Origin of the sequence: Rhizobium sp. NLR16a (assembly GCF_017948245.1) — a bacterium.
Classification (GTDB): Bacteria; Pseudomonadota; Alphaproteobacteria; order Rhizobiales; family Rhizobiaceae; genus Rhizobium.
Window position 1 is genome coordinate 1 of the sequence record NZ_CP072865.1, and the last position, 57,671, is coordinate 57,671.

Annotated in this window: 50 protein-coding genes, 1 tRNA gene and 1 riboswitch (1 of these 52 running past the window's edge); of the genes, 26 read left to right on the forward strand and 25 right to left on the reverse strand. The window is 61.6% G+C overall.

Annotated elements, in window-relative coordinates; all coding sequences use genetic code 11:
• The first annotated feature begins 17 nt into the window (after positions 1-17).
• The 4 genes from J7U39_RS00005 to J7U39_RS00020 all read left to right on the forward strand — a co-directional run bounded on the left by J7U39_RS00005 (position 18) and on the right by J7U39_RS00020 (position 2,564).
• Positions 18-94, forward strand: a tRNA-Met gene (locus J7U39_RS00005).
• A gap of 391 nt (positions 95-485) precedes the next feature.
• The gene (locus J7U39_RS31635; protein WP_247241699.1) at positions 486-1,247 is read left to right on the forward strand and encodes a cysteine rich repeat-containing protein; all 762 of its coding nucleotides are present in this window, start codon (positions 486-488) and stop codon (positions 1,245-1,247) included.
• 202 nt (positions 1,248-1,449) lie between these two features.
• Positions 1,450-2,238, forward strand: coding sequence for a DUF2092 domain-containing protein (locus tag J7U39_RS00015; RefSeq protein WP_210629703.1), 789 nt, complete (start codon positions 1,450-1,452; stop codon positions 2,236-2,238).
• On the forward strand, positions 2,235-2,564 hold the full coding sequence (locus J7U39_RS00020; RefSeq protein ID WP_210629704.1) for a hypothetical protein: 330 nt from the start codon (positions 2,235-2,237) through the stop codon (positions 2,562-2,564). Before J7U39_RS00015 ends, J7U39_RS00020 begins: the two co-directional genes overlap by 4 nt.
• A gap of 14 nt (positions 2,565-2,578) precedes the next feature.
• On the opposite strand, the gene J7U39_RS00025 is transcribed toward J7U39_RS00020, so the two are convergent.
• The 12 genes from J7U39_RS00025 to J7U39_RS00080 form a co-directional block, all read right to left on the reverse strand.
• Complete coding sequence (locus J7U39_RS00025; RefSeq protein WP_210629705.1) at positions 2,579-5,761, reverse strand: multidrug efflux RND transporter permease subunit; 3,183 nt, start codon at positions 5,759-5,761, stop codon at positions 2,579-2,581.
• Between the two features lie 41 nt (positions 5,762-5,802).
• On the reverse strand, positions 5,803-6,999 hold the full coding sequence (locus tag J7U39_RS00030) for an efflux RND transporter periplasmic adaptor subunit (protein WP_210629706.1): 1,197 nt from the start codon (positions 6,997-6,999) through the stop codon (positions 5,803-5,805).
• A gap of 207 nt (positions 7,000-7,206) precedes the next feature.
• Positions 7,207-7,971 (reverse strand): DUF4239 domain-containing protein, encoded by a 765-nt coding sequence (locus tag J7U39_RS00035; protein WP_210629707.1) that lies wholly within the window; start codon positions 7,969-7,971, stop codon positions 7,207-7,209.
• 131 nt (positions 7,972-8,102) lie between these two features.
• Positions 8,103-9,233 carry a calcium:proton antiporter gene (locus J7U39_RS00040; protein ID WP_210629708.1) on the reverse strand — a complete coding sequence of 377 codons (1,131 nt, stop codon included), beginning with the start codon at positions 9,231-9,233 and terminating at the stop codon, positions 8,103-8,105.
• Between the two features lie 273 nt (positions 9,234-9,506).
• Positions 9,507-10,214, reverse strand: coding sequence for an SDR family NAD(P)-dependent oxidoreductase (locus J7U39_RS00045; protein ID WP_210629709.1), 708 nt, complete (start codon positions 10,212-10,214; stop codon positions 9,507-9,509).
• 162 nt (positions 10,215-10,376) lie between these two features.
• A complete protein-coding gene (locus J7U39_RS00050) occupies positions 10,377-10,727 on the reverse strand; it encodes a ribbon-helix-helix domain-containing protein (RefSeq protein WP_210629710.1) in 351 nt (116 codons plus the stop codon).
• Positions 10,728-10,750: 23 nt separating this feature from the next.
• Positions 10,751-11,347, reverse strand: coding sequence for a DJ-1/PfpI family protein (locus tag J7U39_RS00055; RefSeq protein ID WP_210629711.1), 597 nt, complete (start codon positions 11,345-11,347; stop codon positions 10,751-10,753).
• A gap of 172 nt (positions 11,348-11,519) precedes the next feature.
• Positions 11,520-11,912 (reverse strand): DUF779 domain-containing protein, encoded by a 393-nt coding sequence (locus J7U39_RS00060; RefSeq protein WP_004677349.1) that lies wholly within the window; start codon positions 11,910-11,912, stop codon positions 11,520-11,522.
• 101 nt (positions 11,913-12,013) lie between these two features.
• Positions 12,014-13,522 (reverse strand): aldehyde dehydrogenase, encoded by a 1,509-nt coding sequence (gene adh / locus J7U39_RS00065; protein WP_210629712.1) that lies wholly within the window; start codon positions 13,520-13,522, stop codon positions 12,014-12,016.
• Positions 13,523-13,691: 169 nt separating this feature from the next.
• Positions 13,692-14,651, reverse strand: a complete 960-nt coding sequence (locus J7U39_RS00070) for a helix-turn-helix domain-containing protein (protein ID WP_210629713.1) — start codon at positions 14,649-14,651, stop codon at positions 13,692-13,694.
• 181 nt (positions 14,652-14,832) lie between these two features.
• Positions 14,833-16,041, reverse strand: coding sequence for a TIGR03862 family flavoprotein (locus J7U39_RS00075; protein WP_210629714.1), 1,209 nt, complete (start codon positions 16,039-16,041; stop codon positions 14,833-14,835).
• Positions 16,042-16,112: 71 nt separating this feature from the next.
• Positions 16,113-16,535, reverse strand: a complete 423-nt coding sequence (locus J7U39_RS00080) for a helix-turn-helix domain-containing protein (protein ID WP_210629715.1) — start codon at positions 16,533-16,535, stop codon at positions 16,113-16,115.
• A gap of 70 nt (positions 16,536-16,605) precedes the next feature.
• On the opposite strand from J7U39_RS00080, the gene J7U39_RS00085 reads away from it, so the two are divergent.
• The 6 genes from J7U39_RS00085 to J7U39_RS00110 all read left to right on the forward strand — a co-directional run bounded on the left by J7U39_RS00085 (position 16,606) and on the right by J7U39_RS00110 (position 24,959).
• Positions 16,606-18,816 carry a heavy metal translocating P-type ATPase gene (locus J7U39_RS00085; RefSeq protein WP_210629716.1) on the forward strand — a complete coding sequence of 737 codons (2,211 nt, stop codon included), beginning with the start codon at positions 16,606-16,608 and terminating at the stop codon, positions 18,814-18,816.
• Between the two features lie 385 nt (positions 18,817-19,201).
• Positions 19,202-19,428: riboswitch (cobalamin riboswitch) on the forward strand.
• A 262-nt stretch (positions 19,429-19,690) separates the two neighbouring features.
• Positions 19,691-19,912 (forward strand): glutaredoxin-like protein NrdH, encoded by a 222-nt coding sequence (nrdH, locus tag J7U39_RS00090; protein WP_210629717.1) that lies wholly within the window; start codon positions 19,691-19,693, stop codon positions 19,910-19,912.
• Positions 19,913-19,925: 13 nt separating this feature from the next.
• Positions 19,926-20,339 (forward strand): class Ib ribonucleoside-diphosphate reductase assembly flavoprotein NrdI, encoded by a 414-nt coding sequence (gene nrdI / locus J7U39_RS00095; RefSeq protein ID WP_210629718.1) that lies wholly within the window; start codon positions 19,926-19,928, stop codon positions 20,337-20,339.
• Positions 20,318-22,486: a class 1b ribonucleoside-diphosphate reductase subunit alpha gene (gene nrdE, locus J7U39_RS00100; RefSeq protein ID WP_210629719.1), complete on the forward strand. Its 2,169-nt coding sequence runs from the start codon at positions 20,318-20,320 to the stop codon at positions 22,484-22,486. The genes nrdI and nrdE overlap by 22 nt, the downstream gene beginning before the upstream one ends.
• A 174-nt stretch (positions 22,487-22,660) precedes the next feature.
• A complete protein-coding gene (gene nrdF, locus J7U39_RS00105; protein WP_210629720.1) occupies positions 22,661-23,635 on the forward strand; it encodes a class 1b ribonucleoside-diphosphate reductase subunit beta in 975 nt (324 codons plus the stop codon).
• 100 nt (positions 23,636-23,735) lie between these two features.
• The gene (locus tag J7U39_RS00110) at positions 23,736-24,959 is read left to right on the forward strand and encodes an adenylate/guanylate cyclase domain-containing protein (RefSeq protein WP_210629721.1); all 1,224 of its coding nucleotides are present in this window, start codon (positions 23,736-23,738) and stop codon (positions 24,957-24,959) included.
• Positions 24,960-25,067: 108 nt separating this feature from the next.
• Here the strand turns inward: J7U39_RS00110 and queE are convergent, their stop codons facing one another.
• The 4 genes from queE to J7U39_RS00130 all read right to left on the reverse strand — a co-directional run bounded on the left by queE (position 25,068) and on the right by J7U39_RS00130 (position 28,009).
• Positions 25,068-25,796, reverse strand: a complete 729-nt coding sequence (gene queE, locus J7U39_RS00115) for a 7-carboxy-7-deazaguanine synthase QueE (protein ID WP_210629722.1) — start codon at positions 25,794-25,796, stop codon at positions 25,068-25,070.
• A complete protein-coding gene (queD, locus tag J7U39_RS00120) occupies positions 25,793-26,149 on the reverse strand; it encodes a 6-carboxytetrahydropterin synthase QueD (protein ID WP_210629723.1) in 357 nt (118 codons plus the stop codon). Before queD ends, queE begins: the two co-directional genes overlap by 4 nt.
• Positions 26,149-26,859, reverse strand: a complete 711-nt coding sequence (gene queC, locus J7U39_RS00125; RefSeq protein ID WP_210629724.1) for a 7-cyano-7-deazaguanine synthase QueC — start codon at positions 26,857-26,859, stop codon at positions 26,149-26,151. The genes queD and queC overlap by 1 nt, the downstream gene beginning before the upstream one ends.
• A gap of 85 nt (positions 26,860-26,944) precedes the next feature.
• Positions 26,945-28,009 (reverse strand): LacI family transcriptional regulator, encoded by a 1,065-nt coding sequence (locus J7U39_RS00130; protein WP_210629725.1) that lies wholly within the window; start codon positions 28,007-28,009, stop codon positions 26,945-26,947.
• A 307-nt stretch (positions 28,010-28,316) separates the two neighbouring features.
• Here J7U39_RS00130 and J7U39_RS00135 point away from each other — a divergent pair, with 307 nt between their 5' ends.
• The 4 genes from J7U39_RS00135 to J7U39_RS00150 all read left to right on the forward strand — a co-directional run bounded on the left by J7U39_RS00135 (position 28,317) and on the right by J7U39_RS00150 (position 32,754).
• The gene (locus J7U39_RS00135; protein WP_210629726.1) at positions 28,317-29,576 is read left to right on the forward strand and encodes an ABC transporter substrate-binding protein; all 1,260 of its coding nucleotides are present in this window, start codon (positions 28,317-28,319) and stop codon (positions 29,574-29,576) included.
• Between the two features lie 137 nt (positions 29,577-29,713).
• A complete protein-coding gene (locus J7U39_RS00140) occupies positions 29,714-30,667 on the forward strand; it encodes a sugar ABC transporter permease (RefSeq protein WP_210628221.1) in 954 nt (317 codons plus the stop codon).
• The gene (locus J7U39_RS00145) at positions 30,664-31,635 is read left to right on the forward strand and encodes a carbohydrate ABC transporter permease (RefSeq protein WP_210628220.1); all 972 of its coding nucleotides are present in this window, start codon (positions 30,664-30,666) and stop codon (positions 31,633-31,635) included. The genes J7U39_RS00140 and J7U39_RS00145 overlap by 4 nt, the downstream gene beginning before the upstream one ends.
• A 3-nt stretch (positions 31,636-31,638) precedes the next feature.
• The gene (locus J7U39_RS00150; protein WP_210629727.1) at positions 31,639-32,754 is read left to right on the forward strand and encodes an ABC transporter ATP-binding protein; all 1,116 of its coding nucleotides are present in this window, start codon (positions 31,639-31,641) and stop codon (positions 32,752-32,754) included.
• Positions 32,755-32,821: 67 nt separating this feature from the next.
• Here the strand turns inward: J7U39_RS00150 and J7U39_RS00155 are convergent, their stop codons facing one another.
• From J7U39_RS00155 to J7U39_RS00170, 4 genes are all read right to left on the reverse strand, one after another.
• Positions 32,822-35,068 (reverse strand): glycoside hydrolase family 2 TIM barrel-domain containing protein, encoded by a 2,247-nt coding sequence (locus J7U39_RS00155; protein ID WP_210629728.1) that lies wholly within the window; start codon positions 35,066-35,068, stop codon positions 32,822-32,824.
• Positions 35,069-35,349: 281 nt separating this feature from the next.
• Entirely contained in the window at positions 35,350-36,261 is a 912-nt protein-coding gene (locus tag J7U39_RS00160) for an SMP-30/gluconolactonase/LRE family protein (protein WP_210629729.1), read from the reverse strand.
• 95 nt (positions 36,262-36,356) lie between these two features.
• Positions 36,357-37,178 carry an SDR family oxidoreductase gene (locus tag J7U39_RS00165; RefSeq protein ID WP_210629730.1) on the reverse strand — a complete coding sequence of 274 codons (822 nt, stop codon included), beginning with the start codon at positions 37,176-37,178 and terminating at the stop codon, positions 36,357-36,359.
• Positions 37,179-37,377: 199 nt separating this feature from the next.
• Entirely contained in the window at positions 37,378-38,565 is a 1,188-nt protein-coding gene (locus J7U39_RS00170; protein WP_210629731.1) for a phytanoyl-CoA dioxygenase family protein, read from the reverse strand.
• 95 nt (positions 38,566-38,660) lie between these two features.
• Here J7U39_RS00170 and J7U39_RS00175 point away from each other — a divergent pair, with 95 nt between their 5' ends.
• The gene (locus J7U39_RS00175; protein ID WP_210629732.1) at positions 38,661-39,686 is read left to right on the forward strand and encodes a LacI family DNA-binding transcriptional regulator; all 1,026 of its coding nucleotides are present in this window, start codon (positions 38,661-38,663) and stop codon (positions 39,684-39,686) included.
• A gap of 65 nt (positions 39,687-39,751) precedes the next feature.
• On the forward strand, positions 39,752-40,969 hold the full coding sequence (locus J7U39_RS00180; protein ID WP_210629733.1) for an adenylate/guanylate cyclase domain-containing protein: 1,218 nt from the start codon (positions 39,752-39,754) through the stop codon (positions 40,967-40,969).
• Between the two features lie 23 nt (positions 40,970-40,992).
• Here J7U39_RS00180 and J7U39_RS00185 read toward each other — a convergent pair whose 3' ends face one another.
• From J7U39_RS00185 to J7U39_RS00200, 4 genes are all read right to left on the reverse strand, one after another.
• Positions 40,993-41,772, reverse strand: a complete 780-nt coding sequence (locus J7U39_RS00185) for an SDR family NAD(P)-dependent oxidoreductase (protein ID WP_210629734.1) — start codon at positions 41,770-41,772, stop codon at positions 40,993-40,995.
• 70 nt (positions 41,773-41,842) lie between these two features.
• The gene (locus tag J7U39_RS00190) at positions 41,843-42,238 is read right to left on the reverse strand and encodes a DoxX family protein (protein WP_210629735.1); all 396 of its coding nucleotides are present in this window, start codon (positions 42,236-42,238) and stop codon (positions 41,843-41,845) included.
• A gap of 95 nt (positions 42,239-42,333) precedes the next feature.
• Complete coding sequence (gene dgoD / locus J7U39_RS00195) at positions 42,334-43,482, reverse strand: galactonate dehydratase (protein ID WP_210629736.1); 1,149 nt, start codon at positions 43,480-43,482, stop codon at positions 42,334-42,336.
• Between the two features lie 64 nt (positions 43,483-43,546).
• A complete protein-coding gene (locus J7U39_RS00200) occupies positions 43,547-44,308 on the reverse strand; it encodes a FadR/GntR family transcriptional regulator (RefSeq protein ID WP_210629737.1) in 762 nt (253 codons plus the stop codon).
• A gap of 201 nt (positions 44,309-44,509) precedes the next feature.
• Here J7U39_RS00200 and J7U39_RS00205 point away from each other — a divergent pair, with 201 nt between their 5' ends.
• From J7U39_RS00205 to J7U39_RS00250, 10 genes are all read left to right on the forward strand, one after another.
• Complete coding sequence (locus J7U39_RS00205) at positions 44,510-45,493, forward strand: arabinose ABC transporter substrate-binding protein (protein ID WP_210629738.1); 984 nt, start codon at positions 44,510-44,512, stop codon at positions 45,491-45,493.
• Between the two features lie 69 nt (positions 45,494-45,562).
• Positions 45,563-47,068, forward strand: a complete 1,506-nt coding sequence (gene araG / locus J7U39_RS00210) for an L-arabinose ABC transporter ATP-binding protein AraG (RefSeq protein WP_210629739.1) — start codon at positions 45,563-45,565, stop codon at positions 47,066-47,068.
• 17 nt (positions 47,069-47,085) lie between these two features.
• Positions 47,086-48,036, forward strand: a complete 951-nt coding sequence (gene araH / locus J7U39_RS00215; protein WP_210629740.1) for an L-arabinose ABC transporter permease AraH — start codon at positions 47,086-47,088, stop codon at positions 48,034-48,036.
• A complete protein-coding gene (locus J7U39_RS00220) occupies positions 48,033-48,923 on the forward strand; it encodes an aldose 1-epimerase (RefSeq protein ID WP_210629741.1) in 891 nt (296 codons plus the stop codon). Before araH ends, J7U39_RS00220 begins: the two co-directional genes overlap by 4 nt.
• On the forward strand, positions 48,924-49,703 hold the full coding sequence (locus J7U39_RS00225) for an SDR family oxidoreductase (RefSeq protein WP_210629742.1): 780 nt from the start codon (positions 48,924-48,926) through the stop codon (positions 49,701-49,703).
• A gap of 145 nt (positions 49,704-49,848) precedes the next feature.
• A complete protein-coding gene (locus J7U39_RS00230) occupies positions 49,849-50,280 on the forward strand; it encodes an OsmC family protein (protein ID WP_011426902.1) in 432 nt (143 codons plus the stop codon).
• A 200-nt stretch (positions 50,281-50,480) separates the two neighbouring features.
• Positions 50,481-51,089 carry a TetR family transcriptional regulator gene (locus J7U39_RS00235; RefSeq protein ID WP_085860528.1) on the forward strand — a complete coding sequence of 203 codons (609 nt, stop codon included), beginning with the start codon at positions 50,481-50,483 and terminating at the stop codon, positions 51,087-51,089.
• 49 nt (positions 51,090-51,138) lie between these two features.
• Complete coding sequence (locus J7U39_RS00240) at positions 51,139-52,278, forward strand: efflux RND transporter periplasmic adaptor subunit (protein WP_210629743.1); 1,140 nt, start codon at positions 51,139-51,141, stop codon at positions 52,276-52,278.
• Between the two features lie 83 nt (positions 52,279-52,361).
• On the forward strand, positions 52,362-55,505 hold the full coding sequence (locus J7U39_RS00245) for an efflux RND transporter permease subunit (RefSeq protein WP_210629744.1): 3,144 nt from the start codon (positions 52,362-52,364) through the stop codon (positions 55,503-55,505).
• 181 nt (positions 55,506-55,686) lie between these two features.
• Positions 55,687-57,597, forward strand: coding sequence for a family 20 glycosylhydrolase (locus tag J7U39_RS00250; RefSeq protein WP_210629745.1), 1,911 nt, complete (start codon positions 55,687-55,689; stop codon positions 57,595-57,597).
• Here J7U39_RS00250 and J7U39_RS00255 read toward each other — a convergent pair.
• Positions 57,594-57,671, reverse strand: the 3' end of a protein-coding gene (locus J7U39_RS00255) for an ROK family protein (protein WP_210629746.1). Its footprint extends 840 nt past the window's final position; only the last 78 of its 918 coding nucleotides appear in the window; its start codon lies beyond the right edge, outside the window — the gene reads right to left on this strand; the stop codon is at positions 57,594-57,596. The two genes, J7U39_RS00250 and J7U39_RS00255, sit on opposite strands and share 4 nt — an antisense overlap.

The following is a 57,671-nucleotide window of genomic DNA, read 5'->3' on the forward strand; positions in this document are numbered from 1 at the left end:
CGTCCGGAATGAAATATCGCGGGGTGGAGCAGCCCGGTAGCTCGTCAGGCTCATAACCTGAAGGCCGCAGGTTCAAATCCTGCCCCCGCAACCAATCTTCCCAAAAAGCCCGCCTCGTGCGGGCTTTTTGTTTGGTAACAGCTCGAGAATTTGACGCCTCATCTGCGGCCCGCAAGAAGGCAAAGTCGACGCAGCCCGGACGAAAAATTCCTGAATAATTCTTCCGAACCGACACTATACCATCCTCTAAAGCCCGCAAAATAGCGGGCTTTTTGCGTTTCTGCGAGGGTAGTCCCCCAAGTTGCCATCGATTTTCAAGTGATGACGAGATAGTTGCTAAAAGGATAATATTCTAATATACCTAGCTCAGGCGCACCTTATATTTTCGTAGTAGCAAGCAACGTCCGTCCATCCGGCGGCGCCTATTATCCTATTCAGCGAGCAGTTCGATTTCATGAAGTAGATAAGATTTATAGGGGGGAATCATGCGAAAATGGGGATCTTCTCTACTGACGTCTCCGCATGGGAGGCGTCGTATTCTATCGGCAATCTCCGCGTTGCCCGCGTTCTGCGCGCTGCTGTTTTTAGCCGGGGTTGCGTCCTCGCAAGCGCCGACCGACGAACAGCGTGACGCGATCAGGGCAGAGTGCCGCTCCGATTTCATCGCGAAATGCTCGGGGGTGACGCCGGGAGGAATCGAGGCGCTCACCTGCCTCCAGCAGCATAGCGCCACACTTTCAGCCGGCTGCCAGAAAGCGGTTTCGGCGGTGAACGTCAAACCCAAATCGACATCCGCGGAGCCAACGCCGGCGCCAGCGACCGGCGCGCCGCCGCACCAGCCGACTGAGGCGCAGCGGAATGCCCTCAAATCGGCCTGCCAGCGCGATTTCATGGCGCAATGTTCCGGCGTCACTCCGGGAGGTGCGGCGGCTCTCAGCTGTCTGCAACAACATAACGCCGCTCTATCGATGCCATGTCAGCAAGCCGTCGCCGCATTGGGGGGATCGGCGGCACCGACAACCAACGATGCGGCTGCCACCGGTGCGATCACCCCGGCCCCACGAGCAATGATGCCGGCCTTGTCGCCGCGAGAGGAAGTGATGATCCTGCGGGAAACCTGCGGCGCGGACTTCCGCGCCTTGTGCCGCATGGTCCCTCTAGGCGGAGGGCGGGGCATCGCCTGCCTGCGCGACAATCTAGAGCGCGTATCGCCGGAGTGCCACCGCGTGCTCACTTCGGGATTGTAGCGCCCGTTCGACGCTTGATCTCATAAAGAGGTCGTCGCGCCCCGGCGAGAAATTCGGTGCGCGACCCCACGAAGACCGGCAAGCACGCGTTGCCTGCCGGCTGCATGGCATCTCTCACATTTCAAGTCCGGCTGCGGAATATCCATCAGCGGCCATCTGCAATTTGATGAAATCAATGACGACACGAACGAAAGGCATTGCCATGTCATCGACTTTCCCTTTTCCGCTATTGAAGCGGATGCTTATCTATGCGTCGGTTTCTGCCGGTTTGGTGCTGCCGACGAGCGCTTGGGCGGATGATGCAAAAGAGCTGCTCAAGAAGATGTCCGATTTTCTGACGGCGCAGAAGACGATCTCCTTTACATATCAATCATCGCTCGAAGCGGTGACGCCTGCCTTTGAGAAGCTCCAGTTCGTGAGCTCGGGGATCGTGAACCTGACCCGTCCCGATAAGTTGCGCGTGACGAGGACCGGCGGCTTCGCGGATATCGACGTCAGTTTCGATGGTTCGTCGCTGACGGTACACGGCAAGAATCTCGACGCCTATGCGAAGATCGATGGCAAGGGTTCGCTCGATGATCTTATCGACCGCCTGATGACAGCGGGTATCGAAGCGCCGGGCGCCGATCTTTTATCCTCCAACGTCTACGGCGAGCTCATGTCCGATGTGACGGAGGCCAAGCATATTTCCAGTGCTTTCGTGGATGGCGTCGAATGCGAATATCTGGCCTTCCGAACGCCTGAGATCGACTGGCAGATCTGGATACAGACCGGCGCGCAGCCCATCCCGCGCCGTTACGTCATCACCAGCAAGCACGTCGTCCAGGCGCCGCAATACATGCTCGAAATCAGCGATTTCAAGAGTGGAGCAGATGTCGCGGCCGTTTCCTACAACATCGAGATTCCCGGCAGTGCCAAGACGGTCGATCTCAGCGAGCTGCAATCGCTCGATGAGCTTCCAGCGGCTGCCGATGCGGGAGAAGCGAAATGACCTATAACAAGCTGCTGTTCATTCTCGGCTTGGCCGGTGTCCTGACATTTACCGACCTTCGCGTCGAGGGCCAAGGTTCCATGGCGCTGTCGATCGGGTTCGCCACGCCGGCGGGCGCCGTCATCGGCAGGCCGTTGACGCCGCTCTCTTATGCGGGCGTTGCCCGCAGAACGACGCGGCGGGTCGTGACGCGGACGGCGACGACCATCGCCGTGCTTCCGGCAGGCTGTCTCTACGGTGCCTATTATGGCGGCTATTATTATCGGTGCGGGTCGTCCTATTACGCCAAGAGCGGGAGCGTTTATGTACAGGTGATCGTGCAATAACTGCCGCGATTGCTTTACCCGACGTTCGATATCTCCGTTTCCGTCACCCTCGCGGCCGCGTTTACGGTGGCTCCGCGCCGCTTCCAATATTCCTCGAGGCGCTGCAGCAGCACGTAGAATGAAGGAACGAAGAGCACGGCGAGGCAGGTCGAGGCGATCATGCCGCTGAAGACCGATATGCCGATCGACTTGCGGGCCGATGCGCCGGCGCCCGTCGCCAGCACAAGCGGCAGGACACCGAGGATAAAGGCGAAGGACGTCATCAGGATCGGCCGGAAACGCAGCCGGGCGGCCTCGACGGCCGCTTCCAGGATTTCCATGCCTTCCGCCCGTTTTTCACGCGCATATTCGACGATGAGGATGGCATTCTTGGCCGCCAGCGCAATCAGCAGGATCAGGCCGATCTGGGTATAGAGATTGTTGGCCACGCCTGCTGCCGTCAGTGCCGCCACCGTGCCGAGCAGGGCGAGCGGCACGGCAAGTATGACTGCCAGCGGCAGGATCCAGCTTTCATATTGGCCGGCGAGCACGAAATAGACGAGCAGCATGGCGAGCGCGAAGATGAAGTAGATCTGCCCGCCCACGGCTTTTTCCTGATAGGAGAGCGCGGTCCATTCGAAGCCGGCTCCGGGCGGCAATGTATGGTCGGCGATCTGCTCCATGACCTCGAGCGACTGCCCGGAACTGAAGCCGGCGGCCGGTCCGCCGACGATGGTGGCGGTGGGATAAAGATTGTAGAGGCTGATCAGCGAGGGGCCTTCTGTCGTCGTGACATTGATCACCGTGCCGAGCGGCACCATCGTCCCGTCGCCGGCCTTGACCTTCAGATTGCGGATATCGTCGGGGCTGACGCGGAAATCGGAGGCGGCTTGCGCATAGACCTGGAAGGTGCGGCCGAATTTGTTGAACTGGGTGACATAGCTCGATCCGACATAGCCGGAGAGTGCCGAGAAAACCTGCCCCACGGTAATTCCCAGCGTCTCCGCCTTGATGCGATCGACGGAGACCGCAAGCTGCGGCACGTTCGAGCGAAACGGCGTGCTCAGCCTTTGCAGCGATGACTGGGCATTGCCGTTCTTCACGATCGTATCGGCAAGCGATTGCAGCAGCGGATAGTCGTAGACGCCGTTGCGGAGTTCGACCTGCATGGTAAAGCCGTTGGCATTGCCGATGCCCTGTATCGGAGGCGGTACGACCACCAGCGTTTTGGCGGTCAGCACATGCTGCAGCGCGTCGTTCAGATGCTGATAGATCGACAGCAGGTCCTGCCCTTTCTCCTTGCCGCGCTCGTCCCAATCCTTGAGAATGACATAGGCGACGCCGGCATTCTGCAGGCTGGCACTGTTGTCGAGAACCGAAAGGCCGCTGATGGTCAGCACCTGATCGACGCCAGGGGCGGCCTCGGCGATCTTGCCGACCTCTTCCATGACGGCATCGGTCCGCTCTTTCGAGGCGCCATCGGGCAATTGCGCACTGATCAGCACATAGCCCTGATCCTCGATCGGCAGGAATGCCGTCGGCAGGCGCGTGAGCCCCCAGACGGCGACGCCGATCAGCACGAGTGCTGCGATCGCCATGATGCCGCTGTGACGGGTCATCGCTCCGACCAATCCGGCATAGTGGCGTTCGCCCCAGTCATAGCCCCGATTGAAGCCGCGATAGAAGACGTTGCGTTTCTCGGGCGGCACCGGTGCTCGCAGCCAAAGAGCGCATTGCGTCGGTTTCAGCGTCACGGCATTGACGGCGCTGATCAATGCGGTGGCGGCGATGACCAGCGCGAACTGCCGATAGAGCTGCCCGGTCAGGCCGGGCAGGAAGGCTGCCGGAATGAAAACGGCCATCAGCACCAGCGTGATGCCGATGACGGGGCCGAGCAACTCCTCCATCGCTTTCTCTGCCGCCTTGCGGCCCGACATGCCGGCCTCGATGTGCCGGGCGACACCTTCGACGATGACGATGGCATCATCGACGACGATGCCGATCGCCAGAACGATGGCAAACAGCGTCGACAGATTGACCGTGAAGCCCAAGGCCGCCATGGCCGCGAAGGCGCCGATGATGGTGACGGGAACGGTGGTCGCCGGCACGAGCATGGCCCGCCAATCCTGCAGGAAAACCAGAATGACGATGAGAACGAGCACGCCCGCCTCGATCAAGGTGACGTAAACCTCGTCGATGGAGGCCTTGACGAATTTCGTCGTATCGAACGGCAGATGATATTCGAGGCCCGGCGGGAAATTCTTCGAGAGCTCCGCCATCTTCGCATTCACCGCCTGCTCCACGGCAATGGCGTTGGCTTCCGGCAGCTGGAAAATGCCGATGCCGGCCGCCGGCCGGCCGTTTTGCGTGAAGGACTGGCTGTAGGTCTGGGCGCCGAGTTCGACGCGGCCGATATCGCGCACACGCGTGATGCGGCCGCCCTGTCCGCTTTCGACCTTGACGACGATGTTCTCGTAGTCGGCCGCTTCGTTCAGCCGGCCGTTGACATTCAGCGTGTATTGGAAGACCTGCCCTTTCGGCACCGGCGGAATGCCGATCTGGCCGGCGGTGACCTCCTGGCTCTGCTGCTGCACGACATTGACGACATCCTGCGGCGTCAGGCCGCGTGCCTGCAGCAGGTTCGGATCCATCCAGATCCGCATGGCATATTGGCCGGCGCCGAACACCGTCACGTTGCCGACGCCAGGCAGGCGGGCAAGTTCGTTCTGCAGATTGATGACGGCGTAATTCGACAGGAACAGGCTGTCATAGCGGCTGTCGGGCGAGGCCAGGCTGACGAAGCCGAGGATGGCGGTCGATTTCTTCTGCGTCGTCACGCCTTGAAGCTGCACCGCTTCGGGAAGCGATGACATTGCGATCGCGACCCGGTTCTGCACCAGAACCTGCGCCTGATCCGGATCCGTTCCGATGGCAAAGGTCACGATCAGCGAATAGGTGCCGTCGCTGGCGCTGGTCGACTGCATGTACAGCATGTCCTGCACGCCGTTGACCTGCAGCTCGATCGGCAGCGCCACGGTGTCGACGAGGGTCTGTGCGCTGGCGCCGGGAAAGCGGGTCGTCACCTGCACCGTCGGCGGGACGACATTTGGATACTGCGCCACTGGCAGCTGGAACAGGGCAACCGCGCCGACCAAAACGAACACCAATGCCAGCACGTTGGCAAGCACCGGACGCTCGATGAAAAAACGCGAGATCATGCTGTTGTCCTCAGACGTTCAGATGAAGCGTGACGGCGAATTCATTGCGTGGTGGTGTCGGCCTTGGCATCGCCAGCGGCGTTGGCCGTCGGGTTCATTTCCATCTTCTCGGGGCTGACCTTGCTGCCGGGTATGGCCAGTTGAACTCCCTGGGTCACCACCCAGTCAGCCGGATCGAGGCCGGATTGGATGACCCGGAGCGCGCCCTCACGCTGCCCGATCTTGACCTGCTTCTGCTCGATGACATCGTCCTTCCCGAGAACCAGTACGTAGGTGCCAAGCTGGTTCGTTCCGATCGTGTCGTCGCGCACCAGTAGAGCCTTGTCATCGTGGCCGACCGGCACCCGAACTCTGACGAAGAGGCCGGGCAGCATGGCGTGGTCCTTGTTGTCGAACAGCGCGCGCACCTGAAGCGTGCCTGTGGAGGCATCGAGTTGAGGCGACACGTAGTCGAGATGTCCCTTGTGCGGATAGCCTTCCTCGGTCTGCAGACCGATCTCCGCGGGGATGCTTGGAAGGTCCGTCTGCCTGAAAGTATGTCCTTGCTTTGCCAGGGTTTCCTTGATCATCAACACCTGCGTTTCGCTGACGTTGAAATAGGCATAAAGCGGATCGGTCTGGACGATGCTGGCGAGTTTGGTGGGGCCGGATACGCCGACCAGCGTGCCGATGTCGACGAGGTGATCGGTGACGATGCCATCGAAGGGAGCGAGCACCTCCGTGTAGCCGAGGTTGATCGTCGCCAGATCGACATTGGCCTGGGCGTTGAGAATGGCGGCATTCGCCTCGTCGAGAGTTGCCTTGGCACTGTCGACCGCGGTCTGGGTGGTGACCTGTTGCTTCGACAGATTGAGCTGACGGTCATATTCCAGCTTCGCGCCGACCTGCGAGGCTTGTTGTGAGTCGAGTGACGCCTTCGCCTGATCCAGTTGCGCCTGATAAGTGTCGCGTTCGATGCCGAAAAGCTTGGTACCCTTCTTCACCATCATGCCGTCCTGGTAATCGATGGATTGGATATAGCCCTGGACACGCGCCTCGATATCGACGGCGTTGAGCGGCGCCGTATTGCCGGTGAGCTCGAAATAAAGCGTGACCGGTTGCTGGACGGGCTGTGCGACCCGAACCACGGCAGGTGGAGGAGGAACATAAGTGTTCCCGCTTTCCTCACAGCCGACGAAAAGCGCCAAGCCGGCAAGTGTCAGAAAAAATCGCAGACCCTGATGCAATCCCCCACGCATTGCCGCCGCCTCGACATGTCAAGAGCCCAGTTTTCGCTGCGTGCCTCGACGGCGGCCCCCACCGGCCTGCCGAAGGTTCAAGGCATGCGATATTATGTCGCGGCATTGCTAAAAATTGCAATAGTCCTTGATGCACAATTGAACTGCTTCGCAGTGTCGAAGGAGCAGTGTGAAGGTCTGCCAGCCCCATCGGAGATCGTAAGCCGGCTACGGTTTACCCAGCCGTTCGAGGGCGGACTGCAACGGTGCGTCGGAAACGCGGACCAGGCCGATGTAAGGATTGGCCATGTCCGAAACCAGGAAGACGGCGCCGGCGACGGATAAGGCGCAGACGAAGAGAATGGACAGCACTGTGGGGTTCGGCGGTGCCTGGAGTCCGAAGGTCGTGAAAAGCAGCGAGAGCCAACAGACGAGAACGGCAAGGAAGGCCCAGGGCAGGCCCTCGCTGCCGGATTCGACCAGCAGCCAGTGGGTTTCGGCCACCATGCCGCTCACATCGAGAGCGCGCGCCTGGAGGGAATGATGCATGGCATCGCGCGGCGACAGCGATCGAAGGTCGCCTTGAACCGCCTCAATGTCCTGGTATTCCCCGGGCGCTTTGCGCGATGGCTCGTCGGTGGTCTCGGCACTCCAGCCGCGACTCAGCCGCCTCTCGATCAGCTGGCGCAGTAACTGGCGGGCATGATCGGTCTCCGGGCCGTATTGCGCCATGACGCGGTCCAGCAGCAGAACCCGCGCAGCCGCCGTCCTCATCTCGACTTCGGCATCGTCATAGCTCGATTTGGCGGATGCGATCAGCAGACCGAGGGCCAAGGCCGACAGCGTTCCGACCACCGCGGTTGCGAGCCTGATGGCATCCTTGGATTCCGGGCTGAGATGATGATCCGGCAAGCGGCCGCGCACCATCATTCCCATCGATGTTGCCGCCGACAGAAAGACAAATACAATCCCGCCAAGCAACAGTGAGCTCAACTCCGGTCTCCATATAATCTTGACGATCCTGCAAGCTGCGATGCTTGCAAGCTCTATACAAGAAATGCGGTCATCATAGCGGAGGACCGACGGAGCGTGGAACTCTTTACTTCTCTGTTCTCGGGCGGAGATCACTGCTGGAAGATGAGAAGCACGTAAGCCAGGAAAAGCACCAGATGAACGGCACCCTGCATGAGATGAGTGCGACCGCTGGCGAAGGTAATGATGCTGACGGCAAGGGTGAGCAGGAGCATCACCAGATCGCTGTGTTCCAGCCCAAGGGTGACCGGGTGTCCGTAAAGACGGCTGACCACGAGCATCGCGGGTACGGTCAGCCCGATCGTCGACAGGACTGAACCCAGAAAGATATTGACCGCGCGCTGAAGATTATCGGCGATGGATGCGCGCACGGCGCTGATCGCCTCGGGCGTCGCGACAAGGATGGCCATGACAACGCCGCCGAAGGCGGTCGGCGCGTGCAGGGTTTCGATGATGTAATCGATCGGCCGCGCAAGCTGTTCGACCAGAAAGACCACCGGACCCATGTAGGCGAAGAGCAGAACGGCATGCGGCCAGACTGGCCGGTGCGGAAGGGCGTGTTCGCCTGGATGTGCGTGGCGATTGGCGTCGGTCGTGAAATAATCCTGATGGCGGCCAGCCTGGAGAAACAGGAATGTGGCGTAAAGGCCGACCGAGACGATGCCCAGTATCAATTGCCGCGGCGCCGATGGATGCTGGCCGTCCGGGCCGGCAAGAAATGTGGGCATGACGAGGCTGAGCGTCGCCAGCGGCACGATGACGCCGAGATAGGCGTTGGCGCCCTGGAGATTATGCTGTTGTTCCGGCCGCCGCCAGGCGCCCAGCAGCAATGACAGGCCGACCATGCCATTAAGGATGATCATGACGACCGCAAACAAGGTGTCGCGCGCAAGCGTGGGATTGTTCTCGCCGTGAATCATGACGGCGGAGATCGCCATGACTTCGATCGAGGTTATGGCAAGCGTCAGAATGAGCGTGCCGTACGGCTCCTTCAGCCGCTCGGCCAGATGATCCGCATGCCGGACGACAGACAGGGCGGAGCCGAGAACGACCGCAAACAGCCATCCGAAAACCACGGCGAACCAAAGCGGATCGGGAAGCCGACGGAAGAGCTGCTCCGGAAAGGCGAGAAATATCAGGCTGGTTGCGATGCTGACGCCGAGGAACCATTCCTCGCGCAGACCGGTCTCGCCGACGGTGCGCAGTGCGGGCCTGTCAGTCATCAAGACCGCCGCAATTCCGCAAATTCCGCCGCAATGCGATCATCAACACCATGGTCCCGCCCGCTGTCCTGCCCGCCACATAAAAGGAATCGAACGAGGCCGTCCAAAAACCAGACAGCCCAACCTTCATGCGGAAAGCCATTTCGCCTTTGTCATTGAAACAAGCCCGACCCAAGCCCGGCCCTTGTCGCCATCCAGAATACAAAAGGACCGTACCTCACGCCAGATGCCACGTGATCGAGGCGCAGACGCTGCAAGCCAGGCAGGACTTTGTTATTCGCGGCCGGTCGCCGGGATCGCAGCGCCGGTGACGACGGCTGCGGCGGGCGAGATCAGGAAGGCGATGAGCCGGGCGATCGACTGCGGCGATACCCAGGCGTGCGTTTTTGCATTGGGCATGGCAGCCCGATTCTCGGGGGTATCGATCGTGCCTGGCAGAATGCAGTTGGCGGTGATGCGGTCGTCGCGGCATTCGGCGGCAAGCGCTTCCGTCAGCCGGATGACGGCAGCTTTCGAGGCTGCATAGGCGGCCTGGTTAGGACCGGCCTTCAGGCCGGGCATCGCAGCGACGTGTACGATGCGGCCGTAGCCTGCAGCCTTCATCGTCGGGAGAACCGCCGCGCTGATCGTCAGCGCGGTGCGGGCGTTTGCCGTCATCATGGTATCCCATTGCGCGGGGGCTTCCGGCCCGACCGGGCCCATCTGAAACCCGCCCACGGTGTTGACCAGAGCGCCTACGCCGCCGAAGCGCTTGACGGCTCGGGCGACGGCGGCGGCGCAGGAAGCGTAATCGGTGAGCTCCGTTCCGGCGATCGAGAGAAACTCGGCGGACGCAGGAAGCTCGCCGGCCAAAGCTTCCAGCTCCTGGCTCGAACGGTTCATGCAGACGAGTTTTACGCCGGCGCCGGCAAGCTCCCGGACAACGGCGCTGCCGAGGTTGCCGCCGGCTCCCGTGACGATCACGGCTTTCTGGTCGTTCATGGCAAGCGATCTCCTGACGGTGCCGGTGCTGGACGCCGCGCATTGTTGGTCCAGGCTGCGCCGCAACGCAACCCCTGCGCAGCCGCGCCAGTCAGGTATCTTGAGAATGCGGGCGGAGCTGAAAGCTCCGCCCGACATCATCCCGGTCTCGTCTACTAACCTTCAGTGATACTTTTCCCGTTCGCGGCCGAGGATGACCGGCGCATCCAACCCAGAGATCGGGCGGGTGACATCTGCCGGGATGTCACCGGTGAGCTGCAGGTCCAGGTAGCGAGCGCAGCAGACGCGCAGGAAGGATGTGAAGTTTCCGAGATCATGGCCGGCATCGATCGATTCATGGTGCAGCCGAGTAATCAGCTGCACGACGTTCATTCCGTCGCGCCGGGCAATCTCCTCAAGCTTCGACCAAAAGAAGTTCTCCAGCCTGACGCTGGTGACCATGCCATCGATGCGCAACGACCGGGTGGTGCTTTCCCATAGCCGCGCATCCGCCTTGATGAAGAGTTCACACATGTCGCCCTCCCGGCGCCGCCTCGTCAGGCGGCGTTGGTTTCAGGTAATGACGAGGCATCGAGCACGGCCATGAACTGCCGCAGCCAGGAGGGATGCGCCGGCCAGGCCGGCGCCGTGACCAGGTTGCCGTCCGAGACCGCATCGGTGATGGAAATATCGGCGTAAATGCCGCCGGCAAGTTCGACTTCCGGCCGACAGGCCGGATAGGCCGAGCAGGTGCGGCCCTTCAACACGCCGGCGGCGGCAAGCAGCTGCGCGCCGTGGCATATGGCGGCCACAGGCTTTCCGGCATCGAAGAAGTGCCGGACCGATTGGATGACGTCGGCATTGAGGCGAAGATATTCCGGCGCGCGGCCGCCTGGGATGACCAGGGCATCGTAATCCTCCGCCCGAACGCTGTCGAAAGTGGCGTTCAGTGCGAAATTATGGCCCCGTTTTTCCGAGTAGGTCTGATCGCCCTCGAAATCATGAATGGCGGTGGCGACGGTCTCACCCGCGTTCTTGCCCGGGCAGACGGCATCGACCGTATAGCCGCAGGCGAGCAGCGTTTGAAACGGCACCATCGTTTCATAATCTTCGGTGAAGTCACCCGTGATCATCAGGATCTTAGAAGCTGGCATCGCATCCTCCTTGGAAACCAACAGACGAAGATTAACAAAGACCGCCCAGCAGCAGGTACTATGGGAATACTACAGGCGAAATTCTCGGCCGGAACCAGGTGAGCATCGCGACGGGAGCGTTCTCGGATCCCTTTCCGGATGTAAAACGGTTGCGTCCATCAAGCGGCAGATATCAAACCGTCCTGACCGTCGCATCCGGGACGGCACAGGCCTCGCCGCCGCCGAAGAGACGGGAACGGGTGAGGAAGCGTTTCTCGCGCCCGTTGTCGAGCGAGAACATGCCGCCGCGGCCCGGCACGACGTCGATGATAAGCTGCGTATGTTTCCATGCCTCGAACTGGCTTGCGCTGATATAGACCGGCACGCCGCCGATCTCGCCGAGCTTGACGTCGCTGTCGCCGACCATGAATTCATTGGCAGGATAACACATCGGCGAAGAGCCATCGCAGCAGCCGCCGGACTGGTGGAAGAGGATATCGGGATGATCCCGCTTGATTTCCGCGATCAGATCGAGGGCCGCATCGGTGGCGAGAACACGCGGTTCGCCGTTGACGGTCGTTTCCATGGTTCTTCCTCCAAGGTCTCGGTTCCCCTGCCCACAAGGGCCCTTGTGGGGAGGGGTTAGGGAGGGGCTTTGACACTCCCTCCCATCATTCAGAAAGCTTCTCAGAAGAAACCCAGTGCCTTCGGGCTGTAGCTGACCAGCATGTTTTTGGTCTGCTGGTAATGCTCGAGCATCATCTTGTGGGTTTCGCGACCGATGCCGGATTGCTTGTAGCCGCCGAAGGCGGCATGGGCGGGGTAGGCATGGTAGCAGTTGGTCCAGACGCGGCCGGCCTGGATCTCGCGGCCGAACCGGTAGCAGCGATTAGCATCGCGGCTCCAGACGCCGGCGCCAAGACCGTAGAGCGTGTCGTTGGCAATTTCCAGCGCCTCCTTCTCGGTCTTGAAGGTCGCGACCGACACCACCGGCCCGAAGATCTCTTCCTGGAACACACGCATCTTGTTGTGGCCCTTAAAGATCGTCGGCTTGACGTAATAGCCGTTCGCCAGTTCGCCGCCGAGATCATTGCGCGAGCCACCGGCCAGAACCTGGGCGCCTTCCTGCTTGCCGATGTCGAGATAGGCGAGGATCTTCTCAAGCTGCTCCGTCGATGCCTGGGCGCCGATCATCGTTTCCGGATCGAGCGGGTTGCCCTGTTTGATCGCCTCGACGCGTTTGACGGCTTTTTCCATGAAGCGGTCGTAGATCGATTCCTGCACGAGGGCGCGGCTCGGGCAGGTGCAGACTTCACCCTGGTTGAGGGCGAACATTGCAAAGCCTTCGAGCGCCTTGTCGAGGAAGTCGTCATCCTCGGCCATCACATCGGCGAAGAAGATGTTCGGCGATTTGCCGCCGAGCTCCAGCGTCACAGGAATGAGGTTCTGGCTGGCATATTGCATGATCAGCCGGCCGGTCGTCGTTTCGCCGGTAAAGGCGATCTTGGCGATGCGGGGGCTGGTCGCCAGCGGCTTGCCGGCCTCGATGCCGAAGCCGTTGACGATATTGAGCACGCCGGGCGGCAGCAGGTCGCCGACGAGTTCCGCCCAGAGCAGGATCGAAGCGGGGGTCTGTTCGGCCGGCTTCAGCACGACGCAGTTGCCGGCGGCAAGTGCCGGCGCCAGCTTCCAGGTCGCCATCAGGATCGGGAAGTTCCACGGAATGATCTGGCCGACAACGCCGAGCGGCTCGTGGAAGTGATAGGCGATGGTGTCGTGGTCGATCTCGCCGATCGAACCTTCCTGGGCGCGGATGCAGGAGGCGAAGTAGCGGAAGTGGTCGATGGCCAGCGGAATGTCGGCCGCCATGGTTTCGCGGATCGGCTTGCCGTTGTCCCAGGTTTCGGCCTGGGCGAGCAGTTCCAGCTTGTCCTCCATCCGCTGGGCGATCTTCATGAGGATATTGGAGCGCTCGGAAGCCGAAGTCCGGCCCCATTTTTCCTTGGCCGCGTGGGCCGCATCCAGCGCGAGATTGATGTCCTTTTCATCGGAGCGCGGGATGTCGCAGAGTTTTCCGCCTGTGACCGGCGTCACGTTTTCAAAGTATCTGCCTTCGACCGGCTCGCGCCATTCGCCGCCGATATAGTTGCCGTATTTCAGCTTGAACGGCGATTCCACGATTTTCTGATGAAGCATGTCATCCTCCCTTGATGATCCAGGTTCCAATCGAACCAGTGGGAGCAAAATGTGCGCGTTTTGCCGAAGGGAACAGGGTGGAGGATCAATACCGCAGCGCACACTGTCGCAGACATGCGACAGGGTCGCGTTTTGATTGCGATGTCCTATGGAACCGCTGGCGCCTGGTTTAATGCAGGCCCAACTTCTTCATCTTCCGGTGGAGCGTGGCGCGGCTGATCCCGAGGGCGATCGCCGCCTGCGAGACATTGCCGCTGGTGCGCGATAGCGCTCGCAGCAGGGCCGCTTTTTCCGCTTCCACAATCTCTTCCTGTTGTGAGACGGCGGCTTCATGGAGCGCATCGGCGGCGGGGATGCCGGCCGCGATCCGTTTGTCGTCCAATTGCAGCGCGATCCGGGCGGCGCGGGTGGCGCCAAGGACAAGGTCATGCCTGTCGACGGCAAGCAGGGCGGCGGCGGAATTCGCGCTCGTCGGGACCATCAGGAAACGGGCGCCGGCAAAGGCCGATCGAAAGAGATTGAGCTCGATGCGCATCGCCGCGTCGCGCACGGTCTGCGTGAGGATCGCCAGCGTCATCTCGTTGACCTCGTCGCGGCAGGTGGAGATGTCTAGTGCAGCGGCCAGTTCGCCGCGATGATCGCGGATCGGGGCCGTCGTGCAACTCAGGCGGATATTCGAGCAGAAGAAATGTTGATCCCGAAAAATGGCGACGGAACGCTCGTCGGCAAGGGCGGTTCCGATGCCGTTGGTGCCCATGCTCGCCTCGGTCCATACCGAGCCGGTCCATAGGCCAAGATCATAGAAATCCTTGTCGTCGCCGGCAGAGCCCCGGCGCTCCAGCGCAATGCCCTTCCTGTCCGTCAGAAGAATGCAGCAGCCGGCCCTGCCGACCGTGGTAAAGAGGCGGTCAAGTTCCTCGGTTGCGCCGGCGATCAGCTGTTCCGACTGTTTACGAGCGTCAAGAAATTCCTGGTCGGTAAGACGCACCGGCGGGCGTTCGTCCTCGGGAACGAGGCGATGCATGGTCATACACCGCCGCCACGACGCGACGATCGGAGAACTCGCAGCAGCGGAATTCCGTTGCGCAGAGGTATAGACATGCTCCGCATGTGCTGACTGTTCCTGCATCTGCTCCTCCCACGGAACTTCAGCATAGTCTGATGGAAAAGCGGCCGGTTTGCAATTGCACGCTCGGCGGCCTCCCTCTTCGCCCTTGGTGATCAGACGCAGTGCTGAAAAGCTTCAAGGATGGTCGCACGACATCGTGCTCCACTTCTTTGATCTAGATCTGGTTCAAGACCAACGATGTCTATCGCGACAGCCGGGCCTCGATGCCGCGCGCGGCTGCCCTGCCGGTCGCAAGGCAGGCGGTGAGGAGATAACCGCCGGTCGGCGCCTCCCAGTCGAGCATCTCGCCGGCGACGAAGGTGCCCGGCAGCGCCTTCAGCATGAAGCCTTCGTCGATGCTGGTCCAGCGGATGCCACCTGCAGAGGAGATCGCCTCGGCGATCGGCCTCGTATCGAGAACCGGTACCGGCAGAGCCTTGATCGCGCCGGCGAGACGTTCGGGATCGGTCCAGTCGCGGGCGGGCGCGAGTTCGCGCAGCAATGCCGCCTTGACGCCGTCAAGCCCAGCGCCCTTGCGCAGGCGGTTTGAAAAGCTCGACTTGGTGTCCTGCCGCCTCAAGTCGCGCGCCAGCCTTTCTGTCGTCCGGCCCGGGGCGAGGTCAAGCGTCAGGGCAGCGTTGCCGTGGTGCTGCAGCCGGTCGCGGAGGCTGGCCGCATGGGCGTAGACCAGGCTGCCTTCGATGCCGCTGCCGGTGATGACGAACTCGCCGGGAAAGGTGCCGGCTTCGGATGTGGCGGTGACCGACTTGACGGGCTCGCCGGCGAAACGCGTACTGAAGCTGGCGCTCCAGCCGACGACGAAGCCGCAATTGGCGGGCCGGAAGGCGTCGATTTCGACGCCTCTCTCGGTCAGCCACGGCAGCCAGGCCGCATCCGAGCCAAGGCGCGGCCAACTTGCGCCGCCAAGCGCCAGCAGGGCGGCGTCGCAATGGGCGATGCTACGCCCTTCCGGCGTTTCGAAAACGTAACCGTCTTCGACAAGGCCGGTCCAGCGGTGGCGGGTGCGCAACGCAACCCCCCGCTCTTCCAGCCGTTTGAGCCAGGCACGCAGCAAAGGAGAAGCCTTCATCACCTTCGGGAAAACCCGGCCGGAGGAGCCGACGAAGGTCTCGGTACCAAGCCCTGCGGCCCAATCCCTGATATCACCGGGAGTAAAGGCATCGAGAGCGGGACGCAGACGGGCTGAAGCCGTTCCGAAGCGCGTAACGAAACGGGCATAGTCCTCCGAATGGGTGATGTTGAGGCCTGATTTGCCGGCCAGCAGGAACTTGCGAGCGAAGGTCGGCATGGCGTCATAGATCGTTACCGCATGGCCGGAGAGCGACAGCAGCTCGGCAGCTGCAAGACCCGCGGGGCCGCCGCCGATGATCGCAATCCGTTTCTGGCTCATGATGTCTTCGCCCGATTCCTTCCGGCGCAGTTTTGCCGCGGGCGCCGATCACCTGCAAGAGTACAGGTTCGTCAATGGTGAGAATGTGTGCACTGACCGTGGTCGGCGAGAACCTCGATGACGCGGCATTGGTCGACGCGGCCGTGGCCGCAGCTCTCCACCATCATTTCCAGCTCGGCCTTCAAAGCCATCAGGCTGCGGATGCGCTGCTCGACTTCGGCGAGGCGAGCCTTGGCGATGGCGTCGGCCGAGGCGCAGGACTGGTTTGGATCATCCTGCAATGTGAGCAGCGTGCGAATTGCCTCGATCTCGAAACCGAGCTCTCGGGCATGACGAATGAAAGTGAGGCGGCTGATATCGGCAGGTTCGAAGGATCGCTGGTTGCCTTCGCTGCGGCTCGGGGCCGCGAGCAGGCCGATGCTCTCGTAATAGCGCACCGTCGGCACCTTGACGCCGCTTCGGCGGGCCGCTTCGCCAATCGTAATCTTTTTCATGATTTTCTCTTGCACCTCTAGTCGCTAGAGGATGTAGGAGGGGTGCTTCTGTTTGACAAGGAAGCGCATCATGGTTGAGACGAGCGAGACACGATACAGGGTCGGCGGCATGGATTGCGCTGCCTGCGCGACCAAGATCGATACCGCGGTCAGGCGCGTAGCAGGTGTTGTCGATGTCTCCGTCTCGGTGGTGACGGGCACCATGACCGTCCGGCATGACGGCAGCAGCGATCTCAAGGCAGTCCAGAGGAAGGTGACGGGGCTTGGTTATTCCGTCTCGCCCTTTACCGGAAATGCGAAGCTCGCGCGTGAAGACCGCCCGCACCATCATCACGATCATACCGCTCATGATCACGACCATGCCCATGACGACGAGAAGGAAATTGACGGCCGGCATGGGGACGACCATGCGCCGATGGCCGGTCGCTGGTGGCGGAGCAGGAAGGGCCGGCTGACCATTTTTTCGGGTGGAGCGCTCGTTGCCGCCTATGCCGTCGGCCATGTGGTGCCGGCGAGTGCGTCCTACGCCTTCGTCGTCGCGATACTGGTCGGTCTGCTGCCGATTGCGCGGCGAGCCGTCATGGCGGCTTTGTCCGGCACGCCGTTTTCGATCGAGATGCTGATGACGATCGCCGCCGTCGGCGCCGTCATCATCAATGCGGGCGAGGAAGCGGCGACCGTCGTCTTCCTGTTCCTCGTCGGCGAGTTGCTCGAAGGCGTGGCGGCGGGCAAGGCGCGCGAAAGCATCCAGTCGCTGACGGCCCTGGTGCCGAAAACCGCGCTGCTCGAAGACAATGGCCAGATGCGGGAGGTGCCGGCGGAAAGCCTTGCCGTCGGCGCGGTCATCATGGTTCGCCCCGGCGACCGCATTTCGGCGGACGGCGTCATCGTCTCAGGCGAGAGTGCGATCGACGAGGCCCCGGTGACGGGCGAGAGCACGCCGGTGCGCAAGGGCGTCGATGCCGGCGTCTATGCCGGTACGGTCAACGGTGATGCGGTGCTCAGGGTTCGCGTCACGGCGGCCGCTGCCGACAATACCATCGCCCGCGTCGTCAAGCTGGTGGAAGAAGCGCAGGAATCGAAGGCGCCGACGGAGCGCTTCATCGATCGGTTCTCTCGCTATTACACGCCGGGCGTGGTCGTCGTCGCCGCACTTGTCGCGGTCGTTCCGCCGTTGTTTCTCGGCGGCGCGTGGGGTGAATGGATCTACAAAGGCCTTGCCATCCTGCTGATCGGCTGCCCCTGCGCGCTCGTCATTTCGACGCCGGCGGCGATCGCCGCTTCGCTGTCGGCGGGCGCGCGGCGCGGGCTCTTAATGAAGGGCGGCGCGGTGCTGGAGACGCTCGGCACGGTGACGATGGTCGCCTTCGACAAGACAGGCACGTTGACGGAAGGCAAGCCTCGGGTGACGGACATTGTTTCCTTCGGATTGGGCGAGGTGCAGCTCCTGTCGCGCGCGGCTGTGCTCGAGCAGGGCTCCAGCCATCCGCTGGCACTGGCGATTCTCCACCGCGCCAAGGCGGACGGCGTGCCCGTGCCGCCGGCCTTCGAACTGGAAGCGCTGCCGGGCAACGGTGTCACCGGCAAGGTCGGCGGCGAGACATTGGATCTCTTGTCGCCGCCCGCCGCCCGCGAGTGCGGGGCGCTGAACGGGGAGCAGGAAGCGCGTATTGCAGGGCTCAATGATGAGGGCAAGAGCGTATCGGTGCTGCTCGTCAATGGCACTGCGGCCGGCCTGATCGCCATGCGCGACGAGCCGCGCGAGGATGCCGGGGCGGGGCTCTCCGCGCTCAAATTGGCCGGTGTCAAGGCGATGATGCTGACCGGCGACAACAAGCGGACGGCGGCAGCCGTCGCCGGCATGCTCGATATCGACTGGCGCGGCGAGATGATGCCCGAAGACAAGCAGCGGGTCGTCGGCGAATTGAAGCGTCAGGGCTTCGTCGTCGCCAAGGTCGGCGACGGCATCAACGACGCGCCGGCGCTCGCCGCCGCCGACATCGGTATCGCCATGGGCGGCGGCACCGATGTGGCGCTGGAGACCGCGGATGCCGCCGTGCTGCATGGACGCGTCGGCGACGTGGCGCGGATGATCGCGCTTTCCAAGCGGACGATGCGCAATATCCTTGAGAATATCACCATTGCGATCGGGCTGAAGGCTGTCTTCCTGGTGACGACGATCGCCGGCATGACCGGGCTCTGGCCGGCGATCCTCGCCGATACCGGTGCCACGGTGCTGGTGACGATCAACGCGCTCAGGCTGCTTCGTGTACGGGGATGAATGTTTTGCCGGTGGCGGTTTGAAGACCAGCGATTCGGGGCCGGTCATCCGTTAGGTCGGCGCTCAGTTTGCTGACAAGGTCTCATGCTCGGCCTTGTGCCGAGCATCTCACCACTGCAATTATCTGGCAGGAAAGCTCTTATTTTCAGAATGGACCTGGGTGGATCGTCGGCACAAGGCAGCACAAGGCCGAGGATGACGTCGCGGGTTTTGCGTCGTCTATCCGCAGCCTGGCAGCTGGCTATAGGCCAGCCCCACCACGGTCATCTCCAAGCCTGTTTTCGTTAAGCTTTCGTTGTCCATGTTTTTCACAGGAATGCAGCGATTTCAAACCTGCCGTAACGCAATGCACAAACCATCCGTTGACGTGAATTACGATTCGCGTACTATATCTAGTGTTCAAGGTTCCTTCGATTCGTGAGGATCGCGGGCTAAGACGGGAATACGGTGCGCTGCGCCATCATGGTGCGACAATGCCGGAGCTGCCCCCGCAACTGTAAGCGGCGAGCAACTGTCCGATTTCAGGTCACTGGAGCATGATGCTCCGGGAAGGCTGGGGCAGGGTGCTTCGACCCGTGAGCCAGGAGACCTGCCTCGAACGAAACGTCCACGGGCGGGGTGTCCGGAAGGTCGCGTGCATGAAGCGGAATGATCCGTGTCTGTTGCGCTGCCCCGAACGTCCGCATGAGCATTTCGGGGGTTTGAAGTCATGTCGAGAACATCAAAGCCGCCGCCCGTGCACATCCTGCGAGGGATGATGTCGGGCGTTTAAAGCGCCAACTTTGCCAGATCATTATCAAGCATTGCCCCGGACGTCGCACGGCGCCCGATCCCAGTCCTGTGTCCTGCATTCACTGACATCACGAGGAAGATGATGAGCGTTACCGTTTACAGCAAGCCGGCCTGTGTCCAATGCACGGCCACTTACCGCGCCCTCGATCGCCTGGGCGTCGATTATGAGATCGTCGATATTTCCGAGGATGCCGAAGCGCTCGATCGCGTGCTTGGCATGGGCTACATGCAGGTTCCGGTCGTCGTTGCCGGCGAGCAGCATTGGGCGGGCTTCCGCCCCGACATGATCAGCGCGCTCTCCTGACCGGAGAAAAGCGGTGGGGCTGATCGTCTATTATTCCAGCCGATCCGGGAACACCCATCGTTTCGTCGAGAAGTTGGGATTGCGCGCGACGCGCATTCCCGTCGGCGCTGAAGACATCCACATTCGCGAACCCTATGTGCTGATCTCGCCCACCTATTGTGGGGACGGCGGCCCAGGGATCGTCAAGGGCGCCGTGCCCAAGCAGGTGATCCGTTTCCTCAAAGAGGCGGAAAACCGCTCCAACATCCGCGGCGTGATTGCCGCGGGCAACAGCAATTTTGGCGAGACCTACGGGCTTGCCGGCGACGTCATCTCGAAGAAGTGCCAGGTGCCGTACCTCTACCGGTTCGAGCTCCTGGGAACAGCCGAGGATGTCGCCAATGTCAAAGACGGGATGGGACGATTTTGGACACGGGAACAAATCTGACGCGGGATACAGGCGCAAAACCACTTAAAGCGGCCGAAACACTCGACTATCACGCACTGAACGCGATGCTGAACCTCTATGACGATGAGGGCAGGATCCAGCTCGACAAGGACCGCATGGCGGCCAAGCAGTATTTCCTGCAGCATGTGAACCAGAACACCGTGTTCTTTCACAATCTCCGGGAAAAGCTCGATTACCTCGTGACCGAGGGCTATTACGAGCGGGAGGTTCTCGACCAGTATTCCTTCAATTTCGTCCGCGGCCTGTTCGATCAGGCCTATGCGCGGAAATTCCGCTTCCCGACCTTCCTCGGCGCTTTCAAATATTACACCAGCTATACGCTGAAGACCTTCGACGGAAAGCGCTATCTCGAGCGCTATGAGGACCGCATCTGCATGGTGGCGCTGACCTTGGCGCGGGGCGATGAGGCGCTTGCCCGTGACATGGTCGACGAGATCATTTCCGGGCGTTTCCAGCCGGCGACGCCGACTTTCTTGAATGCCGGCAAGAAGCAGCGCGGCGAACTCGTTTCCTGCTTCCTGCTGCGGGTCGAGGACAATATGGAATCGATCGGCCGGTCGATCAATTCGGCACTGCAGCTATCGAAGCGCGGCGGCGGCGTGGCGCTGTCGCTGACGAATATCCGCGAGGCCGGCGCGCCGATCAAGCAGATCGAGAACCAGTCCTCCGGCATCATCCCGGTGATGAAGCTCTTGGAAGATAGCTTCTCCTACGCCAACCAGCTCGGCGCGCGCCAAGGCGCGGGCGCGGTCTATCTCAACGCGCATCATCCCGACATCATGCGTTTCCTCGACACCAAGCGCGAAAATGCCGATGAGAAGATCCGCATCAAGACGCTGTCGCTCGGCGTCGTCGTGCCTGATATCACCTTCGAGCTCGCCAGGAACAATGAGGACATGTACCTGTTCTCACCCTATGACGTGGAGCGGGTCTACGGCGTACCCTTCACCGAGATCTCGGTGACGGAAAAGTACCGGGAGATGGTGGCGGACGCCCGTATCTCGAAGAAGAAGATCAAGGCGCGGGAATTCTTCCAGGTGATCGCCGAAATCCAGTTCGAGAGCGGTTACCCCTACATCATGTTCGAGGACACGGTGAACCGGGCGAACCCGATCGCCGGCCGCATCTCCATGAGCAATCTCTGCTCGGAGATCCTGCAGGTGAGTGAGGCGAGCGAATATAATGACGACCTCTCCTATAAGGATCTCGGCAAGGACATTTCCTGCAATCTCGGCTCGCTGAACATTGCAGCGGCGATGGATTCAGCCGATTTCGGTAAGACGATCGAGACCTCGATCCGGGCGCTGACGGCGGTGTCGGACATGAGCCATATCGCCTCGGTTCCCTCGATCGAGAAAGGCAATGACGAGAGCCATGCGATTGGCCTCGGCCAGATGAACCTGCACGGCTATCTCGCCCGCGAACGCATCTTTTACGGCTCCGAGGAAGGCGTCGATTTCACCAACATCTATTTCTATACGGTGACCTACCACGCGATCCGCGCCTCGAACCTGCTGGCGGTCGAACGCGGCACCAGCTTCAAGGGCTTCGAGAATTCGAAATATGCCTCGGGGGAATATTTCAACAAATATACGGAGCAGGAATGGAAGCCGGCGACCGGAAAGGTGCAGGCGTTGTTCGACAAATCAGGCATCCCCGTTCCGACGAGGGAAGACTGGCTTGCGCTGAAGAAGGCGGTGATGGCCTCCGGCCTCTATAACCAGAACCTGCAGGCGGTGCCGCCGACGGGATCGATCTCCTATATCAACCACTCGACCTCCTCGATCCATCCGATCGTCTCGAAGATCGAGATCCGCAAGGAAGGCAAGATCGGCCGCGTCTATTATCCGGCGCCGTTCATGACCAGCGACAATCTCGACTTTTACCAGGACGCCTATGAGATCGGGCCGGAGAAGATCATCGATACCTACGCGGCGGCGACCCAGCACGTCGATCAGGGCCTGTCGCTGACCCTGTTCTTCCGCGACACGGCGACGACGCGCGATATCAACAAGGCGCAGATTTACGCCTGGAAGAAGGGCATCAAGACAATCTACTACATCCGCCTTCGCCAGATGGCGCTGTCGGGCACCGAGGTGCAGGGGTGTGTGTCTTGTACGCTGTGATTTGATTTCGGCCGCGAGCCTTTGCGCGAGTGGCCCCTCATCCGCCTGCCGGCACTTTCTCCCCCGATGGGGAGAAGACATCTGCGGCAGGCGCGACATCCCCTTTCCCCTCGGAGAGAGGGTAGGGTGAGGCGGCTGCGAACGCCAACAATCTATTGGAAAGACCTCATCATCATGAACATAGCCGTAAAGCCGATCAGCCGCGTCCGCGCCATCAACTGGAACCGCATCGAGGACGACAAGGATCTCGAAGTCTGGAATCGCCTCACCGGCAATTTCTGGCTGCCGGAGAAGGTGCCGCTGTCGAACGATATCCCCTCCTGGGCAACCCTGACTGCGGCCGAGCAGCAGCTCACGATCCGGGTCTTCACCGGATTGACGCTGCTCGACACGATCCAGAACGGCGTCGGCGCCGTCAAGCTGATGGAGGACGCGGCAACACCGCACGAGGAGGCAGTGCTCTCCAATATCTCCTTCATGGAGGCGGTGCATGCACGCTCCTATTCCTCGATCTTCTCGACGCTCTGCCTGACGCCAGATGTCGACGATGCCTATCGCTGGTCGGAAGAGAATGAATTCCTGCAGCGGAAATCGGCGCTGATCATGGAGCAATATGCCTCCGGCGATCCCTTGAAGAAGAAGGTCGCGAGCGTCTTCCTCGAGAGCTTCCTGTTCTATTCCGGCTTCTATCTGCCGATGTACTGGTCGAGCCGGGCAAAGCTCACCAATACGGCCGATATGATCCGGCTGATCATTCGGGACGAGGCGGTGCACGGCTATTATATCGGCTACAAGTTTCAGCGCGGACTGGAGCTGTTGTCCGAAGAGCGCCGGCAGGAGATCAAGGATTTCGCTTTCGACCTCTTGCTCGAACTCTACGACAACGAGGCGAGATATACCGAGGCGCTCTATGACGGCGTCGGGCTCAGCGAAGACGTCAAGAAGTTCCTGCATTACAACGCCAACAAGGCGTTGATGAACCTCGGCTACGAGGCGCTGTTCCCGACTGAGGCCTGCAAGGTCAATCCGGCGATTCTGTCGGCGCTGTCGCCGAATGCCGACGAGAACCACGACTTCTTCTCCGGCTCCGGGTCCTCCTATGTCATCGGCAAGGCAGTGGCTACCGAAGATGAAGACTGGGATTTCTGAGACTTAATTGCAGTCTCCCCTTATCTTTTGCTTCGCCATCGACCACATTCACGGAAACTGAATTCGGTATTCGTCGGTGATGCGGCGTAGTGGGGTTTCGATGTCCTCTTTTTTGAACAAGGCCGGGGCTGTTGTTGAGACGGACGAAGGCACTTGGCCGATCCGCAGGAGGCGGATCCTCGACTGGCTGGTGAACGAGACGCGCGGCGAGCGCTTTATCGACAACATCCTGGTGGCAATGTGCGAGAAGCTGTTGGCGGCCGGAGTGCCTGTGGCGCGCGCGACGCTGCATTTCAGGACGAACCATCCACAATGGATAGGCGCCCGCATCCTCTGGAAGGAGGGCATGGCGGAGGCGAAGATCAACACATTCGCCTATGGTGTCGAAAACACGCCGGAGTTCCTGAAGAGCCCCGTCAACGCGATCCATCAGGGGGCAGAGGAGGTGCGCAGGCAGCTGGAAGGCAAGGCCGACGCCGACGAGGATCCGTTCTTTCAGGAGATGCGTAACGACGGCCTTACGGAGTACATCGCCTGGCCGATCGAGCACACTTTCGGCAAACGCCACGTCGCGACATTTTCTACGTCTCGGCCTGGCGGTTTTACGAGCGAGCATACCGATTTCCTGCGCGATCTCCTGCCGGCGCTAACGCTCGTCAGCGAGATCAGGCTGAAGAACATCATGGCGCGGACGCTGCTGCAGACCTATGTGGGGCCGCATGCGAGCGAGCATATCCTGTCGGGTGTCACGACCCGCGGCAGCGGCGCGACCGTCGGCGCGGCCATCATGATCTGCGATCTGCGCGACTTCACGGCGATCTCGGATCTCTGGCCGCGCGACGACGTGATCCATCTGCTGAACGACTATTTCGACGCCATGTCGGACCCGATCGAACGGCATGGCGGGGAAATCCTGAAATTCATGGGAGACGGGCTGCTGGCGATCTTCCCGTTGGCCAAGGAAACGGCCTGTCTCGATCTGCTGCAGGCGATCCGCGAGGGGCAGGCGTCAATGGCCGAGCTGAACGAGGAGCACCGCCGCACGGGACGCGAACCGCTGCGTTACGGCGTCGGTGTGCATGTCGGTGACGTCATGTACGGCAATATCGGGTCGCGCCGACGGCTGGATTTCACCGTCATCGGCCCGGCGGTCAATGTCGCCTCGCGGCTGGAAAGCCTGACCAAGGAGGTCAGGCGTCCGGTGCTCTTGTCGCGCGCCTTCGTCGAAATGGCGGGTTGCGCGAAAGACATGGAGAGTCTCGGCACCTTCCCGCTGCGCGGGCTCGGAGAGCCTGTCGATGTCTTCGCTTTTCCGGCACGCTAGAGCATGTCGCGCAAAAGTGCGCAGCGATTTTGCGACAACGAATTGCGTAAGAACAAAGACCCTAAAGCGTGGAGCGAATCGAAAGAGCGCGACACCCTTTAGGCGGGCTCAGACGCCTCGTTTGTTTCCCCAAAGCAGCACGTGCAACTGCGGCAGGACGCGCGGCGCAAACCATCGGTCGACCGTCACCTTCTCGACAAGCCAATGCATGCGATCCATCACGCCGTCGATATCGATGCGCGCGTCGTCGTCTTCGGGCGGCGGCGGTGTATGGTTGCCCGGCTGAAGGTACAGGGGAATACAAGGGTAGCGCTGGCCCACCTCTCGCGCGAATGCGTAGTCGACATCATCAAAGATGACGACTTTCAGCGCGATCTCCGGCCCGCCGGCGGACAGCCGTAGACAGTCGTCGATATCACCCCAATCGGTTTGCATCCCGCTCGACGGCGGCTTGGGGCTCAACACCAGAACATCGAGATCGCGAAACCAGTTCCGCGCCACACTTCCCTGCGTTTCCAGCGCGAAGCGATATCCCTGGGAATGACCGAGTTCGATCAGCGCCCCCAGGGGCTGGATAGCGGGATTGCCCCCGGAAAGGGAAACCGTCAATGGTCTGCTTCCGGAAAGTCTGGTGACCTCCTGCCAGATCGCCTCGACGGACATCGGCATCCATTGATCTCGGAACGCGCTGTCGACCGCGTGAAGGCTATCGCACCAGGAGCAGCGATAGTCGCAGCCGCCCGTCCTGACGAACACCGTCGGCAACCCGATCAATGCGCCTTCGCCCTGTATGGTCGGGCCGAAGATCTCGCTGATGCGGATGGTCTCCGCGCTCATGGTCTGTACTCCGCCCAGGTCTTGGGCGTCTCGCTGACACGGACGGACGAAGTTTCGGGGAAGCGCTGCTTGCACCAGTCGTAGAAATGCCTGGCCAGGAACTCGGAGGTGACTTTCGAATGACCGAACACGTCATTCAGATGGCGATGATCGAGAGCCTCGTCGATATAGCGCTTGAGCGGTGAGAGGTCGTGATAGTCGCGAACGAAGCCGTCGTCATTGAGGGTTTCGGCAGAGAGCTCGACGACCACGATATAGTTGTGGCCGTGAAGCCGGGCGCATTGATGATCGCCCGGCAGATGGTCCAGCTGATGCGAGGCGGAGAGATGAAATTCCTTGGTGATGCGGTACATCAACGCACCTCCGTCGTGGCATATTGCGACACCGCCGCTTTCCAAAAGTCGCTGTCCTCATATTCCGTGGGATCGGCGACACCGGCAAGATGGAAGGCTTCGCGGCGTTCGACGCAGGTTCCGCAACGCCCGCAATGGAAATTGCCGCCCTTGTAGCAGGACCAGGTTTCCGCGAAGGGCGTGCCATGTTTTGCGCCATCGGCCACGATCGCCGCTTTGGAAGCCTCGACATAGGGTGCGAGCAGCTTGACGCTGGCATAACCGTCGAGCGCCTCGTTCTGCATGCGCTGGAAAGCATCGATGAAGCCCGGACGGCAGTCTGGGTAGATGAAGTGGTCGCCGCCATGCACGGCGACGGCAACGGCATCCGCTTTCTGTGCGGCCGCCAAGCCGAAGGCGATCGCCAGCATGATGGCGTTGCGGTTCGGCACCACAGTGGCCTTCATGGTTTCCTCGGCGTAGTGGCCGTCCGGAACATCGACATTGTCGGTCAGGGCCGATCCGCTGAGATGGCCGCCGAGGGCGGCGATGTCGATGATATGATGGGGAACGGCAAGCCGCGCCGCGCATTTGGCGGCGAAGTCGAGTTCCTTGCGATGCCGCTGGCCATAGTCGAAGGAGACGAGGCCGATAAGCTGTTCTTCCGCCGCCATTCTGTGGGCAAGCGAAACAGAGTCGAGTCCGCCGGAGCAGACAACGATGGTTTTCATATTTTGGATCCCTTGTTTTGACCGGGTGGGCTGCGACCGGATTACGTGGTGCTTCTAAGTCAAATCACGCGCCATGAAAACAGTTTTAATATGACCGCCCTTCGATCGGAAAGTTGATCTGCGGCGGCAGCAGGAGGTGCAAATCCTCGGCGTCGGGATTATTGATGCGCTGCAGCAGCATGCGGCCGAGATCCTCTCCTGCCGCCGTCAAATCCTCGTGGATCGTGTCGACCTTCGGGTGCAACTGGGTGAGAAGGCGGGATGTCTCCTTGGCGACGATGTCGTAGTCGCCGGCGAGTGTGCGGCCGGCATCGTTCATGCCGCTGATGACCGCAAGCGCCGAAACTTCGCCGGGACAGACGAAGCCATCGGAAGCCCCCGGGGCGGCGGCGCGGTTGCGGATGAAGTCGCGAAGCACATCCGCCGGCGTGTCGAGATCGACTGTCTCGGGGATATCATAGGCGACGCCCGCCTGGCGCACCGCCGTCATGAAGCCGTGCAGGATATGTTGGCAGAAGGTCAGCCGTTTCGGCGGCAGGATCACCGCCACCTTGGTGCGGCCCTTGGCGATCAGCCGGCGCGTCGCTTCATAGGCAAAGGTGAAATTGTCGTAGTCGACATAGGGATGCGGTGTCGAAAATTCGGTGCGGCCGTGACAGATGAAGGGAAAGCCGGCTTCGAGCAGCAGGCGGACGCGGGCATCGAGCGGCTCGGTCCGCGTGAAGATCAGCCCGTCGGCAAGGTGGTTGCGGATGATGTATTCGGCGGCTTCGGCGTTGGTCGTCGACAAGAAGTTCGGGGCGACGACAAGATGGTAGGGTGTTTCTTTCAGCGCCTTGGCGATGCCGTACATGATCGAGGTGGTGAAACCGACCACCTCCTCGTGGGGATCGAGCAGGATGGCGACGACATTGGTGCGGCCCGTCTTGAGACGCTGCGCCGCCCGATCCGGAAGATAACCGATCTCGCGGGCGATGCGGTGCACGCGTTGGCGGGTCTCGAGCGAAATCTGCGGCGCATCGGAAAGTGCTCGTGACACCGTCGTCACCGCCAGACCGGCGATGGTGGCGATCGTCCGCAAGGTCGGCTTGCCGCGCTTGCGGGCGAGATCGAGATTTTCGCCGCGATGCGGCCGGGACGGTTCGGTCACTCTGGGCTTTCCATGCTGGAATTGCCGATACAATAACACGATGACTCAGGTGCGCAATCCGGCAATGAAAACGATTTAAATTTTAACACCTCATTATCCTTTTGGACTATTTGAATGTAATTCAACAGGTTATGGCAATAGCCATATTTTTCTCGGGAGTCGAGAAAGGGCTTGACGACCAAGAGCTTATAACGTTTTAAATTGTTAACCGCGCGGAGGAGCGCGGCTTCATGCCGACTGCTGCAATGGCGGGACGCATCTGGTGGCGGGGAGGGTCCTGCCGCCAATTTCAAACGGGAGGAAATTCATGCGCAAGTTCATGAGCTCGGCGGCGATTGCTGTCGTGATGGTTGCTGGTTTGGGTGTGGCCCATGCTGCCGACGTGAAGGAAGTGCAGATGCTGCACTGGTGGACGTCGGGGGGCGAGGCAGCGGCTTTGAACGTCCTGAAGCAGGATCTATCGAAGGAAGGTTTTGCCTGGAAGGACGTCCCGGTTGCCGGCGGCGGTGGTGATGCGGCGATGACGGCGCTGAAGGCGATGGTGGCGGCGGGCACCTATCCGACGGCCTCGCAGATGCTGGGGTACACCGTGCTCGATTATGCCCAGGCCGGCGTGATGGGTGACCTGACGGAGACGGCCAAGAAGGAAGGCTGGGACAAGTCGGTGCCGGCGGCATTGCAGAAGTTCTCCGTCTATGACGGCAAGTGGGTCGCAGCCCCGGTCAACGTCCATTCGGTCAACTGGCTGTGGATCAACAAGGCTGTCATGGACAAGATCGGCGGCACCCAGCCGAAGAGCTTCGACGACCTGATCGCGCTGCTCGACAAGGCCAAGGCTGCCGGTGTCATCCCGTTGGCGCTCGGCGGCCAGAACTGGCAGGAGGCGACGATGTTCGATTCCATCGTGCTGTCGACCGGTGGGCCGGAGTTCTACAAGAAGGCCTTCAACGACCTCGACGAGGCGTCGCTGAAGTCGGACACGATGAAGAAGTCCTTCGACAACCTCGCCAAGATCGTCAAATATGTCGATCCGAACTTCTCCGGCCGCGACTGGAACCTGGCGACCGCGATGGTCATCAAGGGTGACGCGCTGGTGCAGGTGATGGGCGACTGGGCCAAGGGCGAATTCGTCGCCGCCAAGAAGACGCCGGATAAAGACTTCCTCTGCTACCGCTTCCCCGGCACCGAAGGCAGCGTGATCTACAACTCCGACATGTTCGGGATGTTCAACGTTCCCGACGACCGCAAGGCGGCGCAGGTGGCATTGGCGACGGCGACGCTGTCGAAGAGCTTCCAGTCGGCCTTCAATGTCGTCAAGGGTTCGGTTCCGGCCCGCACCGACGTTCCCGACACCGACTTCGACGCCTGCGGCAAGAAGGGCATCGCCGATCTGAAGGCCGCCAACGAGGGCGGCACGCTGTTCGGTTCGCTCGCCCAGGGCTATGGCGCGCCTCCGGCAATCGCCAATGCCTATAAGGACGTCGTCTCGAAGTTCGTCCACGGCCAGATCAAGAGCTCGGACGAAGCCGTGACCCAGCTCGTCCAGGCGATCGACGACGCCCGCTGAGGCCGCCGCCGATGAACACGCTTCCCCGCGTCGTCGCGGGGAAGCTGCAGCCCCTGACGGATATGCGGGGCGATCATGCGGGGAGGGGCATGCGGGCCAGCCCCCCATGACGACATACAGGGAGGAGATGACATTCCATGAGCACAGTTGCGACCACCGATCCGGTTCTGACGCCGCGGCAAGCGACGCGGGTCTCACTCAGGGGCCGGCTGCAGGATGCGCTGCCGAAGATCGTGCTGGCGCCGAGCTTTGTCATCACGCTGATCTTCGTCTACGGCTTCATCGTCTGGACGGCCTATCTCTCCTTCACCAATTCCAAGACCTTCCCCTCCTATGCGTTGACCGGCGCGCGCGCTTATCAGCGGCTGTGGCGCTGGACCTTCGAGAGCGACCCGCCATCCTCCTGGTACACTTCGATCACCAACATGGCGATCTTCGGCTTCCTCTATGTCGGCATCTGTCTGGCACTCGGCCTGCTGCTGGCCATCCTGCTCGACCAGAAGATCCGCGGCGAGGGGCTGCTCAGGCCGATCTTCCTCTATCCGATGGCGCTTTCCTTCATCGTCACCGGGGTGGCCTGGAAGTGGTTCCTCGATCCCGGCCTCGGGCTGGAGCAGACGCTGCACCACTTCGGCTGGACGAGCTTCCACTTCGACTGGATCAAGAACAAGGACTTCGTCATCTACACCGTCGTCATCGCCGGTGTCTGGCAGGCGTCGGGCTTCGTCATGGCGATGTTCCTCGCGGGTCTTCGCGGCATCGACGGCGAGATCATGAAGGCGGCGCAGATCGACGGGGCGTCGCCCTTCCAGCTTTATCGGCGCATCGTCATTCCGCTGTTGCGGCCGATCTTCCTGTCGGCCTTCATCGTGCTCGCCCATATGGCGATCAAGTCCTACGACCTGGTGGTGGCGCTGACCTCGGGCGGGCCGGGCGGCTCGGCCTGGCTGCCGTCGAACTTCATGTATGAATATACCTTCAAGCGCAACGAGATGGCCGTCGGCTCGGCCAGCGCCATCATCATGCTGATGACAATCTCGGCGATCATCGTTCCCTATCTCTATTCCGAACTGAAGGAGAAGGCCCGATGAGCAGCCTCACCTCTTCGATCGGCACGTCGTCATCGGCTGCGGCGGGCGCAGGAGCGGAGCGCGGCAACAGCGCCCGCTGGATCGGCCGCCTCGTCATCTACGGCCTGCTGGTGATCTTCGCCATCCTCTACCTGATGCCGCTCTTCGTCATGCTGACGACCTCGTTCAAGACGATGGACGAGATCCAGAACGGCAACATGCTGGCGCTGCCGCAGGCGCCGACCTTCGATCCCTGGGTGAAGGCCTGGGGCGAGGCCTGCGTCGGGCTGACCTGCGCCGGCATCAAGGGCTACTTCTGGAATTCGATCAAGATGGTGGTGCCGGCAGTGGCGATCTCCACCTTCATGGGCGCGCTGAACGGTTATGTCCTGACCAAGTGGCGCTTCCCCGGCCATACGCTGGTGTTCGGGCTGATGCTGTTTGCCTGCTTCATTCCGTTCCAGTCGGTGCTCTTGCCGATGGCGACCATCCTCGGCTCGCTCGGTCGCTTTGGGGTGACGCTGCAGAACGCCACCGGCTTTAACTTCGGCTTCGGCAATTCGACGGTCAATCTGGTCTTCGTCCATGTCGTCTACGGCCTCGGCTTCACGACGCTGTTCTTTCGCAATTTCTACGAGGCCTTCCCGACCGAGCTGGTGCGGGCCGCCCAGGTCGATGGCGCCAGTTTCTTCCAGATCTTCCGCCGCATCATGCTGCCGAACTCGCTGCCGATCATCGTCGTCACCGTCATCTACCAGTTCACCAATATCTGGAACGACTTCCTGTTTGCCTCGGCCTATGCCGGCACCGGTGACTCCATGCCGATGACGGTGGCGCTCAACAATGTCGTCAACACCTCGACCGGGGTGGTCGAATACAATGTCAACATGGCGGCGGCGATGATCGCCGCCGTGCCGACGCTCATCGTCTATATCCTCGCCGGCCGCTACTTCGTGCGTGGCCTGATGGCGGGCGCAGTCAAAGGGTAACCCATGGCTTTCCTGGAAATCTCCGGCCTCAGAAAGCGCTTCGGCGCCGTCGACATCCTCAAGGGCATCGATCTCGAACTCGAAAAGGGCGGCTTCCTGGTGCTGGTCGGCCCGTCCGGCTGCGGCAAGTCGACCCTGCTCAACACCATCGCCGGGCTGGAGACGATCACCGCGGGCGAGATCCGGATCGACGGGCGCGCCGTCAACGGCCTGCATCCTTCCAAGCGCGACATCGCCATGGTGTTCCAGTCCTATGCGCTTTATCCGAACATGACGGTGGCGGGCAACATCGCCTTCGGCATGGAGATGCGCGGCGTGCCGCCGGAAGAGCGCAAGCAGGCGATCGACAAGGTCGCCAAGGTGCTGCAGATCGGCCATCTGCTCGACCGCAAGCCGAGCCAGCTGTCGGGCGGCCAGCGCCAGCGCGTCGCCATGGGCCGGGCGCTGGTGCGCGATCCCAAGCTCTTCCTGTTCGACGAACCGCTCTCCAACCTCGACGCCAAGCTGCGCGTCGACATGCGCATCGAGATCAAGCGACTGCATCAGGCGACCGGCAAGACCATCGTCTACGTCACCCACGACCAGATCGAGGCAATGACGCTCGCCACCCGCATCGCCGTGATGAAGGACGGCATCGTCCAGCAGTTCGGCACGCCGGCCGAGATCTACAACAATCCCGCCAACATGTTCGTCGCCGACTTCATGGGTTCACCGGCGATGAACCTGGTCAAGGCCTCGGTCGAAAACGGCGCCGGTGGGCTCGCCGTCTCGCTCGAGCGGCCGAACGCCGCTCCGCTCAGGCTGCCGGTCACGACAATCGCAAACGGTCTTTCCTCCTATGCCGGCCGGCAGGTGATCTTCGGCATCCGCCCGGAGGCACTGACCGACCCCGACGGCGCCGACCGCAATGCCCGCTCGCTCACCGAAGGCGACTGCCTGATCGAGGTCGTCGAACCCGCCGGCTCCGACACCTTCGCCGTCACCAAGCTCGGCGGCAAGGAAGTGGTCGCCCGACTGCGCGCCGATGCCGGCATCGCACCCGGCCAGCACACACGCCTCGCCTTCAATCTCGACAAGGCTGTGTTCTTCGACCCGGAAACACAGGCGCGGATTCCGTAAGGCGGAGCGCCGCGTGTCCGATAAGACGTGGCAAGAGCGCTCCAACACCTTCAGTTCGGCTTATGCGTCAGGCGACGGCTGTTACGCTGAGGGTCACCGGCGCGAAACGTGAGCAGACAGCCTCGACGGTAATGTCTCCCACCAGCCCGGTCGCCTCCAGCCAGAAGCCTGATGTGCCGCCCTGCAGCGGCACATTGGTCGGGCCGACGATCTTTGCCGGGCCATGCACCTTCAGCGAAATGCAGTCGTTCATGAACGGCAGGCGCTGACCGCACTGGTCGAGGGCGCGGATGATGACGCGGGTGCTGTCGCGTTCGCGGGCTTTCAGCGTCTGGCTGTCGGCAACGATCTCAAGCGTCGTCGGTAAAGGATCGGCAGCCAGCGTCAGGCTCGCCACCGGCTGGCCGCCGATATAACCGGTAAAGGTGCCGTCGATCCATTCGAGCCCCCAGGTGCCGAGCTCATCGGCAGTGAAGTGCCGGTGGTCGAGCACGACGGGCGGATGCGGCAGGTGCGGGTAGTTCTCGCGATCCGGACCGATGCGCTTGGAAAGCGCGCCATATTGCAGTTCCACCTCGTCGCAATTGGTCAGGATGATCAGCGGCAGCACGCCGCCGATATTGCGCTCGCCGCGCGCCCAGAAGGTCACCGGCTTCATGACGATTTCCTCGGAAGGGTCGCACTGGCTGATATAGGCATAGGCCGCGAACTTGGGCTCACGGAACATGTCCATGACGCCGTGATAGCAGATGCGGTCGCCGGAGCCGAAATCCTTGTGGGTGTTGTAATCGAACATGCACCAGCCAATGGCGCCCGAGATATCCGGATCGCCATAGGCGGCGTCCAACACCTCGAGATGACGGCGCACATGCTCGGCCTGGCGCTGTTCCTGATCATAAATCTTCGTCGGGTGCATGTGACCGTTGAACTCGGTGATGAGGTACGGCACCTTGCGGGATAACCCGGTATTTTCCTGCTGGCCGCGCAGCACGGTGCGCGGACGGTTGGCGCCCGGCAATTCCTCATTGCCGAGGATGAAGTCGTTCATCGTGTAGACGTCCTCGAGCAATTCGCTCTCGGTGATATAACGCACGCCGCCGGTCTGGCGGGTGCTGTCGAGTTCACGGGCCAAGCGGTTGGTCTCAACGTAGAAGTCGTGGCTATCCTGCGACTCGTTGATGCGCACGCCCCAGATGATGATCGAGGGATGGTTCCAGTCGCGCTCGATCATGCGGCGGACATTCTCGATCGATTCCTTCTGCCAGTCGGCATCGCCGATATGCTGCCAGCCGGGGATTTCCTCGAAGACCATTAGGCCGATCGCATCACAACGATCGAGAAACCATTTCGACTGCGGATAATGCGAGGTGCGGACGATATTGCACTTCAGCACTCTCTTCATGATGTCGGCGTCGCGCTCCTGGGCGGACCGGCCGGCGGCATAACCGACATAAGGGAAGGCCTGGTGGCGGTTGAGGCCGCGCAGTTTCAACGGCTTGCCGTTCAACAGGAAACCTTCCGGGGTGAATTCGGCGGTGCGGAAGCCGAACCGGGTGGAGAGGCGGTCGGAGCCGTGCTCGGTCCTGACTTCGACCGTGACCTCATAGAGCGTCGGATTGGTGATGTCCCAGAGTGCTATGCCGGTGAGACCGCCGAAGGAAAGCGTCGTGCGGTCGCCGATCGTTTCAGTCGCTGCAGTGGCGATCACCGTGCCGTCGGCCTGCTTCAGCGTAGCCGTGACGGTCGCCGAGAAGCTGCGGCGCTCGGGATTGGCGATGTCGACGCGGACCGTCGCCGATTTCTGAGGGGCGAGAACGTCTGATGTTTCGACCTTGAGGTTGCGGATCGAGACTGGGTCGGTGACCTTCAACCAGACATCGCGGTAGATGCCGGCATAGGTCAGGTAATCGATGCGACCGCCGAAAGGTGGGATGGCGGGATTTTCACTGCCGTCGATCTTGACGGTCACCAGGTTTTCGCCCTTCACCAGCTTGCCGGTGAGGCGGGCTTCGAAGGGGGTGTAGCCGTCTTTGTGAGCGATAATCTGCTCGCCGTTGAGATAGACGACACTGTCCGCCATGGCGGCGTCAAAGATCAGCGAAACCTCGCGATCCTCGAATTCCGGTAGCCAACGGAGCACCTTCTGATAGGTGAAGGCGCGCTGATAGTCCTTCTCATCGAAATAGTTGAAGGGTAGTTCGACGGCGGTGTGGGGCAGGCTGACCGGCTTGGCCGCATCGAAGTTTTCGAGCAGGCGCTGGCCGAAGCCCTCGTGGAAACTCCAGCCCTCGTTGAAGGAAACGACGGAACGCATCTCAGGCTCTCCCGGTCGTGGCACCAGGAGCCGTGCGGCTCCCCTTGGCGCGTGAAAATCGGATCATCGGGTAGTCCTCCTTGATGCATCGAGGCGCGAGCGCTCCAGCGCGTCGCATCAAATCTGATTCATGTGATGCGCTTTAGCTTTTTTCGTACAGGTCGTCATCCGGAACCGCTGCCGCCCCTTGCAGATGACGCGCCGGCGGCAACGCCGCCCCGCCGCCAGCGGCGATATCGTCAGGCATGCCTGTCGCACGCACGCCGTCGTGCTTCCATAAGTTACGGATATTGTGCCCCGTTCGTCTTGGTATAGATCGAATAGACCGAACGGGTCGCGGTGATGAAGAGCCGGTTCTTCTTAGGGCCGCCAAAGGTGAGATTGGACACCGTCTGCGGCACTTTGACCTTACCGAGCAGCGTTCCATCGGGTGAGAAGCAATGCACACCATCACCCGCGCTCGTCCAGAGATTGCCGCCGACATCGAAACGAAAGCCGTCGGGATGGCCGGCATCGAGGCTGCAGAAATAGCGGCTGTTGGCAAGCTTTCTGCCGTCGACGACATCGAAGACCCGGATATGGCATGGCACTTCATGTTTGCCCGAGCCCGAATCGGCAATGTAGAGTTTCGTTTCATCGGGCGAGAAGGCAAGGCCGTTCGGCTGGATGAAATCCTCCACGACCGCCTCTGTCGCGCCGCTTGCGGGGTCGATGCGGTAGACGTTGCGGGTCGGCTGCTCAGGTTCAGCCTTATGACCCTCATAGTCCGAGAGAATGCCGTAGGTCGGATCGGTGAACCAGATCCCGCCGTCTGAGTGGACGACGACGTCGTTCGGCGAGTTCAATCTCCTGCCTTTGTAGCTGTCGGCGAGGACGGTGATGCTGCCGTCCATTTCCGTGCGGGTGACTCGGCGGCCGCCATGTTCGCAGGAGATGAGCCGGCCCTGCCGGTCACGGGTATTGCCGTTGACGTAATTGGAAGGCGAGCGGAAGACGGAGACCGTGCCATCCGGCGTCCAGCGCATCATGCGTTCGTTCGGGATATCGCTCCAGAGCAGGCAGTTCAGGTCGGAGAACCAGACCGGGCCCTCCGTCCAGCGGCAGCCGGAATAAAGCTCCTCGAGCGCGGCGCTGCCGATGACCATGGCAGCGAAGCGCTCATCGCGAATGTCGTAAAGCGGATTGTCGGCCACGCCAGTTCCTCCCTGAATGCGGTCGTCCTTCTGGTAGCGATAAATCCTGCGAGGTGCCAGAGCCCGGCAATGGGAAATGTCAGGCTTGGGTCTTCTCAGAGGGCGGCGACCGGATGCGGCGAGCCGTCGTAGGCACCCCAGATCGATTGGTCGAAACAGATGACGGAGCCGGTCATCAGGCCGGATTCCGCCGATGACAGGTAGGCGCAGGCGCGCGCCACCTCGTGCGGATCGACGAGCCGGCCGAAGGGCTGGTTCGCCGCCGCCTTCTCCAGCCAGTCGGAAGGTGCATCGTGATATTCGCGCTGGATGCGGTCCTCGCCTTCGGAGGCCATCCAGCCGATGTTGAGGCCGTTGACGCGAATGCGGTTGCGCAGCAGCGCATAGGCGGTGTTCTTCGTCAGCGTTTCCAGCGCGCCCTTCGAGGCGCAATAGGCGGCGATAAAGGGCTGGCCGGCTTTAGCCGACATCGAGCCGATATTGACGATCGTGCCTTCTATCTTTTCGCGGCGCATGACCTTTACCGCCTCCTGCATCAAGAAAAACGGCGCCCGTACATTGACGGCGAACATGTCATCGAACAGTTCGGGGCTGGTGTCGAGAATGGTGCCGCGATCGGTGATGGCGGCGGCATTGACCAGGGCGTCGACACGACCAAAGGTCTGGTCGCAGACCTGCACCACATTTCGGACGTCCTCGACCTTGCCGAGATCAGCTTTGACGTAGACGGCTCTGGCGGCGGTCGCAGCCGAAATCTCCGCGGCCTTCGCCTTGCCCTTGGCTTCATTGCGGCCGCAGATGACGATGCCTGCCGCGCCGCGTTCGGCGAAGAGACGGGCGATGGTTGCGCCCAGGCCCTGCGTACCACCGGTGACAATGGCGATCTTGCCGTCGAAGCGGCCGTGATCCGTGCTCATGTGGTTCCTCCCTTTTCATGTGCGAATGGCCTCCCGCGCGTGCGGGAGGCTCGCATGTCGGTGCCGTGTGGCCCTCTCAGCAGCCTGCCGGCACCTTCTGCTCGGTGGGGAGAAGAGACAGGTGGCGGCGCCTCGATTCTCCCTTCTCCCGTCGAGAGAAGGTGCCCGTAGGGCGGATGAGGGGGGTCGATTTCCAAAGTCAACTCAATTTCCTTCGCGCCTGTTCGGCAAGTGCTGTCGCAAAAACTTCGTCGCTCCAGCCTTCCCTGAGTGCCTCGTGCATCAGCTGTGCCTGCGTCTTCGGCGCCAGCCCGCCGAGCGGCGGGTCGCGATCGAGATTGGTGGGGAAGGAATAACCCTCGGCGCAGGCGGCGACGGCGTTGGCGATTTCTTTGGGCGAGAGCCGGTCTTGCAACGCCTTCAGGGCGGGAAAGAGTCTGGCGCTCATTCTCTCGCGGTTGACCGTTTCCATGGTACGGCCGAAGGCGGAGGAGATCTGCAGGAGGTTGGCGACACGCTTGATGTCGGCCGAGCGGTTGGTACCGGCGGCGTGGAAGAGGGCGGGGTTGAAGAAGACGACGTCGCCCTTTTCGAGCGGCAGTTGGACGTGGTTGGCCTCGAAATAATCCCGGAATTCCTGGCGCTTCAGCGCCAGATAACCCGGCACATAGGTCTGGCTGTGCGGCAGGAAGAGTGTCGGACCGCTTTCGAGCGGCATGTCGCAATGGGCAACCGCGCCTTGCAGCGTCAGAACCGGCGAGAGACGATGAACATGCGCCGGAAATTGCTCGATGACCGCAGACGACTGGAAACCGAGATGGTAGTCGCGGTGGGCCGACTGCGCCGCGCCGCCTGGATTGACGCGATTGACCTGCGCTGTCATCTGATAGCTCGGGCCGAGCCAGGCTTCGCTTGCGAGCGCGATGATGGCATTGCCGTAATATTCGGTGAAATTATCCGGATCGGCGAGGCAGTGTTTTTCCAGCGAATTCCAGATGCGGTCGTTGGCGCCGGGCTTGGCGAAGTGATCGCCGCCTCCAGTCGAGGTGCGGTGCTGTTCCTCGATGATTGCGTCGAAGAGCGCGCTGGCACGGTCGATGATGCCGGTGTCTTCGTAAGCGCGCTTGAACACGACCACACCCGGCCCTTCGCCGAAGGCGTCGCAGATTTCCGCCAGCACGGCGCGCCGGCCTTCCGGCGTATCGGCCGCTGCCGCCACCTTGCGGCTGTCATAGATCAGGATGTTTTTTTCGACCGCCGAAGCTGTTGGATATTCGGCAAGGACGGTCGGTTTTTCCGCAAGCCGTCGAAAGTCGTGGAGATTGCAGGCGTCTTCGCTGAGCCAGATGCGGTCGGCGCGCAGTTTCTGCAGGTCATCGGTTTTCAATAGCGGCTCCTCCCTGGTTCCGATGGAGGCACTATACGCCGGGCCGCAAGCTGATATAGATCAGCAATCCATCAAAAAACCATCAGACGGAGCCGATGGCGCATCTCTTTCTTGTCAAAGACATCGCCTTTCAGGCGGGGCTCAGCACCGCGACAGTCGATCGGGTGCTGAACGGCAGGCCAGGTGTGCGCCGGCAGACGGAAATGCGGGTGAGGGCAGCGATCTCGGAGCTGGAGAAGCAGCAGACGGGAACGATGGTCAGCGGGCGAACGCTAGCGATCGATATCGTCATGGAGACGCCCCAGCGGTTTAGCGATGCAGTGCGTGCGGCCTTCGAGGCAGAGATGGCGGCCTTTCTGCCCGGTGTCTTCCGCTGCCGCTTCCATTTCGCTGAGGTGATGAGACCGGCCGAACTTGTGCAGCTTCTTGACCGCATCCGGCTGCGCGGCACGCACGGCATCGTGCTGAAGGCGCCTGACGTCGCCGAGGTGGTGGCTGCCGTCGCACGGGCGGATTCGGCCGGCATTCCCGTGGTCACGCTCGTGACGGATCTGCCGAATTCGGCGCGCATAGCCTATGCCGGCGCCGACAACCGGACGGCGGGGGAGACGGCGGCCTATCTCATCGGCGAGTTCCTCGGCTCTGACGGCGGTCAGGTACTTGTGACGCTGTCGAGCGGACGGTTCCGCGGCGAGGAAGAGCGCGAGATCGGTTTTCGCCGCATCATTCGCACCCGTTATCCCGGGATCGGCATCACAGAAATCAGCGAGGGACACGGCACCGATGCCGTGACGGGAACGCTTGTGGCGGCAGCGCTTGCGACCGATCCTGCCATCAATGCCGTTTATTCGATCGGCGGCGGCAATCGGGCGGTGCTGACGGCCTTCGATGCAGCCGAACGTCCCGTCCGCATTTTCGTCGCTCACGATCTGGATGCGGACAATCGCGCCCTGCTTGCCGCGCGCCGCGTCGGCTTCGTGCTGCATCACGATCTCCGAACCGATGCGCGTGCGGCCTTCAGGGCGATCATGAGCCGGACCGCGGCCTCCGTTCGGACGATTTCGACCTCGCTTTCTTCCATCGAAATCGTTACGCCCTACAACTTGCCCGCAGGCGATTGAGCCAATCGGCTTTTCGTCCATTACGCATTTGGGCTAAAGCTTCAGAACAGGTAGAGGTGAGCGCCATGGATTACAGCGACGTCAGCAGTATCGCAGCCTGGGTTACGGAACAGGGGCTGAAGGGCGCCTCAGAAGCGGAGCTCATGACCGGCTTCTGCGCGGCCTGCCGCGATGCCGGCCTGCCGCTCGACCGCGGCATGGCGCTGATGGACACGCTGCACCCCGTGCATGAGGGCCGGGCCTTCCGCTGGGACAGTGTGGAAGAGATCGAAACCGAATTCGAGTATGGCCCGACGGGCTCAGGCGAAGCGGCTGCGACCTGGCAGCGCTCTGCCTTCTATTATCTTTGGTCGGGAAACGAGCGGGAGGTCCGCCGACGCATCGGCTTCGGCGATCCGATCGATTTCACCATGCTCGACAAGATTGCCGAAGCCGGCAACACCGATTTCGTAGCAATGATGCATCGTTTCAGCGAAGCCGGCACGATCGGTGAGATGGATTGCTTCTTTTCGCATTTCGCAACCAAGCGTCCCGAGGGTTTCTCGGATCACGATCTCGCCATTCTGCGCAAGCTCGTGCCGGTCCTCGGACTGGCGATCAAGTGCATTGCGCTGGGGCGCATCGCGCGGACCATCGCGGAAGTCTATCTCGGCGAGGATGCGGCGCGCCAGGTGATGGAAGGCAAGATCAGCCGCGGCAAATCGGAGCGGATCTCGGCGGCGCTGTGGTTTTCGGATCTGTTGAACTACACCAAGATTTCCGACCGTGTGCCGCCGGAGGAAATCATTCCGCTGCTCAACGATTACAGCGAGGTCGCCATCTCGGCGATCCATGAGGCCGGCGGCAATGTGCTGAAGCTGATCGGCGATGGTGTGCTGGCCATCTTCAAGGGCGAGGTGCCAGCCGAAACCTGCCGTTCGGCGCTTCGCGCCGAATCGCTGCTCCGGGAAAAGCTCGCCAAGCTGAATGCCGCGCGCGCTACCGACGGCCGCGCGACGACTGACGTCTATATCGGCCTTCATATTGGCGATGTCTTCTACGGCAATATCGGCAGCCAGGACCGGCTGGACTTCACCGTCATCGGCCCCGCCGTCAACGAGGTCAGCCGGATCGCCTCCATGTGCCGTTCGGTCGACCTTAACCTGCTGATCTCCTCCGATTTCGCCGCGGCCATACCGGCGGAAGAGCGCGCCGCGCTGGCATGCGTCGGACGTTATGCGTTGCGCGGGGTGCAGCGTGCCCAGGAACTCTATACACTCGACAGCGCCCGGCTGAACGGCTGACTTTTTCGCGAAACCTCCGAGGACTACCGCAACAGGCCCTGGCCGCCGTCGATCCAGATCGGTGTGCCGGTGATGTGCCGGGCCCGATCGGAGGCAAGGAAGAGGATCGTTTCGGCAACATCCTCGCTCTTGCCTGCCTTCCCGCCGGCAATCGGGATGTCGCCCTGTGGCCAGATCACCGGAACCTCCGTCTCCTCGCGATGACGGCTGTCGGTATTGGCGTTGATATTGGTCTCAATCTCGCCCGGGCAGACGGCATTGACGCGGATGCCGTGGCGGCCGAGTTCCAGGGCGAGCTGCTGGACCATGGCGACCTGGCCTGCCTTGGTTGCGGTATAGGCGGTGGCACCCGGCGTAGTGAAGGTGCGGGTGCCGTTGATCGATGCGACGACGACGATCGAACCGCCGCGGCGCTTCAGATGCGGAACCGTCAAGTGCAGGGTCAGATAGGTGCCGCGCAGATTGACGGCGATCGTCTTGTCCCATTCATCCGGACTCAGATCGTCGATCGGCGCCCAGACGCCATTGATCCCGGCATTGGCGACAACGATGTCGAGGCCGTTGAAGGTCTCTATGAGTTTCTGCACCGCAGCTCGCATTTGGCCTTCGTCGCTGGTGTCGGCGGTCAGCGAGATCGACTGGCCGCCGGCGGCCTTGATCTCGGCGCAGGTCTTCTCGACCTCGTCTGCCGTCCGGCTCAGGACTGCGACCTTTGCACCTTCGGCGGCGAGTTTCAATGCGGCCGCTTTGCCGATGCCGGAACCGGCACCAGTGACCAGCGCGACCTTGTCCTTCAGCTCCATGGGCGACCCTCCGTGACGTTCTGCAGATAGGCCAATGTTTGGCGCGGCAGTTCGTTCCGGAGGGAAAAGCCTAACGGAGGAACGTTTGCCGCAAGGCCCATCTCTCCGGCCCGTGGACGGCGGCAAAGAGCAGGCCGGCGAGGAAGGTGAAGTGATCGACGAAGAAGCCGAACTCGGCCTGGTTCTGTTGCCAGTGGGCCGGTCCGTGGAAGGCGAAGGCAAGGAAGATCACGTAGATGCCTGCCAGTAGGCTCGCCTCGGTGAAGAAAGCGCCCGATATGAAGGCAAGGGCCAACGCGATCTCGAAAAGGGCCGCGACCCAGGTGAGGAAGGTCGCCATCGGGAAACCGGCGGCGGCAATGTAGCTCGCCGTGGCGCCGATATCGGCAAACTTGAAGCCGGCGGCCATGAAGAAGATGAGGCTGAAGATGAAGCGGGCGATGATGATTACGATTGCTCTGGCCATGGAAACCTCCTTTTGAGCTGCCATTATGACGCAGGAGGTGGCCGATATCCTACACTGCGAATGAAAAAGGGCCGCTTGCGCGACCCTTCATTCTCTCACCACTCGGCAAAGCTGCCGTCGGCGTGCCGCCAGATTGGGTTGCGCCAGCGATGTCCCTCCTTGGCGCGCTCGCTGACATAGGCCTCGTCGACCTCGATGCCGAGGCCCGGCCCCTGCGGGATCGAAACGAAACCATCGGCATATTCGAACACCTCCTTGTTGGAGATGTAGTCGAGGATATCGTTGCCGGTGTTGTAATGGATGCCGAGGCTCTGTTCCTGGATGAAGGCATTATAGCTGACGGCATCGACCTGAAGGCAGGCAGCGAGCGCGATCGGGCCGAGCGGGCAATGCGGGGCCAGGGCGACGTCATAGGCTTCGGCCATCGCCGCGATCTTGCGGCATTCGGTGATGCCGCCGGCGTGGGAAAGATCCGGCTGGATAATGTCGACATAGCCGTCCGAAAGCACCTGCTTGAAATCCCAGCGCGAATAGAGCCGCTCACCAAGCGCGATCGGTGTCGAGGTATGGTTGACGATGTCGCGCAGCGCTTCCTTGTTTTCCGAAAGCACCGGTTCCTCGATGAACATCAGCTTGTAGGGTTCGAGCTCCTTGGCGAGAACCTTGGCCATCGGCTTGTGGACGCGGCCGTGGAAATCGACGCCGATACCGATATGCGGGCCGATCGCCTCGCGGATGGCGGCGATGGTCTCGACCGCCCTTTCCACCTTCTCGTTGGTGTCGACGATCTGCATTTCCTCGCAGCCGTTGAGCTTGATCGCCTTGAAGCCGCGGGCGACGACGTCTCTGGCATTGTTGGCGACATCGGCGGGGCGGTCGCCGCCGATCCAGGAATAGACTTTGATGCGGTCGCGCAGCTGGCCGCCGAGCAGGGAATGGATCGGCTGGCCGAGCGCCTTGCCCTTGATGTCCCAGAGCGCCTGGTCGATGCCCGAGATGGCGCTCATATGGGCCGCGCCGCCGCGATAGAAACCACCGCGATACATCACCGTCCAATGGTCCTCGATCAAGAAAGGATCCTTGCCGATCAGGTAGTCTTCCAGTTCGTGGACGGCGGCCTCGACGGTCAGCGCACGCCCCTCGACGACCGGTTCACCCCAGCCGACGATGCCTTCGTCGGTCTCGACCTTCAGAAACAGCCATCGCGGCGGAACGATATAGGTGGTGAGTTTGGTGATCTTCATCGTGGTTCTTAATCTCTTCTCGGATTTGCGATGGGGCAGCGCGTCCACGGCTTTTCGTGATTGATCATTTTGCCCTGCCGATTGCCTTCTCTGCGGCGGCAAGGTCGCGTACCGCAAGGTCGAGCATACGATTGGCGCATTCCCTCGCACCTGTTTTGTCGCGCATGCGCAAGGCCTCGACGAGTTCACCGTGAACGAGCACCGCATCCTCCCGGTTTTCGACGGCGATGTTGGAGGCATGCAGCGCATATTTCAGCGCAGCATGGATGGCGCTTGACAGGCGGCGGAACACCTGGTTGTGGCTGGCGGTCAGCAGCACCGTATGAAACATCACGTCGGCGTCGGTGAAGCGTTCCGGATCGCCTGCGCTGTCGCGCATCTGCCGCCAGGCCCTGTCGAGATCGGCGATCTCCTGGGCGCTGGCGCGTTCGGCGGCATATTCGGCGGCCGCCGGTTCGATGGTGCGGCGGGCTTCGAGAATGCATCCCAGCAGGTCGAAGTCCTTGATGTAAGGCCCCATCCAGTCGAGCACCTCGGCATCCAGGATGTTCCATTCATCCCGATCGCAAACGGTCGTTCCGACCCGCGGCTTGCCACGGACAAGCCCCTTGGATTCCAACACTTTCAGCGATTCGCGAATGACGGTGCGGCTAACGCCGTAGAGTTCGCAGAGGTCGTTCTCGCGCGGCAGCGGCGAGCCCGAGGGATAGCGGTCGGCGCAGATGTCCTGAGCGATGGCCGCCGTCACGTTGCGGCGTACGCGCGGCCGGCGTTCGCTGCCGGAGCTTTCCGTTCGGCCTTGTTCCTCAGTCGATTCCAACTTCACCTCTCCGCGCTCTCTCCCGGGCAGCAACCGAACCTGATTAACCGAATTCGATCCAGTTTGCGACGGGTCCATCCGTTCTCGCCACCACCCTATTATTCTAATCATCATACATTGGCAATTGACTGGTATGATGATTTAACATAATTCATTGGGCGCTGCCTGGGAGGCAGCTGCTCGATTTCAGAGTTTAGGGAGAGAGACATGCGCTTGTTCAAAGCAGCTATTCTGGCTGGCACGTTCGCCATTCTGAGCACCGGCTCGGCATTTTCCGCGGACGTCAAGATCGGTTTCATCGTCAAGCAGCCGGAGGAGCCCTGGTTCCAGGACGAATGGAAATTCGCCGATCAGGCCGCCAAGGATAAAGGCTTCACGGTCGTCAAGATCGGCGCCGAAGACGGCGAGAAGGTTCAATCGGCGATCGACAATCTCGGCGCGCAGGGTGCGCAAGGCTTCATCATCTGCACGCCCGACGTCAAACTCGGCCCCGGCATCGTCGCCAAGGCCGAAGCCAATCAGCTGAAGCTGATGACGGTCGACGACCGCCTCGTCAGTGCCGACGGCAAGCCGCTGGAAGACGTGCCGCATATGGGCATTTCCGCCACCAAGATCGGCGAGACCGTCGGACAGGCCATTGTCGACGAAATCAAGAAGCGCGGCTGGGACATGAAGAATGTCGGCGCGATCCGGGTTTCCTACGATCAGCTGCCGACCGCCGTCGACCGCGTCGAAGGTGCGATCTCGGTCCTGAAGTCCGCCGGGTTCCCGGCTGAGAACATCTATGATGCGCCGCAGGCGAAGACGGATACCGAGGCAGCACTCAACGCGGCGACCACCGTCCTCAACAAGCATGCCGACGTGAAATACTGGGTGGCCTTCGGCCTCAACGACGAAGCCGTTCTCGGCGCCGTCCGCGCTTCGGAATCGGTCGGTATTCCGGCGACCAACGTGATCGGTGTCGGCATCGGTGGCGCGGAATCGGCGATCAACGAGTTCAAGAAGCCGGCAGCGACGGGCTTCTTCGGCACGGTCATCATCTCGCCGAAGCGTCACGGCTATGAGACGGCGCTCAACATGTACGACTGGATCGCCAAGGGCAAGGAGCCGGAAAAGCTGACCTTGACGGCAGGTTCGCTGGCGTTGCGCGGCGATTATGAGAAGGTCCGCAAGGAACTCGGCATCGAGTAATCATCGCCCGCGATAATGCATCTCCGGCGGCCGCTTGAGCGTGCCGCCGGAACCTTCGGTGGAGTGATGATGGCTTTTCTCGAATTCAAACATATCTCAAAGGGCTATCCCGGCGTACAGGCGCTGTCGGACGTTTCTTTCTCAGTCGAGAAGGGCGCCGTCCACGGCCTAATGGGTGAGAACGGCGCGGGCAAATCGACGCTGATTCGTGTGCTGTCGGGCGATCAGGCCGCCAATGCCGGCAGCATTCTCATCGATGGCGCAGAACAGAAATATGTCTCGGTGCGCGACGCCCTCCATGCCGGCGTCATCGTCATCCATCAGGAACTGCAGCTCGTTCCGGAGCTGACGGTGGCCGAAAATCTCTGGCTTGGCCGCTTTCCCGGCAAGGGCGGAGTGATTGATGCCAAAACCCTGATCGAGACGGTGCGGTCGAAACTCGAAGAGATCGGCATCGATGTCGATCCGTCGGCCAAGGTCGCTTCGCTTTCGATCGGCGCGCGGCAGATGGTCGAGATTGCCAAGGCGGTCATGTTCGAGGCGCGGGTCATCGCGCTCGACGAGCCCACCTCATCGCTTTCCTCGCGTGAAAGCGAAATCCTGTTTTCACTCATCGACAGGTTGAAGGCGAAGGGAACGGTCATTCTCTATGTTTCGCATCGCCTCGACGAGATTTTTCGGCTTTGCGACAGCCTGACCGTGCTGCGCGACGGCAGGCTTGCCGCCCATCATGCCCAGATCGCGAAGACGACGCGCGAGCAGATCATTGCCGAAATGGTCGGGCGCAAGATCAGCAATGTCTGGGGATGGCGTGAGCGCCCGCTCGGCGGCGTCAGGCTTGAGGTCAAGGGCCTGTCGGGACCGAGGCTGCGCAATCCAATCAGTTTTTCGGTCCGCCAGGGTGAGATTCTCGGCTTCTTCGGGCTGGTCGGCGCCGGCCGCAGCGAGATGGCGCGGCTGCTTTACGGCGCCGACCACAGGCATCGGGGCGAGGTAACGATCGACGGTATTGCCGTTTCGCCGAACGATCCGACGACGGCGATCCGGGCCGGCATGGTGCTCTGCCCGGAGGACCGCAAGTTCGACGGCATCGTCCAGGGCCGATCGATCGAAGAGAATATCGCGATCTCGTCGCGCCGGCATTTCTCGCCCTTCGGCATATTGAACCCGAAGAAGGAGGCGGCGCTGGCCGATCAGTTCATCGCCCGGCTGCGGGTGCGCACGCCGTCGCGCAAGCAGGACATCATCAACTTGTCCGGTGGCAACCAGCAGAAAGTCATCCTTGGCCGCTGGCTCTCCGAGCAGGGTATCAAGGTTCTCGTGATCGACGAACCGACGCGCGGCATCGATGTCGGGGCGAAGTCGGAAATCTATGAAATCCTTTATGAGCTGGCGGCCGGCGGCATGGCGATCGTCGTGATCTCAAGCGAGCTGCCCGAGGTCATGGGCATCTCCGATCGCATCATGGTGATGTGTCAGGGCAGGGTGGCGGCCAATGTTGCCCGCCCGGATTTCGACGAGCGCAGCATCCTGTCGGCGGCACTCCCCGACAAGAACGCCGCAGGCATCATTTAAGACTGGGAACACGGACGATGACTTCGTTGAAAAAAGTCCTTCTCGGCGAACAGGGACTGGTGGTGATCTTCGCCGCCGCCTTCGTGATCGTCTCGCTCTTCGTTCCGAATTTCCTGACCGAGCGAAACATGCTTGGGCTGCTGCAATCGGTCGTCACGATCGGCATCGTCGCCTGCACGATGATGTTCTGCCTAGCCTCCCGCGATTTCGATCTTTCGGTGGGATCGATCGTCGCTTTCTCCGGCATGGCCGCAGTAATGGTCTCGAACGCGACGGGCTCCATTCCCGTCGGGTTGCTGGCAGCCCTGCTCTGCGGCGCCGTCGTCGGTTTCGTCAACGGCATCGTCATCGCCCGGTTCCGCATCAATGCGCTGATCACGACGCTTGCGACCATGCAGATCGTGCGCGGGCTGGCGCTGATCGCCTCGGACGGCCGCGCCGTCGGCATCAACGATCCGGCTTTCTACCAGCTTGCGCTATCGCGATTCCTGACCGTGCCGATGCCGATCTGGATCATGCTGATCCTTTTCCTCCTCTTCGGCTTCGTGCTCAACCGCACCGTTTTCGGAAAGAACACGCTGGCGATCGGCGGCAATCCCGAGGCGTCGCGGCTTGCCGGCGTCAATGTCGTCACCATGCGCGTCTGGATCTTTGCACTGCAGGGTCTCGTCTGCGGAATTGCCGGCATTCTGCTTGCTTCGCGCATCACTTCCGGCCAGCCGAACGCGGCGACGGGGCTCGAGCTCTCGGTGATCTCGGCCTGCGTCCTCGGCGGCGTTTCGCTCGCCGGCGGCCGGGCGACAATGAGCGGTGTTATCGTCGGGGTGCTGATCATGGGCATTGCCGAAAACGTTATGAACCTCCTGAATATTCAGGCATTCTATCAGTATGTCGTGCGCGGGCTGATCCTGCTGATCGCCGTGCTGCTCGACAATCTCAGGTCTTCGGCAACGGGGCGGCGCGGATGAGCAAAGGGCATGGCGGGGACAGCATCGATCTGAGCCACGGCGATCTCTCCGTGAGGATCAGCCGCCAGGGCGCGGCCGTCACTGCCGCAACATTCCGGGGCAAGCCTTTCCTCGTTTCGACAGGTGGCCCGGATGGGACCTTTGCGAGTTTTCCTCTGGTCCCGTTCGGCAATCGCGTGGAAGGCAATGCCATGTCCTTCGGCGGATGCGACTATGCCTTCCAGCGAAATTGCCACGACCCGCTCTACCTGCATGGCGATGGCTGGATCAGCCCATGGCAGGTGGAAGAATCGAGTTCCAAGCACGCGCAGCTCTGCTTTTCGCGTGATGCCGACCGGGTCTCGCCCTATGCCTATCTTAGTCGGCAAGAGATCCGTCTCAGCGGCAATCGGCTGGCGCTGACGCTCTCGGTGGAGAACAGGGGAGAGGCGGTCCTGCCCTTCGGGCTGGGGCAGCATCCCTTCTTCACACGGACGCCGGAAACACGGTTGACCATCGCAGCCGACCGCTTCTGGAGCGAACGGTCGGACCATCTCCCTGATGCACCCGGCCCGGTACCCGCTGAATTCAATTTCACGTCCGGTGCGCCGTTGCCGCGGCAATGGATGAACAACGCTTTCGAGGGATGGAACGGACGGGCAGCCATCACCTGGCCGGAACTTGGAATCCAGGCGGCGCTGGAAGCCGATGGTGCACTCAATCGCTTCATGCTGTACCTGCGGCTCGACCGGACAGATTTCTTCTGCCTGGAACCGATGAGTCACCTGCCGAATGGGCATCATCTGCCGGATTTCGGAGGGCTCAAGCCTCTTGAGCCAGGCGAGGTTCTTTCAGGCAGGGTCACGATCGATCTGTCGGCGCTGCCGGGTCAGCCGGAGGGAAGATAGATGGGCGATCGCCTGCAGGGCAAAAATATTCTGATCACCGGCGCTGCGCAGGGCATCGGCCTTGCGATCGCCAAGGCTTTCCTCAGGGAAAATGCTGCGGTTTATCTCGTCGATCGCGATGGAGCGCTGCTGGCGCAGGTAGCGGGAGTGCTTGCAAGCACAGGCGGCCAGGTTGGTTATCTGCCGGCCGATATTACCGATGCCGGAACGATCACGAGAGCGGTTGCTCAGGCGAACGACGAGATCGGCCCATTGAATGGGCTCGTCAACAATGCCGGCGTCAATGTCTTTGCCGAACCGCTCCACACGACCGACGAGGAGTGGAGCCGCTGCTTCGATATCAATCTGAAGGGAGCCTGGAATTGCTGCAAGGCGGTGCTGCCCGGGTTTATCGAGCGCGGCGGCGGCGTCATCCTCAACATCGCCTCCACGCACGCCTTCACGATCATTCCGCACACGTTTCCCTATCCGCTGGCGAAACATGCGCTGCTCGGCATGACGAAATCCCTGGGCCTGGAGTACGCGCCCCGCAATATCCGGGTCAACGCGCTGGCGCCGGGCTATGTCTCGACGCAGAAGGTGATCGACTACTGGAACAGCTTCCCCGATCCGGAGGCCGCCAAGGCCGAGACAATGGAGCTGCATCCGGCCGGGCGGATCGCAACTCCGGAAGAGATCGCTATGGCGGCAGTGTTCATGATCTCCGACGAATGCCCGTTCATGAACGCCACCTGCCTGACGATCGACGGCGGTCTCAGCGTGCAGCAGCATCCCGCCTGAAAGGCTTTCTATTCCGCCGATTTTTACGAGCCTGTCGTCTTCTCAGGATAGAGCGTTATATTGTCCGGCGGGAGCCTATCCATCTCCCTCAGGCATGGAGCGGCGCCCTGCCGCTTCCTCAAAACCATCGAAACAGGAGGACGGCATGCAGATCAATCGCACGGCTTCGGCTCATTGGAGCGGCGGCCTCAAGGACGGCAAGGGCCTGATCTCGACCCAGAGCGGCGCCCTGACAGACTATCCCTACGGCTTTGCCAGCCGCTTCGAAGGCATTCCCGGCACCAACCCGGAAGAGCTGATTGGTGCTGCCCATGCCGGCTGCTTCACCATGGCGCTGTCGCTCATCCTCGGCGAAGCCGGTTTCACCGCCGAGCATATGGAAACCTCGGCCAAGGTGACGCTCGAAAGCGTCGAGGGTGGCTTCGCCGTCACTGCCATCCATCTCTCACTTTCCGGCCGCATTCCCGGTGCCGACGAGGCGACCTTCACCGAACTCGCCAACAAGGCGAAAGCCGGCTGCCCGATTTCCAAGGCGCTCGCCGCCGTTCCGATCACGCTCGACGTCAAGCTCGCCTGATTATTTGCTGCCGCCGAGGAAGTGCCGCGCGTCTGACGTCGCGGCACTTTCCAATTGGCCGACGCTCATCGTCACATCGTTTCGAAATTCATCACGCTCAGCCGCTCGCGCCACGCAGGCGGCATTGACAAATGACGCATGATATTTTACGACTGACGAAATTCGAAAATCGTCAGTCGTAACTCGAGGTACCAAAACTCATGAACGACATCGCGGAAAATACGCTCGACGTCACGCGGCAGGAGAATGTCACGCGCATTCTCGACGCGGCCGAGCGGCTGTTCCGCCACTACGGCTACAGCAAGACGACGGTGGCCGACATCGCTCGCGATCTCGGCATGTCGCCGGCCAATATTTATCGTTTCTTCGCTTCGAAGGTGGAGATCCATCAGGCGCTCTGCGGACGCATGCTCGCCACCTGCTATCAGCTCGCCTACGACATCCGCCACCAGCCGCTCAGCGCCAGCGAACGCCTGCGCCTTTATGTCGAGACCCAGTATCAATGGACTATGGATACGATGCTCGACGAGATGAAGGTGCATGAGATGATCGTGGTCGCGATCGAGCGCGACTGGCATGTCATCGAGAAACATATCGATCGCGTCCATGATCTCATCGCCGAGATCATCGCCGAAGGCATCGCAGCCGGCGAGTTCGCCGAGCAGGACCCGGTCGTCGCCTCACGGTGTTTCGGCGCGGCGACGATCAATCTCTGTCATCCGCAGATGGTGGCGCAATGTCTTGCGAAAACCAACCGCGCAAGCGTCGACGAACTGATCGACTACGTCATCAGGGCGCTCAAGAAATAACCGACGGCAGCCGCCGTCGATCCCCCGAAACATTCCAGGAGTGCGGAAGATGTTTTCGCTCAAGATCCTCAGCAATCGCATGCCGTCCGTCGCGAGCCTCGCGCTCGTCGGCGCCGTCGGGATCGGCGTTTCCGCCTGCTCGGAAGAAAAAGCTGAGGTCAAGGAAGTCATCCGGCCGGTGAAGGTCGTGGAGATCGCCAAGGCCGACGATACCCGCAAGCTCGATTATTCGGGGTCGGTCAAGGCGCGGACGGAAATGAACCTCGGCTTCCGGGTGGCGGGCAAGATCACGGAGCGTCTCGTCGATATTGGTGACCGGGTGACGCCCGGCGACGTTCTCGCCCGCGTCGACGCCACGGACTACCAGCTCGCGGTCAAGACGGCAGAGGCCAATCTCGCCGCGGCCGAAAGGGGCGTCGAAACCGCCGATCTCGCCAACAAGCGCGCCGAGCAGCTGTTCGACAAGAGCGTCGCCCCGAAGTCGCAGCTCGAGCAGGCCGCGCTCAGCCATGATCAGGCGATCTCGCAGCGCGATGCAGCGCTCGCGGCGCTGGGCCAGGCGAAGAATCAGGTGAGCTATACCGATCTCAAGGCGGGGCAGAATGGCATCGTGACATCGATCAATGCCGATATCGGCCAGGTCGTCGGCTCCGGCAGCCCCGTCGTCACCGTTGCCGTCGAAGGCGAGAAGGAAGTGCAGATCGCGGTTCCGGAAAACGACATTGCCGAATTCAAGCCCGGCAAGACGGTCAAGGCCCGCTTCTGGGCGGATGACAAGCTGGTGCTCGACGGCAAGGTGCGGGAGGTTTCCGGCAGCGCCGACCAGCAGTCGCGCACCTTTGCCGTTCGCGTGAGCCTGCCGAACGATCCTCGCGTGTTGCTCGGCATGACCGCGACGATCGAAACCGACGTCAACAACGATAACAGCTATGTCTCGATCCCGCTTACCGCGCTGGCCGAGAAGCACGGCAAGCAAATGGTCTGGACGGTCGACCGCGACACGGCGACGGTACATGGCCGCGATATCAAGGTCGCCGATTTCACCGGCGATGGCGTGCATGTGACCGAGGGCCTCGATAGCGGCGATCTCGTCGTTGCCGCCGGCACCCAGTTCATGAGTGAGAACCTGAAGGTGAAGGTGCCGGAGCAGCAATCGGCCTCGGCCGATACCGACCAGACCGTGCGTTGATCGCGCAATTAAAGCAATTTGAGCATGATGTTCCCGAAAACCGCTGACACTTTTCGGCATCATGCTCCAAAGGAAACATGACCATGGACGCCAACACCGAAAAGCGGCCCTTCAATCTGTCGCGCTGGGCGATCGGGCATCCAAGCATCGCCCGCTTCCTCTTCGGGCTGATCATCATCACCGGCGTGCTCGGCCTGATGCGCATGGGCCAGCGCGAAGATCCGGAATTCACTTTCCGCGTCATGGTCGTGCAGGCAATCTGGCCGGGCGCTTCCATTCAGGAAATGGAAGATCAGGTCGTCAACAAGATCGAACGCAAGCTGCAGGAGACGCCGCATATCGACTGGGTCAAGTCCTATACGCGGGCGGGCAGTGCGATCATCACCCTGCAGGTCAAGGGCGACACCAATTCACAGGAGGTGGCGGATGCCTTCTACCAGGTGCGCAAGAAGGTCGGCGACATTTCCAGCGAACTGCCGCAGGGCCTGCTCGGTCCCTATTTCAACGACGAGTTCGGCGATACCTTCATCACGCTGCATTCGATCAGCGGCGAGGGTTATTCCTATCCGGAACTGAAGAAATTCGCGATCCAGGCGCGCGACATGCTGCTGACGACACCGGGCGTCGAGAAGGCCGTCATCATCGGCGACCAGCCTGAGAAGATCTATATCGACGTTTCGTCCAAGGCGCTTGCCGAGCGCGGCCTGACGGTCCTCGACCTGCAGAACGCCATCAAGGGCCAGAACAATGTCGATCCGGCAGGCTCGGTCGATACCGGTCTGCGCTCGGTGCGCATTTCAGTCGAAGGCGACATGAAGAAGGTGGCCGATATCCGCGAGCTGCGCCTTCGCGCAGGCGGCCAGGTGACCCGCCTCGGCGATATCGCCACCGTCAGTTCCGGGCTCGAGGATCCCTACCAGCGCAAATACCGGTTCAATGGCCATGACAGCGTTCAGGTCGGCGTCGTCATGGCCAAGGGCTTCAACGTCACCGATGTCGGCAAGGGCGTGGAGGCGACCTATCAGCGCTTCGAGGAAGCTCTGCCTTACGGCGTCGCGGTCGACCAGATCGCCAACCAGCCCGACGTCGTGACGGACGCGGTCAGCGAATTCATGCATGCGCTCGGCGAAGCGCTTGTCATCGTGCTCGTCGTCTCGTTCCTGTCGATCGGCTGGCGCTCCGGCCTCGTCATCGCCATCGCCATTCCGCTGGTGCTCGCCGCCACTTTCGCACTGATGTACGAACTCGGCATCGACCTGCAGCGCATCTCGCTCGGCGCGCTGATCATCGCGCTCGGCCTGCTCGTCGACGATGCGATGATTGTCGTCGAAATGATGGAGCGAAAGCTGGAGGAGGGGCTGGTCAAACTCGAGGCGGCAAGCTTTGCCTATTCCTCGACGGCCTTCCCGATGCTGACCGGTACGTTGATCACGACGGCCGGCTTCATTCCCGTCGGTTTCGCCGCATCGACGGCCGGCGAATATGTGCGTTCGCTGTTTTATGTCGTCGGCATCGCGCTTGTTACCTCGTGGTTCGTCGCGGTCTATTTCACGCCATGGCTCGGCTACATGATCCTCAAGCAGCGCCATCACGCCGGCGAGCACCGCGATGCTTTCGACACGAGCTTCTACCGCCGTCTGCGCGGCACGGTCGGCTGGGCGGTTCGCCATCGGGTGATCGTGCTGCTGTTGACGCTCGGCACCTTCGTCACCAGCCTCTGGGCATTCCAGTTCATTCCGCAGAATTTCTTCCCGCAGTCGTCGCGGCCTGAGATTCTCGTCGATCTGTGGCTGCCCGAGGGCACCAGCATCAAAGAAGTCGAGGTGCAGGCAAAGGCGCTCGAAGCGAAGATGATGGATGATCCCGACAAGCGGTTCATCGCCACCTATATCGGCGAAGGCGCACCGCGTTTCTTCCTGCCGCTCGATCAGCAGTTGCGCAATCCGAATTTCGCCCAGCTGCTGGTCATGGCGAAGGACGAGCCGGCGCGCGAACGCTTGATCGTCAAGCTGCGCACCATTCTTGCCGAAGACTTCCCATCGATCCGCGGCAAGGTCGACCGCCTCTTCCTCGGCCCGCCCACCGGCTGGCCGGTGCAGATGCGCATCATGGGGCCTGATCGTCAGGAAGTGCGAGCGATCGCCGATCAGGTGAAGGCGCGCTTTACGGCCAATCCGATGCTCGGCGCCATTCACGACGACTGGCTGGAACCGGTGCCGGCGATGAAGCTGGTGATCGACCAGGATCGTGCCCGGGCGCTGGGCGTGACCTCGCAGCGCGTGCGCCAGATGCTGCAGACCGCCATGTCCGGGGCGCCGCTCGATGATTTCCGTGATGGCGAGGAGACGGTCTCGATCGTCGCCCGCGAGCCGGACGCCAGCCGCTCGCTGCTGTCGGCGGTGAATTCCGTCTATGTCCCGACCGATTTCGGTGGCTTCGTGCCAGTCTCGCAGGTCGCCAAGGTCGTGCCCGTCATGGAGCAGGGCATCGAATGGCGGCGCGACCGGCTGCCGACGATCACGGTGCGCGCGACGCTGCCGGATGGCGTGCAGCCGAACGACGTCGTCATGAAGATGTATGCCGACATGAAGGACCTGCGCGACAGCCTGCCGGCCGGTTACAACGTCGAGATCCAGGGCGGCGCCGAGGATGCGGCGGAAAGCCAGATGTCGATCGCCGCAAAGGCGCCGATCATGCTTGCCGTCATCATCGTGCTGCTGATGGTGCAGCTGCAGCATTTCGGCAAGGCGATGCTGGTGCTTGCCACCGGTCCGCTCGGCATCATCGGGGCTGCGGCCGCCCTGCTGATCAGCGGCGCGCCCTTCGGCTTCGTGGCGATCCTGGGCGTCATTGCGCTGCTCGGCATCATCATGCGCAACTCGATCATCCTGGTCGACCAGATCGACCAGGATATCAAGGCCGGCATGCACCGGCAGGAGGCGATCGTCGGGGCTGCCGTGCGTCGTTTCCGGCCGATCATGCTGACGGCGCTGACGGCTGTGCTGGCGCTGATCCCGATCTCGCGCGGCGTCTTCTGGGGTCCGCTCGCCTTCGCCATGATGGGCGGCATCCTGGTCGCGACAGTGCTCACCATTCTGGTTCTGCCGGCCGGTTACGCTCTTTTCTTCGGCCGCGAGCCGAAGGCAAAGGACGAGCCAGGCCGGGATGCCGACGCCATCCAGGAAGAGGCGGATGACAGACATCCGCCGGCGTTGGCAGCCGAGTGAGGACGGCGCGGCGAAAGCCGCGCCGTTTTCCTTGCAGGTCACACTCTCACGGTTCTCATCACTGCCCGCTTCGTCTCGACTCGCGCCGATTCCATTGCCGTCTCGAAAAAGCTAAGCTTTTGAAAGCATGCCGGGGCGCGAGCCGTAATCCCGGCCGTCCATTGACAGGGGAGGCGCGACCATGGCCGATTATCGTCTGGAAACAAGCTGGCACCCGGTCGAAGGCAGTTTCGGGCGCTTGATCTTCACTCTCTTCAATCTTTCAGCCGAGCCTCTCTCCGGCTTCTCGCTCGCCTATACGTCGGAGACGCGGGTTGCCGACAAATATGTCTGCGATGGCGGCAGCCTGGAGCGACAGCTCGCGCATTTCCATGAATTCCGCCCGCCCGAGGGACTGAGCGTGCCGCCGGGCGCCCACTGGCGGTTCACCGTCGAGGGGCTGACCCGAGAACCGAAACATGTGACATCAGGGGTCAAATCGGCCTATCTGACACTTGGCGACGGGCGCCATGTTCCTGTCGGTTTCGGCGATCTCCTTCTCGAAGGCCGGGATGGCGGCATTGCGCCGCCGCTTCTGCCGCCGGGCCGGGTGGAGGAACCGTATTCGCTGCTGCCCTGGCCGCTGGCGCTCGCGCTGAAGGCGGGGGAACTGCCGGTCGTCCTTTATCCGGCCGAGAGCACGCGACCCGACGCGGTCAAGGCGTTGTCCCTGGTTCTTTCGCTTTACCAGCGGCTCTATCCGGCCAAAAACGTGCCGTTCTCGCTCTGCGGCGTAAAGGGCGGGCGCGCTATTCGTTTCGTTACCGAATCATCGATCGCTGCGTTCGCCTATGAAATACGATTTACCACGCATGAGGTCGTGCTCTCCAGCGCGGATGCGACGGGTCGACACAGTGGCCTGATCAGTCTGGCGCAACTCATGCACGGCGCGCGTGCCGATCGGGAGAGCTTCAGATTTCCGAATTTCGGCACGATCGCCGACCAGCCGCGTTATGACTGGCGCGGCTGCCATCTCGACGTGGCCAGACAGTTCTATCCGGTGGCTGACGTCATGCGGCTAATCGATATCCTCGCCTGGAACAAGCTCAACGTCTTCCATTGGCACCTGACCGACGACGAAGCCTGGCGGCTGGAGATCAAGGCCTATCCCCAGCTTACGGAGATCGGCGCGCGGCATGGCCCGGACGAGGTGCTCGTGCCGCAGCTTGGTGACGGGGCGAAACCGCGCTACGGCCATTACTCGCAGGAGGATGTCAGGCGGATCGTCGCGCATGCCGCCTCTCTGCATGTCGAGGTGGTGCCGGAAATCGATGTTCCCGGCCATAGCACCGCGACGCTGTTGTCATTGCCCGGCCTCGTCGACGGGCAGGAGGCGCCGGACAGCTACCGCGCCGTGCAGGGTTATTCCAACAATGCCCTCAACCCGGCGATCGAATTCACCTATGAATTTCTCGGCAAGGTGTTCGACGAGATGGTCACGCTGTTTCCCGGCGAATATATTCATATCGGCGGCGACGAGGTCGCAAGCGGCGCCTGGCTTTCCTCGCCGCTTTGCAAGGCGCTGATGGAACGGGAGAAAATTGCCGGCACCGCGGAGCTGCAATCCTATTTCCTGAAACGGATTAAGGCCATGTTGTCGGAGCGCGGCAGGAAGCTCGCTGGCTGGAACGAAGTCTCACATGGCGGCGGCGTCGATCGCGACGGTACTTTGCTGATGGCCTGGGAAAAGCCCGCTGTCGGCATCGAGCTGGCGCAGCAAGGCTACGATGTGGTGATGACGCCGGGCCAAGCCTATTATCTCGACATGGCGCAGGCGGAAGCCTGGTCCGAGCCCGGTGCGAGCTGGGCGGGCCATGCGCCACCGGAACATAGCTATGCTTACGAGGCCGAGGGCGAGTTGCCGGATACGCTACGCGAGAAGATGCGCGGCGTCCAAGCCTGCATCTGGACTGAAAACTTCCTCTCTGGCGCCTATTTCAACCGGCTGGTCTTCCCGCGCCTTTCGGCCGTCGCCGAAGCCGCCTGGACGCCCCTGGAACGCAAGGACTGGGACCGGTTCGCAGCGATCGTACGGATGTGGCCGGTGCTTTAGGATGCAGCGGCATCGGCTTTCAGTCCCAGCAGCGCTGCGCCGATCAGGCCTGGCTCGATGCGGCATTCGCTCGG

What these genes read in the sequence shown, in the direction of transcription:
- J7U39_RS31635 (WP_247241699.1), top strand. Translation starts at nt 486, where the DNA reads ATGCGAAAATGGGGATCTTCTCTACTGACGTCTCCGCATGGGAGGCGT.
- J7U39_RS00015 (WP_210629703.1), top strand. Translation starts at nt 1,450, where the DNA reads ATGTCATCGACTTTCCCTTTTCCGCTATTGAAGCGGATGCTTATCTAT.
- J7U39_RS00020 (WP_210629704.1), top strand. Translation starts at nt 2,235, where the DNA reads ATGACCTATAACAAGCTGCTGTTCATTCTCGGCTTGGCCGGTGTCCTG.
- J7U39_RS00025 (WP_210629705.1), bottom strand. Translation starts at nt 5,761, where the DNA reads ATGATCTCGCGTTTTTTCATCGAGCGTCCGGTGCTTGCCAACGTGCTG.
- J7U39_RS00030 (WP_210629706.1), bottom strand. Translation starts at nt 6,999, where the DNA reads ATGCGTGGGGGATTGCATCAGGGTCTGCGATTTTTTCTGACACTTGCC.
- J7U39_RS00040 (WP_210629708.1), bottom strand. Translation starts at nt 9,233, where the DNA reads ATGACTGACAGGCCCGCACTGCGCACCGTCGGCGAGACCGGTCTGCGC.
- J7U39_RS00045 (WP_210629709.1), bottom strand. Translation starts at nt 10,214, where the DNA reads ATGAACGACCAGAAAGCCGTGATCGTCACGGGAGCCGGCGGCAACCTC.
- J7U39_RS00050 (WP_210629710.1), bottom strand. Translation starts at nt 10,727, where the DNA reads ATGTGTGAACTCTTCATCAAGGCGGATGCGCGGCTATGGGAAAGCACC.
- J7U39_RS00055 (WP_210629711.1), bottom strand. Translation starts at nt 11,347, where the DNA reads ATGCCAGCTTCTAAGATCCTGATGATCACGGGTGACTTCACCGAAGAT.
- J7U39_RS00060 (WP_004677349.1), bottom strand. Translation starts at nt 11,912, where the DNA reads ATGGAAACGACCGTCAACGGCGAACCGCGTGTTCTCGCCACCGATGCG.
- adh (WP_210629712.1), bottom strand. Translation starts at nt 13,522, where the DNA reads ATGCTTCATCAGAAAATCGTGGAATCGCCGTTCAAGCTGAAATACGGC.
- J7U39_RS00070 (WP_210629713.1), bottom strand. Translation starts at nt 14,651, where the DNA reads ATGCAGGAACAGTCAGCACATGCGGAGCATGTCTATACCTCTGCGCAA.
- J7U39_RS00075 (WP_210629714.1), bottom strand. Translation starts at nt 16,041, where the DNA reads ATGAGCCAGAAACGGATTGCGATCATCGGCGGCGGCCCCGCGGGTCTT.
- J7U39_RS00080 (WP_210629715.1), bottom strand. Translation starts at nt 16,535, where the DNA reads ATGAAAAAGATTACGATTGGCGAAGCGGCCCGCCGAAGCGGCGTCAAG.
- J7U39_RS00085 (WP_210629716.1), top strand. Translation starts at nt 16,606, where the DNA reads ATGGTTGAGACGAGCGAGACACGATACAGGGTCGGCGGCATGGATTGC.
- nrdH (WP_210629717.1), top strand. Translation starts at nt 19,691, where the DNA reads ATGAGCGTTACCGTTTACAGCAAGCCGGCCTGTGTCCAATGCACGGCC.
- nrdF (WP_210629720.1), top strand. Translation starts at nt 22,661, where the DNA reads ATGAACATAGCCGTAAAGCCGATCAGCCGCGTCCGCGCCATCAACTGG.
- J7U39_RS00110 (WP_210629721.1), top strand. Translation starts at nt 23,736, where the DNA reads ATGTCCTCTTTTTTGAACAAGGCCGGGGCTGTTGTTGAGACGGACGAA.
- queE (WP_210629722.1), bottom strand. Translation starts at nt 25,796, where the DNA reads ATGAGCGCGGAGACCATCCGCATCAGCGAGATCTTCGGCCCGACCATA.
- queD (WP_210629723.1), bottom strand. Translation starts at nt 26,149, where the DNA reads ATGTACCGCATCACCAAGGAATTTCATCTCTCCGCCTCGCATCAGCTG.
- queC (WP_210629724.1), bottom strand. Translation starts at nt 26,859, where the DNA reads ATGAAAACCATCGTTGTCTGCTCCGGCGGACTCGACTCTGTTTCGCTT.
- J7U39_RS00135 (WP_210629726.1), top strand. Translation starts at nt 28,317, where the DNA reads ATGCGCAAGTTCATGAGCTCGGCGGCGATTGCTGTCGTGATGGTTGCT.
- J7U39_RS00140 (WP_210628221.1), top strand. Translation starts at nt 29,714, where the DNA reads ATGAGCACAGTTGCGACCACCGATCCGGTTCTGACGCCGCGGCAAGCG.
- J7U39_RS00145 (WP_210628220.1), top strand. Translation starts at nt 30,664, where the DNA reads ATGAGCAGCCTCACCTCTTCGATCGGCACGTCGTCATCGGCTGCGGCG.
- J7U39_RS00150 (WP_210629727.1), top strand. Translation starts at nt 31,639, where the DNA reads ATGGCTTTCCTGGAAATCTCCGGCCTCAGAAAGCGCTTCGGCGCCGTC.
- J7U39_RS00155 (WP_210629728.1), bottom strand. Translation starts at nt 35,068, where the DNA reads ATGCGTTCCGTCGTTTCCTTCAACGAGGGCTGGAGTTTCCACGAGGGC.
- J7U39_RS00165 (WP_210629730.1), bottom strand. Translation starts at nt 37,178, where the DNA reads ATGAGCACGGATCACGGCCGCTTCGACGGCAAGATCGCCATTGTCACC.
- J7U39_RS00175 (WP_210629732.1), top strand. Translation starts at nt 38,661, where the DNA reads ATGGCGCATCTCTTTCTTGTCAAAGACATCGCCTTTCAGGCGGGGCTC.
- J7U39_RS00180 (WP_210629733.1), top strand. Translation starts at nt 39,752, where the DNA reads ATGGATTACAGCGACGTCAGCAGTATCGCAGCCTGGGTTACGGAACAG.
- J7U39_RS00185 (WP_210629734.1), bottom strand. Translation starts at nt 41,772, where the DNA reads ATGGAGCTGAAGGACAAGGTCGCGCTGGTCACTGGTGCCGGTTCCGGC.
- J7U39_RS00190 (WP_210629735.1), bottom strand. Translation starts at nt 42,238, where the DNA reads ATGGCCAGAGCAATCGTAATCATCATCGCCCGCTTCATCTTCAGCCTC.
- dgoD (WP_210629736.1), bottom strand. Translation starts at nt 43,482, where the DNA reads ATGAAGATCACCAAACTCACCACCTATATCGTTCCGCCGCGATGGCTG.
- J7U39_RS00205 (WP_210629738.1), top strand. Translation starts at nt 44,510, where the DNA reads ATGCGCTTGTTCAAAGCAGCTATTCTGGCTGGCACGTTCGCCATTCTG.
- araG (WP_210629739.1), top strand. Translation starts at nt 45,563, where the DNA reads ATGGCTTTTCTCGAATTCAAACATATCTCAAAGGGCTATCCCGGCGTA.
- araH (WP_210629740.1), top strand. Translation starts at nt 47,086, where the DNA reads ATGACTTCGTTGAAAAAAGTCCTTCTCGGCGAACAGGGACTGGTGGTG.
- J7U39_RS00220 (WP_210629741.1), top strand. Translation starts at nt 48,033, where the DNA reads ATGAGCAAAGGGCATGGCGGGGACAGCATCGATCTGAGCCACGGCGAT.
- J7U39_RS00225 (WP_210629742.1), top strand. Translation starts at nt 48,924, where the DNA reads ATGGGCGATCGCCTGCAGGGCAAAAATATTCTGATCACCGGCGCTGCG.
- J7U39_RS00230 (WP_011426902.1), top strand. Translation starts at nt 49,849, where the DNA reads ATGCAGATCAATCGCACGGCTTCGGCTCATTGGAGCGGCGGCCTCAAG.
- J7U39_RS00235 (WP_085860528.1), top strand. Translation starts at nt 50,481, where the DNA reads ATGAACGACATCGCGGAAAATACGCTCGACGTCACGCGGCAGGAGAAT.
- J7U39_RS00240 (WP_210629743.1), top strand. Translation starts at nt 51,139, where the DNA reads ATGTTTTCGCTCAAGATCCTCAGCAATCGCATGCCGTCCGTCGCGAGC.
- J7U39_RS00245 (WP_210629744.1), top strand. Translation starts at nt 52,362, where the DNA reads ATGGACGCCAACACCGAAAAGCGGCCCTTCAATCTGTCGCGCTGGGCG.
- J7U39_RS00250 (WP_210629745.1), top strand. Translation starts at nt 55,687, where the DNA reads ATGGCCGATTATCGTCTGGAAACAAGCTGGCACCCGGTCGAAGGCAGT.